Source organism: Aliiglaciecola lipolytica, assembly GCF_018860635.1.
GTDB lineage: Bacteria > Pseudomonadota > Gammaproteobacteria > Enterobacterales > Alteromonadaceae > Aliiglaciecola > Aliiglaciecola lipolytica_A.
The window spans coordinates 173,015-230,685 of the sequence record NZ_JAHKPT010000035.1 but is presented as its reverse complement, the minus strand read 5'-3'; the positions used below and the strand labels follow the sequence as shown (position 1 = coordinate 230,685).

Here is a 57,671-nt window from a genome sequence, read left to right as displayed (position 1 = left end):
ACCGATATTCGTTAGTAATTGCTTGCTGATAAGCATTCATCACGTTTTCTCTACCAGCAAAAGCACTAATCAACATAATTAAGGTTGACTCTGGTAAATGGAAGTTGGTCAACATGGCATCCACTATTTCGAATTGATAACCGGGATAAATAAAGATATCGGTATCTTCAAAAAAGGCTGTTAATGGTTTACCTTTTTTAATGGTTGCGGCAGCGGCAGACTCCAATGAACGAACAGATGTAGTTCCCACGGCAATAACACGTTTGCCTTTTGATTTAGTTTCGTTAATTGCATCGACAACATCTTGAGCGACTTCTGCATATTCAGAATGCATATGATGATCTTGAATATTATCGACGCGCACTGGTTGAAAGGTACCCGCCCCTACGTGCAGCGTAACAAAAGCAGTATTTACACCTTTTTGTTTTAGCGCCTCGATAGTTGCTTCATCAAAGTGCAGGCCTGCCGTAGGCGCAGCAACGGCACCAGGTTTTTCAGAGTAAACGGTCTGATAACGTTCTTTATCTGAATCTTCATCGGGTCGATCGATATAAGGTGGAAGCGGCATATGCCCAAACTTTTCCAGTAAACTGAGCACAGGTTCATCATTTACAACGTTTAATTCGAATAATTGATCATGACGAGTCACCATTTCCATTTGAATATGTTCTTCTAATATTAGAAGCGCTCCCGGTTTTGGTGATTTACTAGATTTAACATGGGCTAAAACCGTATTTTCATCGATAATTCGCTCAACCAACACTTCTACTTTTCCGCCGGTTGACTTTTTCCCTAACAAACGCGCGGGGATCACTCGGGTATTATTAAAAATAAGTAAATCACCTTCATCTATAAAATCGATGAAAGTAGAAAAATGAGTATGTTTTAAACCTCCATTCTTACCATCTAAACACAGTAATTTACTGGCGGTTCTTTGTTCTGTAGGGTATCGAGCGATTAGCCGCTCAGGTAAATCAAAATGGAAATCAGATAGTTTCATGAAGTTTGGTTAGCCCAACTGTAAGTTAATATTAATTATTTTACGTATTAAAAAATATACCTGCAACGCTTTCTCTATACCCTGCTTCCCTTGAGTTATAGCCGTCATAGTATAAATTATAATCACCTTAAAGATTTCGATGTTTCTCCCAAACATAGTTTTTTGCTCAGCAGCCCTAGCTGGGCTTTTTTTTGTGTGTTTTTCAAAATTCATCTTCATCCAATGAAATTTGCATATCTGCAAATAACTCAATGATATCTTCTCGCTCAATTCTACGCATTTTTAAAACGTACATTATTTGTAAAAGTAAATCAGCACCCAAAATTCCTTTGTTCACTTTATTGCGCAAATTATCAGCACTTTGCGTAATACCAATAGTATTTAATCTGTCACTGAGATCTTGGTATTTGACTCCGCGCTTAGACATTTCAGCCTTAATGATACGTTGCACTACTTGTCGCCAGTTTGCGTTATGTTGTTTTCCTGTCACGTTCCACCCAATCAAATAAACCAATTTGTGAATTATAATTTACAAAAATAAATTATACCAACCAAATAAGTAAAATAAAGTTTGACTTTAAAAATCATTTATCAGTACAATCCGACCCGTTGCGAAAAAACTTACAATTCATTTTGAACTGATCATGTTTTTTCGTTTACAAAGGTAACATACTATAGTCATTACACTGACAGGAGAGTAGGCATATGACTTGGGACCTTGATCAACTTGAGACCCTTTTATCAAAAAACGACAACATTGTTGTCACCCGGGAAGACAATTGTTTATTGATCGGAAATGGTGATGGTTTAGACGCATGGTTGGCGCTCAGTGGAGAGCAGATCATTATCGAATCCATTCTATTTTCAAGTTCAGAAGTCAAAGATAAAGCAGCTTTGAACGAAGAAATATTAAAAACACATATGTTGTTTCCATTAACAACGATTGGAATATCCCAAGTTGCTGAGCAAGACTATTACACTGCATTTGGTGCATTAAGTTCACAATCTAAAGCAGAGAGCATTCAAATTGAATTAGATGCCTTATTCCACAATGTGGCTGCATTTTTAGACGCTTATCAAGAACATTTGCACTAAACATTTAGGTATTTTGGAGAAGATTATGTCGGTTTGGAGAAAGTTAATTACAGCTGTTAAAGGTGGCGCAACTGAAGCTGCTCAATCCGTTGTAGACAGTCAGGCCATTCGAATTCTTGAACAAGAAATTCGTGATGCAAAAGAAGAATTGCGTAAATCAGATCATGCTCGCACGCAAATTCTAGCAAAATGTAAATTGGCAAAACAAAAGGTTGATAGCCTGAAAGTATCAATCGGACAATATGAAGAGCATGCCCGCAAAGCGGTAGAATCGGATCGTCAACTGGCGTTAGATTGTGCTCAAAAAGTAGCGGATTTAACTGCAGAGATGGAAACAGAGCAAGAGTTTCTTGATCAATTTACGCAATCAGAAAAACAACTTGCCACAAACATTAATCAGGCCAAAGACAACCTGAAGCGTTTAGAACAACAAGTTGACATGGTTAAGGCTACTGAGTCAGTTCAAAAAGCACAAGTTGCGGTTTCCTCCAGACACATGGGTGCAAACAGTAAAATGAAAACCGCTACTGAATCGTTAAGTCGTATACAAGATAAGCAGAAGTTACGTAGTGCTGAACTAGAAGCGGCTGAAGAGCTTGCCTCAAGTGATTCGACTACGGACTTAGAAAAACGCTTAGCGGAAGCTGGAATTCAGGGCGGGAAAAGCTCTGCCGATGACGAACTTAAACGCATTTTAGGCCAATAAATTGGTCAGTTTCTAAATGTTATTAGTACTTAAAGTTCGCAAAGTACTCACTCGAGTTTTTTCGGAGATGCGCTGGTACACTATTGTACTGGCGCTTTTGTTTTATGCACTAAGCACATGGATTTTACTTTATGTGTCTGGTGAAGATGCCCTTCTCAACGTTAATGATTTCATATATTGGTTAGTTGTGACCGGTTCGACTGTTGGTTACGGCGACATGTCGCCCGTTACGAGCGCTGGTAAATATATTGTTTCCTTTTATGTTATCCCCTTAGGTTTGAGTATTTTCGCCTTAGTCTTAGGCCGAGTCGCAGCTTGGGTTTCTATGCAATGGCAAAGAGGAGTGAAAGGTTTGAAACCATTAGATCTTGAAAACCATGTTCTGGTAATTGGCTGGAACGGTCATCGCACGATTCAACTACTTAATTTGTTGCTAAAAGAACGTGCAGAAACAGAAAATAAGCCAGAAATAGTTTTATGTGTCAAAGCGGACATAGACAATCCGATGCCAGACAAAATCGAATTTATTAAAGTTATCTCATTCAATAATGATAAAGAAATGGATCGGGCCTGTGTAGACAAGGCGGCGGTCATTGTCATGGATAACGAAGAAGATGATGTCACTATGACAACGTCTTTGTATTGTAGTAAACGAAATGAAAATGCCCATTTATTGGCTTACTTTAAAGATGAAAGCTTAGTCGACTTATTGCAAACCCACTGCCCTAATGTTGAATGTACTCCTAGCGTAGCGGTTGAAATGTTGGCTAAGTCAGCATTCGATCCTGGCTCAAGCTTATTGCAACACGACTTGTTGACAGTACAAGAAGGACAGGCACAGTTTTCGATGGAAGTGCCAGACTCAGTTCAGAACCTGTCTGTTGAAAAATTATTTGTCGTCCTTAAACAAAAATACAACGCTACCTTTATTGGTTTCGTTGAGCCAAGTATTCCCGCCAAAGTTACGTTAAACCCAGACTTCAATGTGGCAATCTTGCCAAAATACAAATTATTTTATATTGCTGAACAACGTATCAGAGCCCTTGATTGGCAATTGTTTACTGAATAAAAACAGCAGTTTAGATTCTACGGAGAAATCATGTTTTCAAAATGGTTTACTAAAAAGAGTGATAATTCTGACATAAAAGCGCCCGAAATTATGGGCTTATATTTAGGTGGCTCTTTTGAACTTGACGACTTAAAACTCAAACTTATCGAACCTGAATTAGTCATTGAAGGTGCGGCTAGACAGCATTTAATTCAGGCTGTCGGCGAAGCTCACTTAGATACCGGTGGCAAGATATTACGATATTACACTGACGATGACGCTTTTTTACAGGTTGTTTTAGACGGTGGTGACACAGAAAATCACATTACCGATGTGAAGTTATGGTACTTTTATGAAACACAAACCGTTGGTACTGATAACCAATGGAGAGATTTGATTGAACGTCAGATTTCTCAGCCCCATTACCAAATCGAAAACAACACTTATAGTCGAGTATGGAACGCCGTAGGAGATGAGTCTCCCCCCGTGGCAATGACTGAAAAAACCTTCGAGCTTGATGGTGATACAAGTCAAACGGATCAATTTGTGATGTTATACGAACGGCAAATCGGCAACGAAAGCTACGAAACTTTGTTGGTTTGTGCAGAAGAAAAAATTGTAGATAATAACCATGATCGCTGCCTAGTTATCAGCACTGGGTTCGATGTCTTGCCTGCCGATATAAAAATAAACGGTTAGCAAATCTAAATTTATATAGAAAAGGAAAAATCGATGGACATTTTATTGGAATCAATAGCCGGATTGGGTAACTTTACAATTTATTTCGTGGTCTCAATAGTGCTTCTATTTCTATTTAAAATTGTGTACGCATGGGTAACCCCCCACGATGAATGGAAACTGGTAAAGGAAGAAAAAAACACCGCTGCCGCTATCGGTTTTGGTGGCGCTATAGTCGGCTTTAGTATTGCCCTTTCTGGCGCTGTTACCAACTCGGCATCGCAATTTGATTTCGCTATTTGGGGTGTCATCGCTCTAGTGGCACAAGTTTTAGCTTTTCTTTTGTTGCGTTTCACTTTTATGCCCGCAATTGCTGAACGAATTGATAATCAAGAAGTGTCTGCTGGAGTAATGTTAGCCTCAATGTCAATTGGTGTTGGTTTACTCAATGCGGCTTGTATGACCTATTAGGAGACACGAGCATGACACGTAAACGCAGTGAACATATTAATTTGAGCAGAATGCGTAAGCATTTTTCAGTCAAGCCTTTGGCGATTGGCGTAGCCTCTGTTTTTTTAGCCGCTTGTACGGATAGCCGTCAAGAAGCAACAATATACAAAGATGCCCAAGATTGTGCGAATGATAACCCTGAACAAGCGCAAATTTGTCAAACAGCCTATCAAGAAGCGCTGGCGGAAGCTGAGCGCACAGGCCCTAAATATAACACCGAACAAGATTGCGAAGGCGAATTTGGCCCGAATCAATGTCAACGGATAGAACGCAGTTCGGGGTCCTTTTTTATGCCGTTTATGGCAGGTTATATGTTGAGTAACCTGCTCTCACCTAATCGTTATCAATATCAACCTATGTTTACCTCCTATTCACCTTACTCTTCATATCGTTATCGATGGATTGGTGCCGGTGGATACGATTATGGCGACTTGCGTAAACGTAACTACAAAGTCAGACCCGACGCATTTAAGCCTAAACCGGCCGTCACGCGAACAATAAAACGAGGTGGATTTGGTAGTTCTGTGCGGGCTAAATCAAATTGGGGCAGTAAGAGCAGCTCCAAAGGTGGTTGGGGCGGTTAATTCCCCTTTCATTCATTAATCACAGCAATAGAGTCCTGATGTTCAGAATACCAAGTGAGCCCCGCAAAAACTGGCAACAAAAAGCCAAGGAATTTGGCTTTTCGTTCCACAGTATGTACGGCGAACCCTACTGGGATGAGTCAGCTTATTATCAGTTCAATTTGCAGCAAATAGAAAAAGACTTGGAAGACCCCACAGTCGAAATTCATCAAATGTGCTTACAAGTTGTAGACAAAGTGGTGAATAGTGACGCTTTATTGTCAGCTTTTAAAATCCCAGAAGCATTTTGGCAAGGGCTTAAAGATTCTTGGCGCAATCATGATCCCTCTTTATATTCACGACTGGATTTTGCATATGATGGCAGTGGCCCTGCCAAGCTTTATGAAAATAATGCAGACACACCTACCAGCTTATATGAATCAGGATTCTGGCAATGGTTGTGGTTACAAGATTTGGTGGATGGTAATCGCATATCTCGCCATGCTGATCAATTTAATTCTTTGCAGGAAAAGTTAATCTGGCGATTAAATGAAATTGCTAAACATTATCAAACCGAGCATATCCACTTTGCCTGCTGTCAGGACACAATAGAAGACAGAGGCACCGTTCAATATTTGCAAGACTGTGCCGCAGAATCTGGACTCAAAGCGCCTTTTGTATTTATCGAAGACATTGGATTGGGTGAGTCGGGCCGTTTCACAGATTTAAAGAATAATGAAATAGATACCTTGTTTAAACTGTATCCTTGGGAATTTATGCAGCGCGAGGAGTTTGGTGACTTTGTGGAAAGCTCCCAAACTAATTGGATCGAACCTTTATGGAAAAGTATTCTGTCGAACAAAGCGCTAATGCCTATGTTATGGAAGATGTTTAAAGGTCACCCAAATTTGCTGCCTTCTTATTTCGAAGATGAATTACATCTATGTGATCACCAGCGAATTGTAAAAAAACCCATTTTTTCTCGTGAAGGTGCAAACGTCAGTGTGATTGAAAAAGGACAACAGATTATTCATGCCGACGGCCCTTATGGCGAGGAAGGATTTATTTACCAAGCATTCCATCCACTGCCTAAATTTGACAACAACTTCACATTGATTGGCTCCTGGTTAGTTAATGATAAAGCCGCTGGAATTTCTGTTCGAGAAGATACTTCGGTTATTACCCAAGATATGTCCCGTTATCTACCACATATTATTTTAGGATAAGTCGAATGGGCTCAAAAACAACGGCTTTAGCATCCCAGTTGAAATTTGTTTTGTACTTGATGCTATTTTTTGCCGCGATAGAAGGCATCAATATCCTATTTGGCCGCAGTCTAAATATTTATGGGATATACCCACGTGAACTGATTGGCTTACGGGGAATTATTTTTAGTCCATTTTTACATGGCAATTTGAGCCATTTTGCATCCAATATTATCACTTTAGGCATATTTAGTTTGCTCGTCATGCAGTACGGTAAAAAAACCTATATAACTGTCAGCATCTATTTAATGTTAAGTATTGGTGTGTTGGTGTGGTTGTTCGCTCGCCCTGCTATGCACATTGGGGCTAGTGGGATAATTTACGGTTATTTTGGATTTTTAGTTTTAGGGGGGCTAATATCAGGTCGCATAAAACTCATTATAATTTCACTAATAGTAGGCTTTTTCTATGGAGGCCTAATATTTGGTGTAATTCCCTCAAATGCTTTTGTGTCATGGGAATCTCACTTATTCGGATTTATCGCGGGGTTATGCGCGGCTAAATTATGGGCAAAAAAACGCTAATCACAATAAAAGGTCGCTTTACGTTTAATGCCTATGAAAACCATAGTGGATTGATTGCGAGTTCGATATACTGACAACAGTTAAATTTATTTTAAAGATTTTATGAATAAGCCAGCAGCAAACGAGTCAACTCAAAATACGAAAAAGAACCCGCCACAAAATAACGGGTTTTTAGGTAATCTTGCGTTCAATATTGTTATTCCAGTATTGATTTTGTCGTATCTCAGTGGTGAAGAATATTTGGGACCCGCATTAAGTGTGGTTTGCGCTTTGGCATTTCCTATTGGATACGGTATATGGGACTTAAAAAAATCTGGAAAAGTAAACGGTTTTTCCATTCTTGGCATTATCAGTGTCATACTTACCGGTGGTATCACCTTGTTGAAACTTCCCGCCGAATACATTGCGATTAAAGAAGCGGCTATCCCGGGCATTTTAGGTATTGCGGTTTTAATTTCCCAATATACCAACCGGTCGTTAGTTAAAATTCTTATCCTTAATGAAAATGTGATCAATTGGAATGCATTAGACGAGGCATTGGAGAAAAAACAAAATACCGCATTATTTAATCGAAAAATAACCATCAGTTCTTATATCGTCGCCGCTTCGTTTTTTGTTTCATCCTTTCTCAATTACATATTGGCGAAAATCATCTTAGTCAGCGAGCCTGGCACAACCGCATATACTGAAGAGTTAGGGCGCATGACTGCGCTAAGTTATCCGGTGATCATGGTGCCAAGTTTAATTATGCTTTTTTCCGCTTTGGCCTATTTAATTGTACAAATGAAAAAGTTAACCGGTGAAGATTACTTGTCTTTCATTCAAGAAGAAGGTTAATTGATTAAACGTTAAAAATTTGGTGGTGCAATGATTAAGATTGAAGCGCTATCTAAGTCTTACCAAGACGGAAAGCAATTAACGACTGTTTTAGACAATCTAAATTTAACTATTGCTCCTAAGCAACAAATTGCAATTACTGGCGAGTCTGGTTCTGGTAAGTCAACACTGCTGCATTTGTTGGCTTGTTTAGACAAACCAGATACAGGCTCGATTATAGTTAACCAGCAAAATATCTGTTTATTCTCCTCTAAGGCTAGTGATGCCTATCGACAAAAATCTATCGGCATTGTTTTCCAAAAATTCAACCTCATTGAATGTTTATCGGTTTGGGAAAATGTGTGTTTTCCTGCTCGTTTAAACCAAAATTTAGATGAAAAATATCTGCTTAGTCTGCTGGAGGAGTTAGGCATTGCGAAGCAACGCCATAAAATGCCCATGGATTTGTCTGGAGGTGAGCAGCAACGAGTAGCCATCGCCAGAGCTTTGTCTCATAAACCACAACTAATATTAGCCGATGAACCCACTGGTAATCTTGACGACAAAAATAGCGACAAAGTAGCTAATTTACTGTTATCACTGTGTTCTTTGCACAACGCTATGCTGGTTATGGTTACTCACAGCCATAAACTAGCCAAGCAAGCCCACCTCCACTATCACTTGAGCGACAAAAAGCTAACCCTTCAAGCTAATGATTAAATTAATTCATGCTGTATTGTGGGTGATCCTAAAAAGCTATCGATTGCAAAGATATCGAATTTTTATTGTATTGTTAGCAATCATTATCGGATGTGCTGGCTTCTCTTCTGTTCTAGTCATAAATGAGACCGCCAAACGCAGTTACAACGATGCAAACCTGCCGTTGTTTGCAGACGTACACTACGCAATTTATGCCAAGCAAGGAGCGTCAATTTCCAAGGCAGATTATGCCAATTTACGGAAAAGTGGAAACCGAAATATAGTTGCGCTATCGAGCATGGAAGTTGAGGCGATAGATAACAGCACCCTAGTTTTTATTGGAATCGATTATTATGCGCTAATGAGCTTAAACAACGGGCATTTGAATTCCAATTCGTCCGAGGATTCCATTGGGCGGTTTTCTCCAAATATAAAATTCATGCTTCACCCCGACTATGCTAAGCAATTAATTGCCAAAAAAGTACTCTCCTCAGATAATTATTTAACACTCAATTATCAGCTATCAATAGGCCCTATTAGCCAGATAAAAACTGCGGGGTTAAATAATCAAATTGTCAGCGACATTGAAACCTTATTTAACCAATTCGATAACAAGACGATTTCTTATCTGTTGGTTGTGGGAAATTATGACGACAAACGGCCTCCGTCAATTAAGCTGCCAACAAATCTAAAATTAGTCAAATTAAAGACTGCAGAAGACGCTAGCCAACTGACTGCCAGCTTTCACCTTAACCTGTTCGCGATGGGACTACTCATGTTCGTGGTGTGCATGTTTGTAGTGTTAAATGCGTTAAATTTATTAATGATTAAACGCGTACCCATGTTCAAGATTTTAAGACAACAGGGGGTGCCAGTATCAGCCGTGTTTATCGCTAGCATCATTGAAATGTTGGGTTTAGCCGTGATTTGCAGTGCTATAGGCGTAATCTTAGGCATCGAAATATCGCAATGGTTATCGCCTGCGGTAAACCAAACTCTTGAGAGCTTGTATGATGTAAAAGTAGGTTTTCAGACATTTTCTTGGTTCACTTTATATTTGCAAGTTTTGCTAGCCAGCATTATTGGTTTAAGCCTCGCCGCAGCCTTGCCCTTGCGTTTGGTTAATCATCAAATAGGCTCAATAAGTGCTTCAACTCCACGAACAAATAATGAGAACAAATGGTTAGCATTTTCACTCATATCAATTTTAATCAGCATATTGGTTTATTTTAGCGACGCAGACATATTTGGTTCGTTTGTGATTATTGCTTTGTTGATAATCAGTGGCTGTTTCATGGTTTTGTTTATATTACCCAAGTTACTTTCCGTGGTTATTCGCCTAATTCCTCATAAAATGCCGACTTTACGTTGGAGTTTGGCGGACGCAAAACGCGTTTCAAACAAAAGTAGCATTGCTTTTTGTGCCTTTTTTATCGCTGTAGCGGCAAATGTTGGTATGAATTTAATGGTCAACAGTTTTCGAGTTGCAACGGATTCATGGATAACCCAACGTCTCAATGCCGATGGCTACATTTATACTAAGAATACAGACCAAGTTATCTCCTTAATTAAACAAAACTACCCTACTGTTAACCCCGTTATTCGGCAGCAAGAAACGGCAAGCTATCAAGGGAGTCCAATTCAAATTCGCTCCTATCCAAGTAATGTTGAGCACCAAAAAGCGTTGTTATTTGAACGTTCTTTATCTGCACCTTGGAACACCTTTATCGATGGTAACGGCATTTTTATTAATCAACAGTTTGCCCTTTCAAAGCAACTTAAATTAGGGCAAAAAATAGAGATATCTCGGCGTGATAATTCTAAGTTATCGATGCAAGTTGTTGCTATCTACTATGATTATGGTAATCCCAAACCACAGGCATTCATCTCTGAGGATTTAATAAAAGATCAATTAATCGGCCGACACGTGATCGCCTTATTCAATCAAGCACCTGATCAATCTTGGTTGGCTGAACTGAAAAAGCGAATAGCAATGCAAATTCCAGAAGCACAAATCATGGAAACACAGGAAGTGCTGAAAACATCAATGCAAACATTCGATAGCACATTTGTGGTGACCCAAAGCCTCAATATCATCACCCTATTGGTCGCTGCTTTTTCATTAGCATCTTCCCTTAGCGTGATAGATTTTGACAATAAACCTCAGCGCGCTTTAATCCGCTCATTAGGCATCCCAGCCCTTCGAATTTTAATCCTCACGCTGTTTCAATACACTGTGTTGTGTTTGTTCATTTGTGCTCTGGCGATACCATTTGGCATTTTACTTAGCTGGCTACTGATCCACCTTATCAATGTACAAGCTTTTCACTGGTCTTATCCTTTGATTATTGAATTAAAAACGATTGTACAGCTAGTTTGTTCCAGTTTGGCTGTCGTGCTATTCGTTGTTGTTTTACCTGCAGCTAAGGCAATATTGAAGCCACCTATTGAGGATATAAAATGGCTAAATGGATAAGACTGCAGAACGTAATACTATTAACAAGCCTAGTATTAACTGCCTGCTCGGAAGCTGATAAACCTTCTTCTGGCATGTATGGAGGCTTACTAAACCAAGAAAACTTTTCCAGCGCAAAAGCCCATACAGAATTAACAATTAAATTTCCGCAAGATCATTTAAGCCATCCAGAATTTGCCATTGAATGGTGGTACTTAACCGCTAACCTGTTTGACCAGCAAGGAAATCAATATCCGCTGCAGTGGACGCTATTCCGTTTTTCAGGGGGGGTTACCGATTCTAACTGGAGCGATGGGCAACTATATATGAGCCATGGTAAATTAAGCTCCAAAACCGATGATTGGTTTGAAGAGGTGTTCGCCCGAGGAGGCGTTGGTAATGCAGATGTTTCGTTAGCAGCGAATTCTAACGCTTTTACGGCGTATTTAGATGACTGGCAATGGCGTTCAGAATCAGCAGATTTATTTCCAGCCACATTGAATTTTAACCTCAATGAAGACGTTAATATAAGACTCACAATGAAAGCAAGTGGTCCGTACGTTTTGCACGGTGAAAATGGTTACAGTATTAAGCTTAGTAACCATCAGCACGCCTCAATGTATTATAGTCAGCCATTTATTGATATTACTGGAGTGATCGAGTTACCCACCGCAAAAATTGAAGTTTCTGGGCAAGGTTGGTTCGATCACGAATGGAGTGCAGGCCTGTCAGATCAGGCAACCGAAGGCTGGGACTGGTTTTCATTGCATCTACAAGATGGTCGTAAACTTATGTTGTATCAGGTTCGTCATGGGCAATTGAGGAATTCCTGGTTCGGCAGTTTAATAAGTTCAAATGGAGATAAAACTCACCTAACTGAACAAGATATTGCCGCTTCAATTAATGGCTACTCAGAAATTGATGGTGTGAAAGTACCACTCAATTGGTCGATATCCTTACCCCAACACCAAATTGATATTCGCGTTTCAGCATTTAAAAAGGACCAATATAATCGTGGCATGTTTCCCTATTATGAGGGAGCAGTGTCAATTGAGGGCAGTCATAAGGGGTTAGGGTTTATGGAGTTAACAGGGTATTAGCAGCCAAATCAGGAAAGAGACTTGACTGCTAACTTTGCCAATTGATGACTATTCAGATTGCATTAATTCAAAAATAACTTTTGGAATATCAGTATTGTCCATATGACCATGGAAGTGTTCTTTTCCTGCGCCCATAGCAAAAATTTGAACATCCACGGCAGTATGACCCGAGCTAGTCCAACCTGAGTTTGAACGAATATCCATCAATTTTTTAAGCTGAACATAAAGTGCTTTACTGTTTTTCAAATCCGCTTTTTGCAAAAGTGACTTTTCAGTTTCATTCAGTTCAAAACCCAACCCTGCTTCTGCGGTGTCTAACGGTGTTTCACTATTTGCCATTGATTTTGCCAAAGAGCTTAGAGACTGTGTCAGATTTTTTAACGGATCAGGATTCCATTGATAGTTGCCATTAGCTGCAATTGTAAAACCACCAGTACTATGATCGGCAGTCACCACCACCAAGGTATCTGGATTCTCTTGAACATATTGTTCTAACCATTCCAGAGTTAACGCCAAGTCATGCATCTCTGCCATCGCAGATGCAATATCATTTGAGTGTCCAGCCCAATCAACCTGACTACCTTCTACTAATAAAAAGTAACCTTTATCGTTAGTTAACTGTTTAACCGCTGTTTTCACCAATGCAGGTAGACGCTGTTTTCCCGGCATATCCAGGGCCCAAGGCATGCCTTCATCGCCAAATAGTCCAATAACAGGTCCAGCTTTAAGGGAAGTTAGTTGCGCTAAATCATCAATATATTGATAACCCGCCGATTGAAACTGCTCAACTATATTACGATCATCACGAATAAAGTATTTCCAACCACCACCTAACATTACATCTAGTGCAAATTGACCATTCACTTTGTCGTCAAAATAACTGTCTGCTATTGCATCGTAGTTGCGGCGACTTTCATTGTGCGCTGCAAAAGAGGCTGGGGTTGCATGATTAATTTGTGATGTCACAGCGACACCTGTTTTTAAGCCATTCATACGAGCTTGTTCAAGTACCGTTTTAACCGATTTTTTGTTCTCATCCACAGCGATGGCGCCGTTATATGATTTCACTCCAGCAGACAAAGCGGTAGCACCTGCAGCGGAGTCGGTTACATAACCACTTACTCTAGCCGGGTAAGTGCTGGCCATCCCAACTAAATGTCGGTCAAAGACCGTTGGTTCAATGACTGGCGAAGACTTTTTGTCTGCAAAATAACGATATGCTGTGGTATACGCTGGCCCCATGCCGTCGCCAACTACCATTATAATGTTTTTAGGTTTTTCTTGACTAGCTTGCGCTACAGAAACAAACAGCAATAATGTAAAAACCGAAAGCCGCTTCATTCTATCTCCAAAGGTTAGTAAAAATAATTTCAGGGGAAATGATACGTGAAATTTTATCTGGATAAACCGATTTCTTGTATTTTCACTAAACTTAACAACAATGTGATCTACAAGGGTAAAAAATCATAACAAAAAATCAAAAAAGTAAATTGCAGAGCCATTGAAGATAAATATCTATTTGGACTCTTGAAGTTTTTCTCGCATCCGTTGTTGAACCACATCTACGAGTAAATCCGGCTGAAACTTTGAAATAAAACGGTTACATCCCACTTTTTTAACCATCGCCTCATTAAAGCTGCCACTGAGTGAGGTATTTAGGGCAATAAATAAATCACTCATTCGCTCGTCTTGTCTCACTTCTGCGGTCAAGCGATAGCCATCCATTTCGGGCATTTCAGCATCAGTAAACATCATTAGAATTTGGTCTGTTACCTGTTTACCACTGTTTGCCCACTCTCGCAGCAGGTTCAACGCCCTCAAACCATCACTGCGCTCTATAATATTAATACCCAGCTGTTTTAACGTATCGCGAATTTGAAGACGGGCGGTAGAAGAGTCATCAACAACTAAAACTGTTTGCCCGTTTAAATGTTTCAGCACATCTTCATCTAATATTTCTTCAGAAATGTAAGTGTCATATTCGATGATTTCAGCAAGTACTTTTTCAACATCAATAATTTCGACAAGTTCTTTATTGCCATTTATTTCAATTTGCGTAATTGCTGTTAAATAATTATTTTTTCCAACTGTAGTTGGTGGGGCTTGAATATTACCCCACGACGTATTAACAATATTAATTACATCTCCAATCAGAAAACCTTGCACAGTTCGGTTGTATTCAGTAATGATTACATTTTGGTTAACAATATCTGTTGAATCTGGCAACTTTATTGATTTGCGTAGATCAATAATGGGAATAGACTTTCCCCGATAATTAGTCACCCCTTTTAAATTCCCGTGGCTACCAGGCATTTGATGCATCATGGGGACAGTAATCACTTCCTTTACTTTAAATACATTAATTGCAAATGTGTGCCTTGAACCTAATTTGAACATGAGCAATTCCAGTCGGTTTTCACCAACTAATTGAGTGCGCTGATCAACGGACGCTAAAATTCTGCTCATAAAATCTTAAAACTACTAAGTGATAAACGAAAGAATAACGCGAAACCAGTACATAAGGGAGTAAATAAACCACTAGCGGCAATTTAAAAGTCACTTTTTTGAGCTTATCAACGATGAGGTGAATTTACTTTACCCTTTGAATTCTAAGGAAATACAAACCAACATTCACAATATCTATTTCGAAAATCATTATTATACGTTTTTTTTATTATCCATGTGAGGCTAGGATAATTGCATCGACACAAAACAATAATCAGGTGAATCGATACCAGTCGTCTAGATGTGTTCAGAATAATTATGCACTAGGCCTCAGTTCCCTACACATGTAATAGAAATAAGGAAAATATGATGTCTCAATATCAAAATGACCTAAACGCTGTAAGTCAGTTATGCCAAGAAAATGGTTCTGGTTGGAATGCGATTAACCCTGAATTTGCTGCAAGAATGAAAGCTCAAAACCGTTTTCAAACCGGACTTGATATCGCGAAATACACAGCGGCTATTATGCGCAAAGATATGGAAGAGTATGATGCAGACTCTAGTCAATATACTCAATCTTTAGGTTGCTGGCATGGTTTTATTGGACAACAAAAAATGTTGGCAGTGAAAAAGCACCAAGGCACAACAAATAAAAAATATTTGTACCTATCAGGGTGGATGGTTGCAGCACTTCGTTCAGAATTTGGTCCTCTACCTGACCAATCTATGCATGAAAAAACCACTGTGTCTTCACTTATAGAAGAGCTATATACTTTCCTACGTCAAGCAGATGCAAAAGAATTAGGTGAGCTATTTCACGAGCTTGATTCAGCAAGAGCTGCAGGCAAAGATACTAGCGAAATTCAGTCAAAAATTGACAATTACGAAACGCATGTGGTGCCAATTATTGCAGATATCGATGCAGGCTTTGGTAATGAAGAAGCAACCTACTTGTTAGCTAAGAAAATGATCGAAGCCGGCGCATGCTGTATTCAAATCGAAAACCAAGTATCTGATGCTAAACAGTGTGGTCACCAAGATGGCAAGGTTACTGTTCCTCATGAAGATTTCTTAGCTAAAATTAATGCCGTTCGTTACGCCTTTCTTGAGCTAGGTGTAGATGACGGTGTAATCGTAGCAAGAACTGACTCTCTAGGCGCAGGCTTGACGCAAAAAATACCTGTATCTACATCTGAAGGCGATTTAGCGTCTCAGTACAATGCATTTTTAGACACCACAGAAGTTAAATCTGTAGATGACTTACAAGAAGGCGATCTTGCCCTTCGTCAAAATGGTAAATTGGTTAAACCTGTTCGTTTACCTAACGGTTTATTTAAATTCAAAGACAATACTGGTGTTGATCGTGTAGTGCTTGACTGCATAACTTCATTGCAAAACGGTGCAGATCTTTTGTGGATTGAAACTGAGAAACCTCATGTTGGTCAAATCGGTGCAATGGTTAACGAAATTCGCAAAGCGGTACCAAATGCTAAATTAGTTTATAACAATTCACCTTCATTTAACTGGACCTTAAACTTCCGTCAGCAAGTATTCGACGCTTGGGTTGAAGCAGGTAAAGACGTTAGCGAATATAACCGTGAAGAACTTATGCAAGTTAAATACGACGATAGTCAATTAGCCATAGAAGCTGATGAAAAAGTGCGCACCTTCCAAGCAGATGCTGCTCGTGAAGCTGGCATTTTCCATCACCTAATCACGTTACCTACTTATCACACTGCTGCATTATCAACTGATAATCTAGCCAAAGGTTACTTCGGTGACGAAGGTATGCTTGCTTATGTTAAAGGTGTTCAACGCCAAGAACTACGTCAAGGCTTAGCTTGTGTTAAGCACCAAGCGATGGCAGGTTCTAACATGGGTGACGATCACAAAGAATATTTCAGTGGTGAGCAAGCCCTTAAAGCTGCAGGTGAAGACAACACTATGAATCAATTCGACGTTGCTTTATAAAGCTAACTTTTAACACGCTAAAAAAGCAAGACGTAATGTCTTGCTTTTTTTTTGTGGTATCCCTTATACAGCTGGTATAATCACTGATAAATCAGTTTAGAAGTGAAGTTAATTTGAATATTGCTAAAGTTGATCTAAATTTATTGGTATATCTGGATGTGTTGCTTCGCGAAGGAAGCGTAACCAAAGCTGCAAATCAACTCAGCATAACCCAACCAGCAATGAGCAATGGTTTAAAGCGTCTACGTGATTTGTTTAATGATCCCTTGTTAGTGCGCACCAGTGACGGTATGACGCCAACTAAACGGGCATTGGAACTTCAACCTGTTGTGCGTGATGTTTTAGCCAAGTTGGAAACAACTATTCAGCCTGAAACAGAATTTATACCTGCCAGTAGCCAAAGAACATTCCGCATAATGGCCAGTGATTATGCAGAGTCAACCTTGTTAATTGAAGTCATTAGACAATTAGGAAAGATCGCACCTAATATCACCTTGGACGTTATTACACCAAGTGATGTGACTTTCCATGATGTTGAACATGGCAAAGTCGACATGGCGATTAACCGCTTTGATGAACTCCCCCTCTCCTTCCATCAAAAAGTCATTTGGTATGATGCTTTTTCTTGCGTATTAAAAAGTAGTAATCCGATTGTTTCCCATTTTGATTTAAGCAGTTATTTGTCTGCGCAGCACATTTGGGTAAGTAAAACAGGCTTTGGGGTAGGTGTTGGTGTTGATCCTAACGAAGTGCAAAAGTTAGGTTGGGTAGATGCAGAGTTAACTAAATTAGGTAAAAAGCGAGATATCAGAGTGTTTACCCGACATTATCATGTTGCCTTACAGTTAGCTAAAGCTCAAAATCTAATTGCTACACTACCTAGCAAAGCTGCAAACTTGTATCGCAACGATCCTGACGTGGTCATTTTAGAACCGCCATTTGATATTCCCCCCATTGGCCTAAAAATGGCTTGGAGCGCGCTGCTCCACCATGATGCTGGGCATATTTGGTTCCGTCGTCTTATTAGTGAAGTAGCCAATCAACTTAGTTAATTGGCACTCCTAGCTTCAACATTCACAGAATCTATCGCAAGGATAAAAGCCATAAATTAAACATATTCCTAAGAAGTGGGTAGAATCAATCTATTGGACAGCTTTGGAGTATTACAATGCAAAATTATATATCTCGCGGAAAATTGAAAATAGCGGAAGAATTAGATTGTTTCATTAAAGACGAAGCAATTGGCCAAACAGAAGTAGAATTAGATACTTTTTGGAATGGGTTTGAGCAGCTGTTGACGGAGTTCATGCCGAAGAATCAGGCGCTGTTAAAAAAGCGCGACGACTTACAAGTAAAAATCGATAAGTACTGCCAACAAAATCCGCAATATAACCTATCTGACTACAAAGCGTTCTTGCAAGAAATTGGTTACCTGTTACCTCAACCTGCTGGGTTTCAAATTAGTACGCAAAATGTTGATCCTGAAATCGCAACTATGGCAGGTCCACAACTAGTTGTTCCAATCAACAATGCGCGCTATGCGATTAATGCGGCAAATGCAAGATGGGGTAGCCTTTACGACGCCCTTTATGGCACAGATGTGATTAGTGAAGAAAATGGTGCTCATAAGAGTGGTCCTTATAATAGTGTTAGAGGGCAAAAGGTTATAGAGCACGGACGTCACTGGCTTGATGTCGCCGCTCCGCTTGAAAAGGGAAGCCATCAGAATGTAACAGCCTACTCAATTGAACAATCAACTTTAATTTGCAAACTTGATAATGGTGAGCAAACCCAACTGAGTGATACAGATCAATATATAGGTTTCATTGGCGAAGTTGGCGACCCTACATCAATTATTCTTATCCACAACGGGCTGCATATTGAGTTGCAATTCGACTGCTCGCACCCAGTTGGCGCTGCCGATCCAAGCGGATTAAAAGACATCGTACTCGAAGCAGCTTTAACTACTATCATGGATTGTGAAGACTCTGTCGCTGCAGTAGATGCGGAAGATAAAACACAAGTTTATCGCAATTGGTTAGGTTTAATGAAAGGCACGCTTTGCACCTCTGTACAAAAAGGTCAAAAGTCCATTGAACGAAAGCTTAATGAAGACAAGGTTTTCACCAACCTTGATGGACAAGCGAGTAGCTTAAAAGGCCGCAGTTTGATGTTTATTCGAAATGTTGGTTTATTAATGTCCAATGATGCAATTCTATTTAATGGTGAAGCTATACCTGAAGGTATTATGGATTGCATGATAACTTCATTAATTGGAAAACATGACTTATTAGGTCACAGCCCATTTTCGAACAGTGAAAAAGGCAGTATCTATATAGTGAAGCCTAAAATGCATGGTCCAGAAGAAGTTGCGTTTTCAAATGCTTTATTTGCACAAGTTGAAAAAATACTTGGACTAGAAGCAAATACTATAAAAATGGGTATTATGGATGAAGAAAGACGTACTTCAATTAACCTAAGTGCGTGTATAGAAGCAGCGAAAACCCGTGTAGTGTTTATCAATACTGGATTTTTAGACCGTACCGGTGATGAAATCCATACGTCAATGCAGCTTGGTCCATTTGGTTTAAAAGGCCAATTGAAGACGCTTCCATGGATAACTGCTTATGAAAAAGATAACGTAGGTCATGGCTTAGCGGCCGGCTTGTCTGGAAAAGCACAAATTGGTAAAGGCATGTGGCCAATCCCCGACCACATGGCCGAAATGATGAAAGCAAAAATACAACATCCTAAAGCCGGTGCTAACACAGCTTGGGTGCCCTCTCCTACCGCTGCGACTCTGCACGCTTTGCACTATCATCAAGTTGATGTATTTGCAGTGCAATCGACACTTAAAGAGCAACATAGTGATGGGTTGGACGATATCCTTACTGTTCCTTTAATGGAGCCAGGAACAGTGCTAGATGACGAAACTAAGACCCGAGAATTAGACAATAATGTTCAAGGCATTTTAGGTTACGTGGTTAGATGGGTAAACCAGGGAATTGGCTGTTCAAAAGTGCCAGATATCAATGATGTAGGGCTGATGGAAGACAGAGCGACACTTAGAATTTCCAGTCAGCATATAGCCAATTGGTTATTGCATGGAATAGTTGACGAGTCACAAGTCAATGCATCATTAAATAGAATGGCAAAACTGGTAGACCAGCAAAATGCCGGAGACCCTGAATACATCAATATGTGTCCAGATCTGGATAAATCTATTGCTTTTGAGGCGGCTAAGGCGCTTATTTTTGAAGGGGTAGATCAGCCAAATGGTTATACCGAACCTTTACTGCATGAAATGCGTCGTAAGATGAAAGAACAACTCGCTTCTTAACCATTTACTGAGTACAAATAAAAACGCAAGGTGACTCTTATATAGAGTACCTTGCGTTTTTTTATTTCAAACTTGCAAAACGATTAATTCACGTTGAAGTAATCTTTATACCAACCTACAAAGTTTTTAATCCCGGTTTGAATTGTCGTTTGTGGACGGTAATCAACATCTCGAACCAAAGCTTCAACATCTGCGTAGGTATCAGGAACGTCACCCATTTGCAGCGGTAGTAGCTCTTTCTCTGCGGTTTTACCCAGGTTTTCTTCCAAGGTCTCAATATATTCCATCAACTGGACCGGTGATTGGTTACCGATATTGTACACTCGCCAAGGGGCTTTACTTGTGCCTGGATCAGGATTCTTACCTGACCAATCTGGGTTAGATTCAGCCGTATGATCAAGGGTACGAATGATACCTTCCACAATGTCATCAATGTAGGTGAAATCGCGTTTATGGTTACCGTAATTAAACACTTTAATCGGTTTATCTTCTAAAATCGCTTTAGTAAATAAGAATAACGCCATATCTGGACGTCCCCAAGGACCGTAAACGGTAAAGAAACGCAAGCCAGTAGTAGGCAAGTTGAATAAATGACTATAAGTATGAGCCATCAGTTCGTTGGCTTTTTTACTTGCCGCGTATAACGATACTGGATGGTCAACGTTATCGTGCACGGAGAAAGGCATAGACTCGTTAGCCCCATAAACTGAACTAGAGGAAGCATAAACTAAGTGTTTCACTTTATTGTGTCTGCAACCCTCTAATATATTCATAAAACCAACAATATTGGCATCAATATAAGCGTGGGGATTTTCTAATGAATAACGCACACCAGCTTGTGCCGCTAGGTGTACGACTTTGTCAAATTTATGTTCATCAAACAAATCAGCCATAGCCTCTTTGTCTTCCACTGACATTTTAACAAAAGTGAAATTGTAGCTATTCTTATGCTGCTCTACTCTTTTTAATCTATCTAGCTTGAGGTTCACGTCATAATAATCATTGAGGTTGTCTAACCCCACTACTTCATCACCACGTTCAAGCAAATACAAACTTACATGAGATCCAATAAAACCGGCAGCCCCAGTTACTAAAATTTTCATTTACTTTGTCCTAAAGTCTTAAATCAACGATTTCTTTATCAATAATATATTTCAAGTCAAACACAACACAATTGTCTTTGCCTAGCGCACGGAGTTCTTGGCTCGACATTTGTTTGAACTCTTGGTGGGCAACGGCCGCAATGATAGCGTCATATTTTCCCACTTCCGGTTCACTGACTAATTTCAATCCATATTCAGCTTGAACCTCTTCAGATTCGGCCCAAGGATCATAAATATCGACATTCACATGATAGTTATCCAGCTCAGTGGCAATATCGACCACCTTAGTATTGCGAATATCGGGGCAGTTTTCTTTGAATGTGATCCCCATAAGAAGCACATTAGCGCCATTAACCATGATTTTTTTATTTAGCATTTTTTTCACTAAACGACTGACCACATATTCGCCCATTTGGTCGTTAATGCGACGTCCCGCCAAAATGACTTCAGGATGATAACCAATCTCTTCGGCTTTATGGGTCAAATAATAGGGGTCAACACCAATACAGTGTCCGCCCACTAATCCGGGGCGAAACGGCAAGAAGTTCCATTTACTACCAGCGGCTAATAACACCTCTTCAGTGTCAATACCGAGCCTTTCGAATATCATTGCCAACTCATTTATTAGCGCAATATTTAAATCTCTTTGGGTGTTTTCAATTACTTTAGCCGCTTCGGCGACTTTTATGGAAGACGCCCTATGTGTGCCCGCTTCAATAATACTGAGATACAATTGATCGACTAAATCACCAATTTCAGGAGTGGAACCACTGGTGACTTTAATAATGCTTTCCAGACGATGGGTTTTATCTCCTGGATTGATTCGCTCTGGGCTGTAGCCTGCATAAAAATCTTGATTGAACTTCAAACCAGAATATTTTTCGATTAACGGAATACATACTTCTTCAGTCGCACCAGGGTATACCGTTGACTCATAAATAACAGTAGCGCCAGATTTGACCACCTTACCAATCATTTCACTGGCTTTTTTCAAAGGGGTCAGATCAGGTTGACGATTTTTATCAATTGGCGTAGGCACGGTAACAATAATAAAATCACATTGAGAGAGGTCTTCAGGTTCAGATGAAAACGTCAAAGATGTCACGCTTTTTAACTCTTCAGGAGAAACTTCCAAGGTGTGATCTTCACCTCGATTAAGTTCTTCAATACGCTGTTGGTTAATATCAAAACCCAGCGTAGAAAACTTTCTGCCAAAAGACACTGCTAGGGGCAAACCAACATAGCCTAAGCCAATGATGCCTATTCGCTTTTTATATATATTTTCCGTCAAACCCTAACCTCTCTCTAAAGAACAGAATATGATTATTTTTAACCGCGTAGTTTGCACGTAAATCAGGCAAATTAGTAGTGCTATTTAAGATACCTAAGTATCTAATTTACCTAGCTAGCTATACCAACTTTTATTTGACACTATGCGTTATGTTATTGAAAGTAAGTGAATAAGTTTAATATTTCATATAAATAGAATGGTTAAAAGCAAAAGCTGTTTAAAATCTATAAATAGATATTACCAGTTCGGATTTTGGGGTAATTTGGGGTCAAAATGATGTTTACCCATAATCTGATCACGTATCGCAAAAAATGATTTAAACGCAAAGTGTTTGCAAAGTACTGCAAATGGCATCTTGATCCAGTGGCCACGAAAATAAACGATTGTTTTAGCCCATTTAATTTTGGATGACATAACTAAACTATGTTCGGGGGCAATTGATGGCAATATAGCATTTTGAATAAGCCAGCGTTGCAATTTGGTCAGTCTATAATCATTTATGTAGCTGACGACATCTGTTGGTATATTCAGGTTGGAATAATGTTGCAAAGCCTTTATACAACAAACAAATTCAAACTCAAAATCAAAATCAGTTTGTTGAGAAGATTCCATTAAAACTTTCCAGAACTCAACACTCTCATTTTCTTTAATCAGAAGAATAATATCATAAAGATCACGCATCCAGCTGCTGCTATCTTCATTGGCAAACATATGAATAATGCTATGCATAACAGTGGTTGCTGGTTCCAGTACAAAGCAACCAGATTGCATTTTTTGGCGTGAAGAAATAAATTTCTTGATATTAATTGCACGGCCACTAATCGGTGGGTATAAATTATGATGCATATCCACCACAGTTGCTCGGTTTATATGAATCAATGGTGGTATTTCATGAGCCCAATCTCGATAGTACTTTTCGTCATAGTCATTAAGGGTTTCTGATTGCCAGCGATTTTTTTTAACATGGGCTTCAGCAGCCGTAAGGTCATTCTTATTCACCAAAACGTCAATATCAGAACAGACTCTGCCGTAACTATTCAAACTATTTCGTAGAGTATATCCCGCTCCTTTCAAGAACACTGCAGTAATACCTACTTGCTCAAGCAATAAGCGAAATTCGTTTGCCTCGAAAAAGATTTGTTGAGCCTGACGGTTTGCATAGACGTAAGCAGAATATAAATGACGTTTTACAAAGTGCGGATAAGCGTCGTAGCAACCATCGCGTTTTGCTGCATGATATAAACTAGCTAACAACTTACCTTCGCGTAAGATAAAAATAACATTTTGCCAATCCGTCAAAGCTAGATTTAACCCTCGACTTGGGTTTAATAAAATCTGATAAAGCAATTTTGTATTCAACAACACATTATCACCCGATTACATCTTCTTTGAGAAATTCATTGACTTCATTTAAGTCATTGTACTCAATTTCAAAAAGGCGGCAGGATTTAATTATCTTAGCAACTGTATCAAACCCCGTTCCACCAAGTACATTATAGTTAAACGCATTCTTACTCAAAGTATTAAAAGCTTCCAATTGTGTTAATTGGTAAATGGTTAATTCTGAATCTGGGGAATACTTGGGAAACACGACCGCGACAATCTCGGCTGGTTTAAATTGACTATATTGAGTTCTTTCCAGTACTTTAAGGTGTGCTACATCGCCTTTTTGAGTATCTTTGCAGATGGGAGTGAAAAATGCTTCTGGGTGCCACTTTTTGATAAGATCAATAGAGTTGTTTTTTAAACAAACAGGTCGATACCATGGGTGAACCTTAGATGTCGTGGTATCAATTATTGCCATCTCATCTGAATAGACATCCCAACCAGATAATCCAAGATGAGCCGTCAGTGTACTTTTCCCTGAGCCTGGCAACGCAGGAAAAACAATGGCTTTACCGTCTTTAACTAAAACCGCTGAATGGATTAATAGGCGCTCAAATTCATGGGCTGCTATACACCAGTTCATTCCCCATTCAAGAACAGCTGCAGCTTGAGATATTGGAAGAGGTTTAAAGGGGGAATGTTGATCTGAATAAAAACTGATTTGCGGTTTAATAAATCGTCTCAATAAAGACTCGTAAACGAGACGGATTGAAAAGTCGATAGGCCCGTCTAAATCGCAGGAATCTGAGTACAAACTCTTAGCAACTGTTGAAACATGTTTCACATCTGATTTTAACGAAAAACGGTAAAGACCTGTGTCAAGAATCTGCATCGAACTCCACTACTTCCCGAAGAACTTTCTTCTCAACTAAATCGTGGAAAACGAACTCTGCTTCAGACTGATCTAGTCCAAGAATGGATTGAAATAAACTTGCATCGAAGGTTAACTCTAAATTGAGTTCAACCTTCTTGACATTTTCTAACTGTCTAGAATTAATGAAAAAGGTATTACTATCGTAACCAGAATAAATCCCTATGCCGCTTCCATCTTCAAAAAGATAAACCCGCGAACCCGGAGTGAGACTATAGTAACTCACGTCTATTTAATTTCTTAGGAAGGTTCCCAGTTACTTAACCTATGGTTGTCAGTCATACCCAATTCATTATCGGTTACCAAAGAGCCGGTTTTATCTTTCACGTATAAGTAAACAAATACTTCCTTGCACAAGTCTTCAGCTTGAGAGATACCTTCATAACCTGGATAAAAACCAAAACACGCATTCAAAAATACCGCGCCCAACTTTTGATAGCTGCTGCCACAGTTGCCGCTCAATAGATTTCCACAACTATCATCGCTATAGCGGAAAAATTCTTTTGGTAAATTTAGCGAGCAACTTTTAACTGCGTCGATACTAGCGTTATACTTTTCTCTTTCTTTTTTACAATCATCGTCGTCCCTTCTGTGTCGACCATGATTCATTCGCTTCAACTTATCGAACATGTCATCACAATTGCTGTCTGAGTCTTTCCATTTTTGAGGACGGCAACCATAATTCAAATCTGGAATAGTACATGTTTTTTCATGGGTACTTGTAGACAAATTACCTGACAAATTACCTGACACATTACAGGTAGTTCCCCATACTGATTTAGCTGGAAGGCTAACAATCACTGCTCCGGTGGCCGACTTCTTAAGAAAATTACGGCGCTTGTTCACAGCAGAAACATCCTTTTTAAACGACTTATCGAATTCATTCATTGATTTAAACCCTTTTTATGCGACTTCTGAACGCAATTAACTTTAATGATATCGTTAAAGCAAAAACCACGCCAAGACAACAATCCATTGATTTATATATGTTTAATTAATGTAATATAGTGGTAGTGTAAATTTTTTCGACAAGCTAATCGACTTCTACGTTAGCTGATCTTAAAAGTTGTCTGACGTATTTTACAGGTATTGAGTAAGTAATGCCACTAGGCGCGGATAAAATAGTCTCTTTTGTTTCTTTTACGAACACTTTATTGATAACAGCTACGACTTTACCGGTGTCCACCTCATAAACTGCACTGCCGCTATTGCCAGGGTAAGCCGTGGCATCCATTTGATAGACTAAATACGGATCTCTTAAGCGTCTCAATGTTTTAGCATCTAATTGACTAGAATGTTCAGTAGGCACTATAACCGGCGTTGACGAGGCAATAATACCGCGATGAGTAGCCGGGTAAAGCCCTAAAACAGCCCCAATGGGAAATCCTGTAAATGCCACTTCAGTGCCGTCAGCTATCAAGTTACTTCCGGCTAGTTGAAAAGGCTTTAATTTGTTACTAATTCGAAGTAACGCTAAATCATGTAATTCATCAACTTCGACTACATATGCCTCGTACATTTTGGGATAACGTCCGACACCAGCTAGAACCACACGTTTTTGTTTTGCATTGGCGTCCAACGGTTTAGCAATAACATGATTGTTCGTCACTATATACTGTCCATTAGCTACCGCGAAACCAGTACCGTGTAAACTCGTTTGTGGGGCTTTAATTGGGTCGTATATGCCTATCCCGACTACTGATTGTTTAGCCACTTTTACGATATCGACAATGTCGTGGGCATAACTTGGACAATTTGAAAATAAAATAACAAATACAAACAAACGCTTAATCAAACTAGACATAAAATCCATATTCCATTAATTAGCTTAAAATAATAATGCAAAAAACCAAATTGTCAGCCATATTTGAAAGAAAACCAGCTTTGAGCGAAGTAATGATGCCTCAACCATACGATACCAATAAAAACCAAATCGTTCCTATATTTTCAGGTGGAGGGACACGTTTAACCTGTCATATCGGTATCCTACAGGCTCTGTTAGAAATGAAGTTAACATTTAGCCATGTAGTTGGAATATCTGGAGGCTCTATCGTTTGTGCCCTTTATTGTAGCGGAATGCCATTAGAAAAAATATTGACTCTCGCACTGCACACAGATTTTAAACAATTTAAAGGCTATTCTATATTTCGCTTATTAAAAGAAGGAGGCTTAAGTTCTGGCAATCAATTTGAAAATTGGATGGATAAACAGTTAAATGGCAAAACATTTTCTCAATTATCGACTGATTTAAGTATAGTCGCCACCGATGTCAACGGCGGTGGACCAGTGATTTTCAATAAGGAAACCAGTCCAGACTTGAAAGTTTCACAAGCGGTCCGGTTTTCAATGTCGATTCCATTAATTTTTAGTTTTAAAACCTACGGTGATCATCTACTTGTTGATGGCGCAATTTTAGCCGAAGATGCACTTTTTAGAAATTGGACTGACAGCGATGCTAAAAATGTTTGTTTCAGATTGAAGAGTCAACAAATACATCAGGTGCGAAAAAGGCAGGCATTTTTTCACCTACCTGAATATATTTTCATGTTGATAAAAACATTTATGACGGCCCTATCGAGAGAGTATGTCCACGCTGAGCATTGGCATAATACAATTATTGTTGAGACTGGAACCTATTCGTCCGTGGATTTTTCGTTATCAATAGACCAGAAACAAGAACTTTATCAAATCGGCTATGAAACCGCACATGAATACCTGCCCAAAAAAATCGATACCGAGTAACATTTATACCTTTGTCAGCAAATAACAGAACAGTTTAGTTAAACTCAACAAAATTAAGTTTAGCTCACTTTCCTAACATGGCACTCAAAGGTAAAAGCACTATTTGCGCCATAAATAGAGGTACATTTCCTTTTAAATAACCGACACATATGTGACTGACTTTATGCCCATTGCCTGGCATCGCTATTTCTGGTGTCACTACAATGTTTAACACATCATTACTTCGTAAAGATTCTAATAATCGTTTATCAATACTCAATTTATGAGAAGAGTAAATCATAGGATCTTTAATTAAGTCATGACCTATTGCTTGTGCACGTTCTAATAAAGCCGATGACAATAGACTCATGGGATACATCTGTGGAAACCGTACCTTATCTGCAAATTCATCAATGTATTCAGATTGTTCGCCAAATGCGCTGGTTAAAAAATTCTTGGCGTTGCCTACGATCATGTATTTCCGTTTTAAGAAACACTGACTTGCTTGATCAAAAGTGCGATCTGCACGCATGCCCCAGTCAATATTTTTAGGAAAATTATCCGGCAACTGAATTGGGCAAAATTCAGACTCTCGTTTAAACCCTAAAATAACAGCTTTGCCATTTGCTTTTAATAAAAGTCGATTAGACTGCTGTTCACCGTCCACACTTTGCGTTTTTTTACCTGCTTTGATATCCAGCGTTAGACTATCACCAGGATTAACGACCCCAGCAAACGTGAACTCAAATACACTGAAGGAAAAATTTTTAATTTCATCCGATGTATTTAATTCAGTTTGGCGGTGTTGAAATTGTGTTTCGATAAAGCAGCCTAATTGAAATCCCAGAGCGATAGGCCCTTTAAATGGATTATCAGCAATCCAATTCCAGCGATTTTTATCATGAAACAAGTTAAAATCGTCTGTCGAATTCCTAGCCGTTTCAATGTGAATTTGTGATAACTGATAGTTTTTCAATTAAAATCCTCTTTTGAATGATATTCAGGCCAACTTTAAACTAATGTATAACATAGAAATTGCGGTATTTGTTTGACAAATAAGGACTTTAACCCGACACTTTAGTATTAACATAGTTTTAATTTTTTGAGTTTCCCTATTAATAATGGTCAATAAACATAACAAAGGAAAGTTGTAATGACAGAAATTTCTGCGGACAGTATTTCGGGTCATTTTTCCGATTATTTAAAACCTGTATTTTCGGAGTCTGAGCAGCACAAAAAACACTCCTTTGGTATTCGTCACCAGGTGTACTGCGAAGAGTTGCATTTTGAACCTGAAAACATTCAAAAAGTCGAAACTGATGATTTCGATGACCATGCCTATCATTGCCTAATTCAACATAAATCAAGTAAACAATATGCTGGCACTGTAAGGTTAATAACCTCAGCAGATGATAGTCAAAAATTACCGATTGAACTTTACTGTCAAGATGCAATTCAACGACCTGAACTTTTTCCTGATAATTTTGCTAGGAACGATATTTGTGAAATATCACGTTTAGCGGTTCCATTAGAATTTAGACGCCGGAAAATGGATAATTACGACGGTGCAGCATTAGGTGTTATCAATAAAGAAATATATTCAGAAACAGAATTGCGCTGTTTTCCATTTATTGCAGTTGGATTATATTTATCTGCCACGGCAATTTTGCTGAATAAAAATATTCATCATTGTTACGTTATGGTTGAGCCTAGGTTAGCCAGAAGTATGCGATTTGTTGGACTACCTTTTGAACAAATAGGTCCGGTAATCGATTACCATGGGAAACGAGCCCCATTTTATATTCAACCTCAATCAGTTGAACAAAACCTTAAACAAGATTTTAAAGCCTTATTACGCAACATAACAGCTGAACTCGCCCCACAAATATAGATGATTGATAGCGACTAAGCATTACAGCCATAGGCGATACAAGGATATTACGGGAAGTTAGATATATCCCGTTAATAGACCACGACACTAATTACTTTTGAGAGCGAGATTTATGTTTGACTATAAAGAAGCATTTTCACGTAATATTGGCTGGATGACTGAAGCAGAACAAGATGTTCTCAGACATAGTAAGGTTGCAGTAGGCGGATTAGGCGGTGTAGGTGGAGACCACGCAATTGTCTGCGCAAGGCTTGGCATAGGTAACTTCCACATATCTGATATGGATCAGTACGATTTAGTAAACTTCAATCGCCAAGCTGGTGCTTCAATGAAAACTTTAGGACAAGAAAAATCTAAAGTTATGGAAGATATATTGGCAAACATCAATCCTGAATCAAGTGTCAAGAATTTTGACAAAGGGATTAATGACGAAAATCTCGAAGATTTTTTAGACGGTGTAGATTTATATATTGATAGTTTAGATATTTTTGCTATGGATATTCGCAGAAAGGTTTTCAAGAGGTGTTACGAAAAGAATATCCCTTGCATTACTGCAGCTCCAATGGGAATGGGAACTGCAGTATTAGTTTTCATGCCGGGTAAAATGTCATTTGAAGAATATTTCTGTTTAGAAGGTTTAGAACCTGAAGACCAGTTCTACAATCTAATCATGGGCTTATCTCCAGCTATGTTGCAATTGAGCTATCTAGTTGATAAAAGCAAAGTAGATTTTTGGGCAGGAAAAGTTCCCTCAACACCAATGGGAATCTCGTTGGCGGCAGGAGTATTAAATTCAAATGTGTTGAAAGTACTGCTAAAACGAGGGGAAGTGCTGCACGCTCCTTGGGGTTGGCATGTTGATGCATATAAAAATAAAGCGAAAAAAACGTGGCGCCCCTGGGGTAATAAAAACCCTATCCAAAAATATATTATGTTCCCAATGGTTAAAAAAGCAGTAGGTAAATCGAAGCCTAGCTAAGTTTTTTAACATCTCTTCAAAAACAAAATAATAGCCATCAGCAACATAGCCCTAAAGCTCAAGCTGTTGGCGCTCCCTCCCCCCTTCTGTAGGGCTTTAGACTTTTTAGCATCATTGAATACCCAATAATAAATTAAACTTTCTATAAAGCGGCTCAGAGCTTGGCTTTCTTGTCTAACCTAATCATGTAGTAACGGAAAAAGTTCTGGCAGAAAAGCCAGCTAAGAACGTAAAAGCATTTCATTGGTAATTAGGACGGCAACTATAGATATATAACAGAAGCGTAACTTAGCTAAATGCAGACTTTATGAAACTAGCTATAGTTACCTGTACCTTGGATTTTTAGATCTAATCTTGAATGGCCGAGTATGTGACGTAAATTTGGAGGAAATATAGAGGTTAAATGGGTTAAAGATAATAGTAACTTTTGATTTTTGTAACTTTAAACAATAAAAAACCCGGTGTTTAAACCGGGTTTTTAGAATGCTTTAAAGCAATCTTAGCTTTTACGTCTGCGAGCTGCACCAGCAAGACCTAGAAGACCAAGACCCAATACCGCTAAGCTTGAAGGCTCAGGGATTTGGAAAGAGATAGAACCATCATGGTTACCATTCAATGTGAAAGTACCATCGCCGTTGTCAGTAACAGCTACGTCGTTAGGGTCAGTATTGAAATCAACGAATGAGAAGATATCAACCATGTCACCAAGTAAGTCAGTCATAGAACCGTCAGCGAAGTTGAAAACATCACCAGCAGCAACACCATTGACAGTACCAGCACCTACAGAACTAACCATAGTTTTCAAAGAAGGACCACCCAAGCTTTGAACAATTGATACGAAATCAAGAGTAAATAACTCTACGAATTCAGAAGTGTTAGTAAAACCAGGTTCAAAATAATAGAAAGTGATATCACCTGAATTATAGTTAGTTGCTAAAGATGGACCAAGAGTACCAGAAAGTTCGAATTGGAAAGTTAAACCCCAATCGCCATAGTCATTATCACTTTCAGGACCAAAACTGTTAGGCAAGAAACCTTCAACAGCATTAAAAGCAATCGCTGAACTTCCAGCTGGACCGCTTACGAAACCCCCAGTAGTAGTAATTGCATCACCATCACTAAGACCGTTTGAGTCAGCATCAGTAACAAGCGTTTCAGATTGGTAATTGTATGTAGCTTGATTTAACCAACCAGTAGTAGTTGAGCCAGCAGCTTGATTTCTTAAGTTGTCACCAAAATCAGCGCCAACATCGATAAAGAATTGGTCAGCCATAGCAACAGACGAACCAGTTGCTAAAATTATCCCTGCTATTAAGGACTTAGTTTTCATGTCTATTCTCCAGCGTAAGTAAAATAAAGGTTTTAAGTTTGCAAAGCTGCTAATTCAGTCACAAGCTTTCCATGGTTAAGTTAAAGCACATTACGGGCCAACTTTTATCTTGTTGATTTATAAGCATTTTAATTTAACATCATTTCAGCCCTGTTAAAAAGTCTGACACTTTATTTACCCAAACCTACATATTTATTGATTTGCTTTGAGAGAATTCTCGTAATGAATACGATAACTCTGATTACTCGGTTCAATATCAAATGCTTTTTTACTCACTTCAATAGCACGCTTTATTTGTCCGTCTTCCAGTAATGCAACGCCAAGGGTGTCTAAAAGCTTAGGGTTCTCTGGACGCAAAGCCACTGCTTTTTGCGCATAGTCAACAGCCTTTTTACTATTACCGGCTTGAGTATAAAGCCATCCAAGATTGTTCAATGCAATAATGTTCTCTGGTAAGAACTTTACAATCATTTCATAATGTTCAATTGCTTTTTCTGGCTGGATATCCATGTAACTCTCAGCTAAACGCCCCCTTACATTGACATCATTAGGACGTTTCGCTAAGTGCTCTTCAAGAAAATCTATTGCTGTGTCAGCGTTCTCTAAATTAGCTTTCGCTTTCGCTATTAAAATTGCAAAGCGACCATCTAAACTCGCATTATAAGACTCTTCTAATAACGGCAACGATTCCTTAATTTTGCCTTCTGCAAAGAGTATTTGGCCATTAATGCCTTTCACTGTCACCATCGACTTAATTTGTTCTGGCAGGCTATTCATCAACCTTTTGGCGACTAAAACGTTACCGTTCATTAAACTATAGTGTATTTCCATTACTTTTAATTCAGGATCATCTTGATGATACCCTAATGCTCGTTTGACGGTATCTAATGCACCGGTGAAATCTCTCAGGCCGTCATTGATATAGATCGCTCCCGTCCAAGGATCTCTTCTTTTTGGTTCAAGTTGTTGCCAACGAGAATAAACATTCAAAGCATCTGTTGGTTTATTAAGCGCTAAATAACTATCAGCTTGAGCTTTCCAAAAGAAAAGAGGCATATCCTTAGCGGGCTTTATATTCTCTAAAATACTTAGCGCTTTTTGTGGTTCAACATTAAATACCAGTGCACGAGCATAATTGAGTTGCTTCATTAAATCATCTGGCTGCTTTTCATACATGGACTTAATTAAATCCAATGCTTGCGATTGTTCATCTTTGCCTTGTCGTGAAGCTTCAATAAAATAATCAAATGAACCTTGAACATACTCTGGATTATTCTGCGCAGCTGTTTTAAGAAGACTAAGTGCCTTATCTTCATTTCCATTTTGTTTAGCTAACTCAGCCAAAAATTTTAATGACGCAGGATTATTAGGCGCAAGTTTAAGTATTTCATTATGAGTTTGCTCTGCTAGTTGATTTTGTTCAGACACTTCATAAATTTCAGCCAAAAGGTTGTAGGCGGTTATTTGTTCTGGTGCAAACGCAATCCAATTTTTTGCAACGCCAACCGCTAATTCATATTCGCCTTCACTCACATATGCTTGAGCTAAAACCAAACGTGCTGTTTCCATTTCAGGAGATAGTTCTATGGCCGTTATTAAATTTTCTTTTCCTGAATCATCTTTAAGAGATAATTTTAGAATACCAACACGGGTTAACTCTTCTGCGTTAGTTGGCTCGGTTTTTTTAGCCAATTCCAACATTTTTCGCGCTTTGGAATCATCTCCACTTTTTATTAGATCGAAACCAGCTTGGGTAAACAAAGTAACATCATTCAGATCATAACTTCCCATACCACCTAAAGTTTGCGCAGCATCAGTGCTATAGCCTAAGCGCAATTGGATTTCTGCGAAAAGCCTTTTTGCAGGATGTGAATCTGGAAGGACATTTTGTACTGCAGCTAAATGGTTGTGAGCTTGCTCTAGCTTCTGTAAATTATAAGATGAAACACCTGCAATAAGTCGTGATGTGGGTGAATTAGAGCCCGCTGAAATAGCCTTTTCCATGGATGTTTTCGCAGCAGAGTACTCTTTTTTATTGAATTCAACGATTCCCCTAAATTCGTTTAGCTGTGGGTTATCTGGGAGCTTTTTAAGTAAATCAACTGTAAGTGATTCTGCTTTATCGTATTGCTCGTTTCGCAACAATGCATCGATAAGCAAAAAATTACCCTGTGCATCACCAGGTTTCTGCTCAACATATTCAGTGAAGTCTTTAATCGCAGTTGCATAGTCCCGTTGCTGCATGCTCAATTGTCCCTGCAGCAACACCGCTTCCATAAATTTCGGGTCTTCAGCTAGTAACTCTTCAAGAATGATTAGTGCATCAGTGACTTCACCATCGTTTAGTGCGTGATGAGCCCTTCCTAAACGACTATAGGATGAATTAGGATAAAGTTCAGAGGCTCGCTTTATAGCTAGTTTTGCCCGCGAAACTTCATTTTTTCTAAATAGTGCTAAGCCTTTATATACCTGAGCGATCGCTTCAGTCTCGCTAGTGAGCCCAGTTAAACGCTCTACCACTTGAATTATTTCGTCATCTCGCTGTAAAAAATTGAGCGTACCTAAATAAAGAGGTAAAACTTCATTTTTAAAGTACCCTCCTTCAAAAGCTATCTTTAGTTCTTTTTCCGCAGAGTTCGAATTACCCCGTTTAAAATATACCGAGCCTAATAAAAATCTTGCTCTTAAGTTTTTAGGATCTGATGACAATGCATTCTTGAGTACGATTACTGCACTTTCGGTGTCATTTTGTAAAATCGCTTTTTCCGCTTCATCGATGTATTCGGAAGGTGTTTTTTGACTACACCCCATCATTACCAGAACAACAAGCAATACTCCGTATTTTTTAACTGAACACATATGTTTCTCTTTAAAGTTGGTATGAAATTTAGGAATTAGATGGGCCCGAATAGGGCCTATCTATGATGATTTTATCATTGAAATAGCTCAACAACTAGGCAATAAGCCCACTGGAATCTATCAGAACTTTAGTATTTAAATGGGTTTTATCAAGGCCTTTAAACTGCTTATGGTTAACCAATACAACCACTATATTAGCTCGCTCCAGAGCTGTTTCAATGGGTAACAATTCAATACCCGCAGCAACTAATTTATCCGGCAATGCATGGATATTAGGTTCAACTGCAAGCACTTTGCCCAATCCCATCTGCGCTAAACGGAGAGTAATATCTAAAGCAGGACTTTCACGCAAATCGTCAATATCAGGTTTGAATGCCAATCCTAAACAGGCAATTACAGGTCGTTTAAATTCGTCAGCAGCTTTTTGAACTTTGCCAATAACAAAGCCTGGCTTGCCGTCGTTAACTTCTCTAGCAGTACGAATAATTCTTGCTGTTTCGGGAGCCGAGTCAACGATAAACCAAGGGTCTACAGCTATACAGTGCCCACCAACACCAGGACCTGGCGTCAATATATTAACCCTTGGATGACGGTTAGCTAATGCAATTAAGTCCCATACATTGATATGCAATTCATCACATATCATCGATAACTCATTTGCAAAGGCAATGTTTACATCGCGGAAGCTATTTTCAGTGAGTTTGGCCATTTCTGCAGTGCGAGCGGTGGTTTTCAAACAGTTCCCACGTACAAACACATCGTAAAGCTCAATGGCTTTGTCACTGCATTCCGCGGACATACCACCGATAATACGGTCATTTGATACCAACTCTTCTAACACACGCCCAGGGAGTACTCGTTCAGGACAATGTGCCACAAACATATCAGGCTCTTGGCTACTGTGTCCGGGGAAGTGCAAATCTGGACGAAGTTCTTGTAACCAAGCAGTCAATTTTTCAGTAGCGCCTACAGGAGACGTTGACTCTAATACAATTAAATTACCTTTTTCCAATACCGGAGCAATGGCATTAGCCGCTTTTTCAATAAAACTTAAATCGGGTTTTTTACCTTCTTTAAAAGGTGTAGGGACGGCTATCATAAAAGCGTCAGCTGGTTCAGGTGTGAGGGAGGCTCTTAGTTTCCCCATAGTCACAGCAGCTTGAACAACCATGTCTAAATCAGGTTCAACAATATGTACCTTGCCTTGATTAATTGTATCAACAGCCTTTTCAGAGACATCAATACCAATCACTTCTACACCACGAGAAGCGATGACTGCGGCAGTGGGCAAACCAATATACCCCAAACCAATAACTGAAACTTTAGCAAATGCCATGTTTTTCCCTTAGTTATTTATAATTAAATCCGCTATTCGTTGACATGCTTTGCCATCTCCATAAGGATTATGGGCGAAAGACATTGCCTGATAAGCTTTCTCATCATTTAACAGCGCAAACGCATTTTCAACTATTTTATCGTAATCCGTACCAACCAATTTAACCGTACCGGCTTCAACTGCTTCTGGTCTTTCGGTTGTGTTGCGCATTACCAATACAGGCTTACCAATAGAGGGCGCTTCTTCTTGCACGCCACCAGAATCGGTAAGAATAATGTGAGCTCGGCTCATTAGGTACACAAAAGGAAGGTAATCTTGCGGATCAATTAGAAATACGTCTGGCGTATTTGCTAACAAACGATTGACCGGCTCTTGTACATTAGGATTTAAATGCACAGGATAAAGTACCTGTACGTTTTCTTGCTCAGCTAAGGTTTTTAACGCCCTACATATATTCTCAAAGCCATCTCCAAAACTCTCGCGACGATGGCCGGTGACGAGAATGAGCTTTTTATTTGCATCCAAAAACTCAAATCGACTGGCAAGTTCACTATTCAATGCTGTATTAGTGGCTATTTTATTTTCCACCTGAATGAGCGCGTCTATGACAGTATTGCCTGTGACAAATACAGAATCTTTAGATATGTTCTCCACCAACAAATTAGCTTCAGCTTTTGGCGTGGGTGCGAAATGCAGTTTGGTTAAGGCACCGGTCAATTTGCGGTTAATCTCTTCAGGCCAAGGACTATAGATATCACCGGTGCGAAGCCCAGCTTCCACATGACCCACAGGTATACGTTGATAAAATGCAGCTAAGGATGCTGCAAAAGTGGTTGTGGTATCACCATGAACTAAAATTAAGTCTGGTTTGGCTTCACTGAAAACATCCCGTAATCCCAACAATGCCCGAGTGGTAATGTCGTATAAATCTTGCCCAGGTTGCATTAAATCTAAATCAAAGTCTGGTGTCAGTTCAAAAAGCGACAATACTTGATCAAGCATTTGACGATGTTGTGCGGTCACACAAACTGACACATCTAACTGGCTATGTTTTTTAAGCTCAATTGCTAATGGCGCCATCTTTATCGCTTCAGGACGGGTCCCAAACACCAACATAATTTTTTGATATTTCATAATGACTCTTTATTGATTAGGTAAACTAGACTTTGGTTTCTACATATCCGCACAAGGCACCAAATGTCTCGAATATATCAGCGCTTATTTCATCATCATCGACCTCAACACCAAAAGTGTCTTCTATCGACGTTAACACTGTTACTACCGCCATTGAATCAAATTCAGGGATTGCGCCTAACAGGGGAGTTTCTTCATCAAATTCAACATCACTGGATAATTGTAAAACATCAATTAATATTTCTTTCACAGACGCAGCTGTATTCATACTCTTAGTACCTGTATTATTATAATTTTTTCGCTAGATAGAGCATTAATCTCTATCATCCGTTAATGTATTGTTCCATTATTTAAAGTAATAAGAAATAGTTGCAACCCATAAACAAGAGATAAGTATTAAAAATGGTAACGTTTTTTGATGAGTTAGTATCGGAATCAGCTAAACAGCATGCTCAAAAGTCTGCGTTAATTTTCAAACAAACGAAAATGACTTATGAAGAACTTGCAAATAATGTTTTGAATTTGGCCTGTGGTCTTCAATCTATCGGGGTAGAACGGCACGATCGGGTCGCGGTTTTCCTACCCAAATTGCCTGAGACTATCGTAAGTTTATTCGCAATTAGTCGCGCAAACGGTGTGTTCGTTCCAGTGAATTCGGTTTTAAAAGGGCCGCAAGTTCGACACATCCTAAATGACTGTGATGTCAAAATTCTGATTACTAGCAGTGACAGACTTAAATCTCTTGAACCGGTATTATCCAACTGCCCTGCTCTACAACAAGTAATACTCACCGACAAACTACCCGCGTTTAGCATTGATGGCGTGTCTTTTTCGTTACTCTCAGATTTACCAATTCAAGCGTTGAAACATGTACATCGCACCGACAATGACATGGCTGCCATCTTGTATACATCAGGCAGCACTGGCAGACCCAAAGGGGTTGTGTTGTCTCATCGCAATATTGTTGTAGGGGCAATTAGCGTCGCCGAATACTTAGAAAATGATCAATCAGATGTGCTTTTAGCACTGCTACCTTTGAGTTTTGATTATGGACTAAGCCAAATTACTACTGGATTGTTGTGTGGTGCAACCGTAGTGCTAATGGACTACTTTTTGGCAGGTGATGTTGTGAAAGCAATGGCGCAACATCAAGTCACCGGTCTAGCAGCTGTGCCGCCACTATGGCAACAATTAATGAAAGCTAAATGGACAACAGAAGCAACCGAAAATTTACGCTATTTCACCAATTCCGGTGGTGCTATGCCGCAGGTAACCCTAACCTCGATTCGCGCAACATTCCCCAATGCAAAACCTTACTTGATGTATGGCTTGACTGAAGCCTTTCGTAGTACTTATTTGGATCCTGCTTTAGTGGATGACAAAATCGGCTCCATGGGTAAAGCCATTCCTAATGCAGAGGTAATGGTTGTTAGAGAGGATGGCACTGAATGTGATGTCGATGAGCCCGGTGAACTGGTCCACAGAGGTCCTCATGTCAGCCTAGGCTACTGGAACGATCCGGCTAAAACAGCTGAACGATTTAAACCTGTGCCCGCTCAGCTTGGCGGTTTAGTATTGCAAGAAATGGCCGTTTGGTCAGGAGATACGGTTAAACGAGATGATGAAGGCTTCCTGTACTTTGTAGGGCGCAAAGATGAAATGATTAAAACTTCGGGCTACCGAGTCAGCCCAATGGAAGTTGAGGAGGCATGTTATCAAGGAGCCAGTGATATTGCTGAGGCCATAGCCAGTGGTGTAAAGGACTCTGAGCTGGGGCAAGCCATTACGTTATTGCTTGTACTCAAAGAAAATGCAAAACATTCCGAAAAAGAAATATTGGCGATGTGCAAAAAGGCCATGCCCAATTTCATGCACCCCAAATACGTCGAATTCAGAACGTCGCTTCCACGCAATCCAAATGGTAAAGTTGACCGCAGTTTGCTTAATAAAGAAGTAAAGGAAAAGTACGAAAATGTCTAAACCCACTCCCGTGCACGCCCCTATGGACCAATTCGAGACCGATCATCAGCAGATTTTAGTGGGTGGAAAAAATCTTGACACCATCGAAGCAATGCTTGATAAATCAGTGTTTTATGCTTACGACAAAAAAATCGTAAAAGCACAAATAGACAAATTTAATCAAGCAATACCTGACGCAATAAAATTACATTATGCAATTAAAGCCAATCCCTACCCGCCACTGGTGAATGCCATGTGCGAATGGGTAGAGGGCTTCGATGTAGCATCGCAAAAAGAAATGTTAATTGCTATCCAATCTGGTATGCCGGTAAAAGACATTAGTTTCGCAGGTCCAGCCAAACAACAAGCTGAAATTAAATCCGCTATTTGTGCCGGTGTCACATTACATGTGGAATCAGAGCTGGAACTAGCGCGGGCCATCGAAATAGGTCAGCAAGTAGGAATATTGCCGATCATTGCGTTTCGCGTTAACCCTGCCTTTGAGCTCAAAGCCTCGGGTATGAAAATGGGGGGTGGTCCGAAGCAGTTTGGTATTGACGAAGAACGTTTGTTTGAAATTCTGCCAACACTCGATTACAAAAAAATACAATTTCGCGGTTTCCACATATTTTGGGGATCTCAAAACCTCAAACAAGAAGCTATTATTGATGCCCATAACAATACATTCGAATTAGCCCAGCGTCTTTTAGATGTGACTCCAGTTAGCGTCGAAACAATTAATTTAGGGGGTGGCTTTGGTATCCCATATTTTCCAGGAGAAACTAGATTAGACCTTGCACCAATTGGAGATAATCTGGCGACACTGTTGTCTAAATATCCAAATTTAGCTCAAATGGAACTGATCATTGAATTAGGTCGATTTGTGGTGGCCGAAGCTGGAATTTATGTCAGTAAAATAACGGATAAAAAAGTGTCGCGGGGCCACACCTACTTAATGACCAATGGTGGTTTACATCATCACCTTTCAAATTCAGGTAATTTTGGTCAAGTGATTCGTAAAAACTACCCAGTGGCAATCGGTAATAAAATGAATCTAGGCCAAGGCACAGAAGCCGTTACCGCCGTCGGTCCTTTATGCACTCCCTTAGATACGCTAGCCGACAAAATGATGTTAACAGACCCGCAAATAGGCGATTGGTTGGTGGTATTTCAATCTGGTGCTTACGGTCCAACAGCAAGCCCTCAAGACTTTTTAGGCCACCCACATGTAGTTGAAATTTTGCTGTAAATTAACCTGGCTTAATAGTTTATGAAATTTAATAAGGCTGGCGTTAAAAAGCTTGCTATCGCTTGCGCTTTTTTCGTCTTTATTGCTTCTGCAGTTGTTCTGATTTTTCTACAAACAGATTACGCAAAAGAGCTAACAATCAAAGGCCGTCAGTACGTACAAATTAATCTGCATAAAAATTGGGGAATAAGGCTTACGCTGTTAAAAAGTGCTGACTTGTTCCTCAAACTCATACCTCAACCATCACTGATTCCGTTTGATAAAGAAGCCTCTGGGGTTGGAGTTGACCATAACAAAATAATTGATTCTCACAGTATTAAAGCACTGTCATTACTGGCTTCCAATTTTTACCCCGTGCAAAACGTCGAAGAGTTACGATCTGCAATGTTGAAGGCTCGAAAAGGCGATGTGATTCTGCTCTATCCAGGTCATTATTCTATTCTAAAACGTCTTGAAGTGAGACACCACGGTAGTCAAGACAGTCCTATTCGACTATTAAGCAGCGTGCCGGGTACCAGCATTTTGGAAATTAAAAATACAGAGGGTATATATTTAAATAAAAGCAATTGGCGCATTGAAAATCTCACATTCCAAGGAGCCTGTGGTCAACAAAGATATTGCGAACATGCAATCCATATGTATGGTAATGCTGATCAAACCCAACTAATTAATAATCAATTTATCGATTTTAACGCCGCCTTGAAAGCCAATGGAAACTACCAACAAAGCCCCGCAGTATTTGCTGATAACGTGTTAGTACAACACAATGATTTTTATAATCAAACCTTACGAAAAACCGACACCCCAGCGACGCCAATAGATGTGGTAGGAGGAAACAATTGGCTTGTTGATAACAATTTCATTGCTGACTTTGCTCGCCAATTAAGTGGTAGAGTTTCAGTAACATACGGAGGGTTTATGAAGGGCGGAGGCTCAGGTGGTGTGTTTAGCAATAATGTGGTGAATTGTGCGTGGCATTTACCTTATCAATCGAGCTTAGATGTTCGGGTGGGCTTATCATTCGGAGATGGGGGCACTCAGGGTCAATTTTGTCAAAATACAGATTGTGAATATGAGCATTTTGCGGGAAAGATAAAAAATAACCTAGTACTTAACTGTATCAATGATGTGAGCATCTATCTCAATAAAGCTGCCGACACAGAAATAAGCGGAAACACCATATTGAACTCTGTCGGTATAGATGCTCGCTATAAACAAACTTCAGTGAAAATATTTGATAATAGATTAAATGGGCGTATTAATGCCAGAGACAATGCATTTATAAGTCAACGAGACAATGTTATGGTTAAATAACAGCTCACAGCCTACTCAGTTAAAATGAAAAACTTATTTTTATCTTTATATTCTTTAATATTTTTCACGCTGCCTTCTGAAGCACAAATATTCGACAACAGTGTTACCTTCAATTACGCCAGTAATATGGCCCAAATATATTGGCCTGAAGGTAATTTTGCTAAATTCCATAAAAAGTATGCCCGGCATTTAAATGAGTTTGAAGTTCAGGATCTGGATCGTGAGCACACTATTAGCATCGACCTATCGTCTGTTAAATTAACTAATCCACTAATGATTACCATTTCCGCCGCCCCAGGAAACAAAGGCGTGGCCGATTTCCACAGCGTTGAAAAAGGTGGATACAATGCACCTCAATTAACCTTTGTAGAAGGCGATAAAAAGCGTTTATTGTTAGCGGAAATAGATACCTTTGTGGCTAAAAAAAATCGTAAACCAGATGGATCTAAGTCGATTATTAAAGCTGGAGGTGGACATAGTGTGCTGCTGAAATTCCAGTTTAGCGAAGATATCGATTGGCAATCTTTGAAAAATCTTAAGTTACTTCTCACCACGACAAAACGTCAGTACGGCAAGTCGACGCTGCAAACAGATCAAATAGATTATGTTCCGCCATCTCGGCTGCCAGAAGTTAACGGGATTGCACAAAAATACATACTAGATAAAGGAATTAAACAAGATAGCGCAGTTTATTATGCTGATGATTTTGACGAGCAAAGTTGGTTAAACGAGATTAAGAATAAAATTGGCATGTCTGAACCCAAATGGCAAAACACTGGAGAGTTACAATTTATAAAACACAAAAACGTTAGACACTTTACTGGTCAGCCCGGCAACAGCGTGAATATTCAATTTAGAACTTCTCGTAATCTAGCCGGTAACCTCGACTATTATTTTGCTAAGGAAATTGGACGTGAGCCCGAAGAAGCTTATTTTAGATATTATTCGATGTTAGCTCCAGGCGCTAAGGTTAGTGGTGGTGGAAAACTGCCAGGCTTCAGCGGCACATACAACAAAGCCGGCTGGGGTGGTCGGCCAAACAATGGAAAAAATGGATGGTCGGTACGTGGATCATTTTTTCAAACTGTGCCTTCATCAAACCTTGAATGGGGAGGCCGAATGCCAATCGGTAGTTACCTTTACGAAGTGGATACCAAGAACAAATATGGCAAAACTATATCTTGGGGAGACGAGTTATCGACAATGAAACCGGGACGCTGGTATTCAATTGAACAATATATCAAATTAAATACCCCTGGTGATAACGATGGTATTTTCAGAGTATGGATAGATGGAATACTCATTTATGAACGGGAAAATATGCACTTCAGAGATACGGATAAACTTAAAATAGAAAAAGTATGGTTAAATTATTATTTTGGTGGCGTCGCTAAGCCTAAAAACAACTTCAATATGTATCTCGATAATATCGTTATTGCATCAAGTTACATTGGTCCAGTTAGAAAATAGCCGCCTATTTAGGCGGCTAAGATTAAAAGTAGAATTCCATACTCAATTGAACAAAATCATCACGGCGATATTGATAAATAGGTTCATCTGGCGTATCGCTAGAGAAAAACCAGGCATCAAGACGCCACTTCCAGTTGTCACTGATTCGACTGGATGCTTCAATAAAGCCCGAACGACTATTGGTTTCATCTAAATCTTGCACAATACCAAACAGAATTTCAGTGCCATCAATATCATTGTAGACAATGCGGGTACCAAGCATTAAATCATTCTGCGACGGTGTGAGCAGAGTATTGTCCCGACCATCATATTGGTACTCCATCAGCCACCCCAAATCAAATTGAGTGTCAAACACACCAACAGTGGTATATTCAAATCCTCCCACTAACGCAGTGTAATCTTCAGCTGTAGTTTTACGGCTTATTCCTTCAAACTTAATAAGCCAAGATCCCATTACCGCAAGAAGATCGATACCAGCCTGTTGCATTTGAGGATAATAAGGTCGAAGCAAAGCCGAGTCTTCATTTAATTCAGGAACTAAAATAGGCTCTCGAGAAGTACCATCAAAATAAGAGACCCCAACTTCCCACATTCCTAACGTGTGCTGCCAACGGGCTGCCCAATCAACATTATTTTCATCATCATCCGACTCATAGAGTGGATTATCAGTATCAACGTCTAGCGCGAACCTTGGTCGTCCATCTAATCCGGCAAACGTACGTTCACGAAAGTAAGGTAAAACGAAGACAGAAGTGGTTCCCCAATCTCTAATTAACGAAAGGTTGACCATGGGTTGGCCAAGCTTATCTTCACCATCAATGGCTTCAATCGAATCGGTTTGGTTAATAACATCAACCAGATGTAAGGATTCTGTTTGTCCCCAAAACACTTTACCCACGCCGGTACGCATTTCCCAACCGTCACCAACGTGCAACCAGATAAGTTCGCGAATATCAGCATGAGTTCGCTCATCGTCGTTTTGATCTATGCGATAAAAAGGTTTGAACGAAATGCTATCATCGCCATCATTGAAAGCTTTGTAGATTTCAGCATACCCGTAGATAGAAAAGTTCGCACGGTCCTGCTCTTCATACAAAGCATCCTGCAAAAAATAACGTTGTTCAATCACTGCTGAGCCGCGAATTTCAATATCACTGGCGGCTGAATTAGAAGCAGTAAATAGCAACGCTAAGCATGTTAGAGCAGCGGTACTACCTCGCCCGTTTGAGACTATTCTTGTCAAAGTCACTGTCCTCTAGTCCAGTTTTAAACTCAATTTCATGGGTAATAAGCTCGGTACTTTTACCATTTTGCTCATTAAACATTTCAGTGCGCAATGCACGCCAATATTTATCTAAGTATAAAGTATACTCATCTAATTCAAGGGTTTTTAATAAACTATTTTTCTTATCAAAGTACTCTATTTTGTAAGGGATGTATCGTTCTTGATCTATCCAAACCTTTTGTCGAGTGTAGCCAGAAAACTCATCTACAGGTGTTTGTTCAACCACAAACATTTTTCGATTTTTGTAGGTTTCATCAGTAATATATTTAAAAGTATATTTCTCAACTTCAAACGCTGTCATATCTTCATACGCAAATTCACTGCCCATAAATGGACCAGATTTATTGCGCGATGCAATTCGCTTGACTCGTTTTAACGCAGGCAAATAAATCCATTGTTCATCGGGCTTTTTGGCATGAGAGAAATTAAGAAATGCGGTTCCATTTACATCTTTGGGCTCATCAAATATAGTGAGCGACTTGTCCCCCCCATCTAGATTTTCAAGCCCATGCAAACGCATCGCCCGCTCAGTTTCCTGCCCTTGAGAGTTGCGCAAAATCATAGTTAATTGAGCCACAGAATCTCCCCAACCTCGATCTCGCAATTTACGCTCTTTGGCGATTTCTAACCCTTTTTCCTGTGGCGATTGCGCCAACCCTTCTTTGCCGATTGTGCATAACATGAATACAGTAAAAAAAAGACCGAAACGTTTAATATGAATTTGATTAAATTTCATTGCTTGCTTCCTCAGACAAATTTTGTTTGTCAAACATCAATAGAAAAGCGGGTAAAAACAGGAAATCGACAGCTAAAGCAACGACAATAATAATACCTGTTAACAGCCCCATATCAGAGTTTAGTGCAAAGCTGGATAAAGTTAAGACAGCAAACCCTAAAGTTAAAACCACAGTGGTTACCCAAAGCGCTTTACCAACACTTTTAAAAGCATATCGCACGGCATTTTCAGCAGATTCACCGTGTTGCCGCGCATGCTGGTATTTACTTAAAAAATGAACGGTGTCGTCGACTATTATACCTAAAGCCATACTTAATACGACTGACAAGCCCATATTAATTTCGCCCGAGTATAGTCCCCAAATGCCAAAACCAATTGCTGCTGGTAATAAATTGGGGATTAAACTTATGGCCCCCATTTTCCAAGATTTCAGCGCAAACATTAAGATGACACTAATTAAAACCAAAGCCAAAACTGTACCTCTAAGTAAACTATTCATATTTGCTTCACCGATGTGAGCAAACATTAAGTTTTGACTACCAGCAGTTAAGCGCAATTCTGGGGCATTTTCTTCGACCCACTGATAAGCTTGCTGTTCAAAAGAGGTAATTTCTTTACTGCCTAAGGTTTGCATAGTAACAAAGATTCTAGTTCCCGATTTATCAATATTTAACTGATTATTAAGGTCTAAGTTAAACGGTAGTGACATTTCATAAAGGAGTAAAAACTGTGCGGCCAATGGCTGGCTTTCTGGCAAACGATAATACGCTGGGTCATCGCCATGCATATTTTTATTAAGCCGTAAATAAACATCACTAATTGTAGATACGTTGTCCACCTCTGGTCGTGCTTTTAACCACTGACTAAATTCATGAATATGTTTCAGACTGGTCGGCTCGTTAATTCCCGACTCTTGTTCGGTAAATAAAGCAAAATCTATTGTTGTCATACCGCTTAAAACTTGCTCTTGATAATCTGCGGCAATTTTGAATTCCGCACTATCATCAAAATATTCAACAGGAGTGTCATTTATCTTGTTCATAAGTGACGTACCTATAGCGGCAACAACCACTACAACAGTAAAGGGTAATATACGTTTATGGTGGGCTATTACCCACTCTCCAATCTTTACGAAGCTATCATTGCCGCTATGTGATGCTTTAGCTGCTTTTATTGGCAAAACTCGCAGTATAGAAGGCAGAAAACTAATCGACATAACAAAGGCTATCATCACACCTATTGCGGTTAATGTGCCTAAATCAGCCAGCGCAGGGACATTTGAAAAGTTTAATGTTAGAAAACCAATAGCAGTTGTCGCGCTGGTGATAAAAATAGGCTTGATATTCAGTTGCATACTAGTTTCGATAGCTTCTAATTTTCCTTTACCTTGTCGTAACTCATATAACAAAGACGCGATAACATGCACACAATCGGCCACAGCTAACGTCATAACCAAAGTAGGAACGTTAACTGTTGCAGTGGTTAAATCAAACCCAATCCAGCCGCCGATCCCCATTGTTGAGACAATTGAAAGCGCAACCACCAACAACGTCACAAAGGTGCCAACAAAAGACCGTAATAACACGCCTAAAACCACTAAAATAACAACAAACATCAAAGGTACAAGGGTTGAAGCATCGCCTTTCGCCGCGGTTTCAAAAGCAGAATTCATAAATACAATGCCGGTATGATGAAATTCATGGTCGGGATATAACAATTCATACTTGGCAGTTAATTGTTTTAGAAAATCAACAATCTCAGCGGTTTCTTTGGTCTTATCCCCATCAGGAAGATTAACCGTCACGGCCACAAGCGCGACTTTTCCGTCCGCGTCTACTAATCGATTAAGTAAATTCGGTTCTACTAAAGCAACACTTTTTACTCGCTCAACCAACGCATTATCGATCTTGTCGGAATCAAGTATTAATTGCTCAACTATCATGTCATCGTCTTCAGCCCAAGTATGCTGAAAGTTGGCGATTGAGTCGACGCGACTAGATAAGGGCGTTTGCCAAGCGTCTTCGGTAAAGTCAGCTATTAATTTTAAGGTAGTTGGGTTGAAAACATTTCCCGTTTTTGGCGAAATTAGGATATTGGCGTTTTCGTTTTTACTAAAAATAGCCTGCATCTCTTCAAATGCAATTCGCTGCGGGTTATCTTTCTCAAAATAAACTTTATAATCACCGTTGAAGGCTAATTTCTGCGCACCTGCCCCACACAGGACAATAAATATTAGACTTAGAAATATTGTTAACCAGGGTCTATTTAAAACGGTATTCAACCACAAACTGCGCATTTTTAATCCTCTAAGGGGGGGTAAATTGATCGCATTGCAATGCATTAATATTAATTTGCAACAATACATCAATAAGCCAACAAATTCTTTATAAAGCAGATGTTTAACATAATAGTTTAATCCTTCAACAAACACCTAATTACTACCCCATACAATTTTTCATGCCGTATAAAAAAATATTTTTTTATAATTTCCAACTCATCAAAAGAAAAACATAAACCTTTGTTAAACATATATTTAATCTTAACCCGCTGTCTATTTAGCAGTAAATTTCGGACATCTTTATCACAGTTTGTTTTGATCTTTTGTTAAAAACATGTAGTATTAATCTCAACTGGTCAGATGAGCGGATGTGTTAACAATGAGTATAAGAACAAGTTTAAAGAAAGTTTTACCCCCAATTTCAGTTACCGAGCAAGAAGCCTTGGATGCTGGTGATGTTTGGATTGAATCGTCAATTTATCAGGGGAAGCCTGACATGCAGGCCCTTAGAGATATTCCGGCGGCAAAGCTAACTAAAGACGAGCAAGCCTTTTTAGATGGGCCGGTTACCGAATTATTGGCAATGGTTGACGATTTTGAATTACAAAATAGCAAACATATTCCAGATGAAATTCTCACTTTCTTAAAAGTGAATAAATTTTTCGCTTTGATTATTCCTAAGAAGTTTGGAGGATTAGAATTTAGTCCTTATGCAAACTCAACGATTGTAGCCACTATTGCTGCGACAAGCGGTGCCATTGCGGTAACCGTTATGGTTCCTAATTCCTTAGGCCCTGGTGAGCTATTAATGCACTATGGTACTGAAGACCAACAAAATCAGTGGTTACCAAAGTTAAGTGTTGGCGAAGATATCCCTTGCTTTGCATTGACTGGCCCTGAAGCGGGTTCCGATGCCGGTGCAATTCCAGATGCGGCATACGTCACTAAAGGCACATGGGAAGGCGAAGAAGTTATTGGCCTAAGTGTTAGTTGGGATAAGCGTTACATTACCTTAGCTCCGATTGCCACAGTACTTGGCCTTGCTTTCAAAGTATTTGATCCAGACCATTTAATTGGTGATTCCCTAGAACTTGGTATCACCTGCGCGCTGATTCCTAAAAGCCATCCAGGTGTGGAGTTAGGTAATCGTCATGATCCAATGGGTGTGCGTTTTTATAATGGTACCACTCGGGGTGAAAACGTATTTATTCCAATGGACTTTATCATTGGTGGCCAAAAGAATATTGGTCGTGGATGGCAAATGTTAGTGGCCTGTTTAGGTGCCGGCCGCGGTATCTCATTGCCTGCTATGGGCGTTGCGACTGCACAAACTGCATTTAAATCTACTGCGGAATATTCGTTCGTACGTGAACAATTTGGTGTACCTATTGGTCGCTTCGAAGGTATTCAAGAAAAACTAGCTGACATTGCTGGAAAAACCTTTGTGTTAGAAGCGATGCGAGTTTTAACAACTGAAGGCCTTGGCTTAGGGCTTAAACCATCGGTTGTCACAGCTATTGCCAAATACCACATGACAGAATTAGGTCGCGATGTACTCAATTCAGCCATGGATGTGCAAGCAGGTAAAGCGATTCAACGTGGTCCTCAAAACACCTTGGCAAATGGATATTCGGCACTACCAATTGCGATTACGGTTGAAGGCGCGAATATTTTAACGCGTAACCTGATGATTTTTGGACAAGGTGCGATGCGTTGCCACCCTTACCTTAAAGAAATGGTTGATTTAATTCACAGTGAAGATAATTCGGCTGATAGCGAATTCAATAAAGTGTTAGGCAAGACGGTTAAATTCAGCGTGGCGAACTCGTTCCGTTCAATGTTGAATAGCTATATACCTTTTGCACGTTCAGCGAAAAGTGCGATGCCTGAAGTGAAAAAGTACGAAAAACGGCTAAATGCACTGTCGGCAAAACTTGCTCCACTGGCTGACCTTTCATTGTTAGTATTAGGTGGTGATCTGAAAAAAGCAGAGCTTTTATCTGCACGTCTAGGTGACATCATGAGCTACACCTATGCTGCCATGGCTGTTGTACGCTTTTATGAGCAAAAAGTGTCTAATCGAGCTGAAGCGTTACCCTACTTCGAGTACGCAATTCAGTGGTGTTTACAGCAAGGTGAACAAGCGCTGGTTAATTTTGTTAACAACTTCCCGAATACTGCTACCCGCGGTTTGATGAGAGTACTAACAAACACTTATAGCTCTTCGGTAAAAGGAATTTCTGATGATTTGGTTCGTCAGCTATCTTCGGCAACTATGCAGCAATCGAGCATTAAGAGCGAATTAACGCATCTAGTGAAATCTAATGTAGGTGATGGAAATTACATTAACGAACAAGCGTTCGATGCAAAACATGCGGCCATGCCTGTTCTGAAGAAGATTCAAAAGCAATTACGTCAAACTCCTGTAGTGCCGGCTTTAACCTTCGAACATATCGTGAATACCTTTGCTGACAAAGGTCTGTTAAGCACTGCTGAAGTTGCTTTAGTTATGGATTACAACGACAAACGTAAATTGGCCGTAAGAGTAGATGAATATACATTTGATTTAGAACTAGTGGATATACATAAAGCGCCCGATTCCCAGCAAGCTGACGCAGCTTAGGCGAATAACCGTTCAAAAAGCAGATAATAATATCTGCTTTTTTTTTGCCTAACTTTTACTTAATTTACCCCTCTGATGCAGGATAATTGCTGCATTGATAGCATCGGCCACAAAAAAACGCTACCATCACGGATATCCGTAAAGAATATTGTTTAATCAATATTTAGACACGACCCTCATCACAAACTCAAGATTATATAAGGTTGGATTATACGTAATGGCAAACGAGCGATTAGATAACGATCTTCCTAACATCGTTCTAGATAAAGAAGATAGAGAAGCTTTTCAACGCACAAGAGCGAAAGAAAAAACCAAATCCAAAAAATCAGGCGACTCCAATAAGGAAGATAAAAGTGGTGTTTCGGGTGCTTGGTTATTTTTAGTATTGCTGATTGCATTGGCAGCTTGTGGCGCAAGTTATTGGCTTTACCAACAAAAAATGCAAAGCGATGCTGAATTAGCTAACGCGATTAGTCGTGTAGCAGAATTAGAAAGACGCCTGTCTGCCACAGGTGAAGAAATGGACCAATCGGCTGGTGCACTTAGAGTAACTGTCTCTGAACTAACGGAAAAAACAGATGAGTTATGGGCTCAAATGGACAAGCTTTGGGCCTCAGCTTGGCGCAGAAATCAAACTGACATCAATCAACTTGCTGAAAATGTAAAACAACAAAATAGTCAAACTCAGAAGAAGTTAGGTGTCATGGAAGGTGACTTTTCAACTGTCTCAACTAACTTAGCGATATTACAAGAGCAACTGTCACAACAAGCAAATGAGTTATCGCAACTTAGTACTTTGTTAGCGGAAGTGAAATCTAGCAGTAACAATAGCGCCAGAGAAGTAGGTGATATTCAAGCGAAGCTCGTCGCTCTAGATCAAGTTAATGGCGCATTGACTCGCCGTGTCGCTGAATTAGAAAAATGGCGCAGAGATGCCCAAATCACCACCACGGTTCCCTAATCAATTTGAAATAACTGTGTAGTTAAAAACAAAAGGCTCAATATTTGTAATATTGAGCCTTTTGCTTATAAGTACTGACATTTAAAACTAACAACCCCAACAATATTCACTGGATGATAAAGAGCTACTATTGTCTTTATCCCAGGCTTTTCTTCCGTCACTGTAGAAATAAATATTGCCATCACCGGCTTGAGAAGTGCCAGACACAGGTGTTGCGGTTATCATATAACTGTTTCCCGACGTCGAAACGCTTTCAATAGTTAGGTTATACTTTTTGTTGGCTGCTGGTTCAGATGATGGAGAATAATCATGAAATATAGCTGGTTTCCCCGTATCCGCAGCAGATTCAGCAGCTCCTTTATAACTATAGGTCGACGCTTTATGGCGCTCCATAGCTGCGGCTAAAGCCATTAAATCAGACTGGGCAGCACCTCTGTTGCTGGTTTTTAAAAAACCTTGATAACTTGGATAAGCAATACTGGTGATAATGCCAATTATGGCAACTACTATCATCAACTCAATTAACGTAAAACCCTGATTTAAATTACGTTGCATCATCATTCCTCTTGTCACTCTCTTTCAACTTCAGTTTTCCAACTGTTTTTCAACACTCGTTCGAAACGTCCATAAATATTTTCAGCTAAACACTCAAATGCGGTACCACATGCTATTGGGTCTCCATCCTCATCAACGTCAATCACTGCTGAAGTACATTCAGTACCTAAACACACCACAGGTGTCGTAATATCTTCTATTAGAATTTTAGTCTCAGGCGCGATACCCGTTTGTTGCAGTTGTGCATATCTGTCTTCATTGGACAAGTCGTCATCATAATTCAAATCAGTTACTGCGTTAGCATTGACTAGATTAACTAGATAAGCACGACTGTTCCCTGTGGGAGGTGCACAGGCGCTATCACTTGCTGACGCGGGTAAGTAGGTGGTGAAAAACAACTTATAATCAATAATTAGTGGCGAGGCTAATACCTTTTCACCACCAGCTCCTAGGGTTAAATACCAACCGTGTTTACTGGCGAACTCTGATGTTGCAATTTCCTTAACGGTATCATCGCTAGAGGTCAATGTATGAGCAGTGGCATCAAATAAATCTGAAATCAGATAGGGTGTTGCTGGTAAGGTATAATTACCATCTTCATCAAGATTAAAAACACCTTCGTCTTTAATCATGTAAAAGTGATCCTGAATTACACTATTTAGCGGTTTAGCTCGAAAGCCTGAACCAACAGCCACAGCGTAAAAGTGATCATTACCGAGGTTGATTTCTGACACATCAGGACCATAAAAGAAGCGTCTATTATCAGCCGCTGCATCGCCACCAAATTTGGCCATTACAGCTCCAGTTACAAGCTCGCTTACACCACTACCATTATGTATATCTAGTCTGAACAGTTGACCGCCCATATCAGCAACATACATATGATCTGCAACACCGTCCCCTTCCCTGTCAATCACAGATACTCGAGCAGGAATACTGTACTGCATATCAGTAAGCACTAGATCTGCATCAGCATTACTCGCACTCCAAATCAAACTGCCAGTATCAGCGTCTACCATATAGACCGCGTTACCAACAGAATCAGCACTGCGAATTTCTTTATCGTCTTGCGACTCATCATAGCCACCAGCAAAAATTAAAACATCTTTAGTGGTAGAACCTATTTTCACTTTAGTAACAGTAGGCCTTGACCAACTTTGTCCTAACTTTTCAAAGCCAGTGCTACCACCACTAATTTCAAATTTCAGTGCAGGTTGGGTTTTATTGGTAATATCGAATGCATAATAATTGCGGCCACCTCTGCGCATTCCTACATAAAGATAAATACTGTCGTCAACATTGCGTAAGACCATATCGCCATCTAAACCATAAATATGATTATAAGATGAGCCGTCTTTATATAAATCATACTGATTAGTTAACAGCTCTTTGGGCATAACCGCAAAGTTTTCACTGCCCGAACTTGGATCAAATGAATGCAATAAACCGTGGTTAGTAGCGACTAAAATTGCACTATCTGTGGATGAATAATTAACGATAATAGGCTGAGAATGAATCGGGTCTCCCATAGCCAAGCGAATATCAGTGTAGTCGCCGTCCCCATCTTCATCTCTAACATCTACGCCGCGTACCCATTTGAGAATATCCGTACGCAGTTCATCCGCATCAGGTAAGGCTGAAATAGCTAAGTCATCTTTACTAATATTAGAATTACTTTCATGTATTTGATTCGCATCAACGGCTATAGAACCGGTACCTTCAAACGCATATATATTGCGCGTCAGATTCATTCTGCTTGCCGCACCACCTTCTCTAACGTCATTACCATCGGCTAATACAGACCAGTAGCTATGCGCATTTTCAGAAAAGAAACCAGTACCTTCATCTACTGCCTCTATACCATTTTGATCTAAAACTTGATCACCGTCGATGCGATAACGTTTCAAGTTTCCAGGCCATATAGCGCCTTCTGAAGGTTTAAATAAAGCAAAATAAAGCTCATCATTGTGGGTCAAGCGATTTAGCTGGTTAACCGCAACACCAGGAGACACGAAGGTTGTATTAACATCTTTAACCGTTTTTAAAATTGATGAGAAAGCGGTAACTAAATCAGCGGAATTATCGGCTTCATAGAAACCTCCGCCACCATTGATAGCGAGTTGGTTTAAAAAAGCACTGGCACTGCTGCTGGTGGCAAACCCAATGGTGTGTGTGATAATTCGAGTATCGATGACAGAGTCACCCAAATCACCGATATTTTTGACCAAATCTACACCGCATTTCTCACCACCACTTCCGGAGCAATTTTTCCCTAGCAAAGCCTCAATTTTTGACTCGCTGTGATTGTAGTTTGCTTCACCATCAGAGAGTAAAACAATATGGTTATTGGTCTGACATTGCTGATCTTGAATCGGCGTATCGTATACCGCACCTGAAGGTATGTACTCACCAACACAATAGCTAGAACTTAAATTATCTTCAGTACATCCATATGGAAGCACTGAATTATCGCCGATATAAGACAACCGGTGACTGACACGAGTGCTTCTGCGCACAGAAGATGACACTGAACTAGGACCACGTTGTAAGCCATAATCTACCGCTCGACCACCGTAATAATTTGTAGCCTCTAATAATGTATCAACTATGGGGGTATAACCATTTGCGGTTAATTCATCCACTTTACCAATCAAGTGCTCTCTTACCGTTGAGGTACTTCCTGGTGTAGATAACCCTTCATATTCAACCACTAAAACGGGAGCTGCAGAGGGTTTACCATTATATGAGTAGGCACCTCTAACACCGGTGATATCAGACACCACAAAGGACATATCATTCCCCGACTCCCAATCCCCTCGATTAACTAACTCCTGCACAATAGAAGACAAGTCTGGGGTTTCATAAGTGTAGTTCTTGTACCAACTTGGAATGCTTCCCCAGGTCACAGACGCCGAAGTTTTAGGGTCGTTTCGCAAGCGATACCTTGAATAATATTTAAAGTTACCAGGGTCGGCTTGATTAATACCTTTAATAACAAAAGAGGCACCACTGCCTGTGCGGTTTTGATATGCTGTAAAACGAATATAAGCGTTAGTGATTATTGCATTTTGTGGCAGTGCTAAGCTTCTAAATCGCATACCTACATAAGCGTTATAAGACGGATTGAAAGTTAACTCTGTCCCCGTAGATTCATAACCATTAGTGCGTTCTTCAGCATTATCATCGTTAGAAGCAACTTGATAAGTACTCGAGCCTCTCACGCAGCCAGGTGATGAAGAACTGTCATAGGCGACCACAAGTTGCACGCCCGAGCCCGAACCATCTTCAAAGGATTCGATTTTTCGGTTACTTGAACTATCCACACTTGAGCCTTCAATAATGACATTTAAGTCGTTTTGACCACACCACGTAGTTTGATCAATCACTTCTTGTATTACGTTGGTTATATCTGGTGAAGATATGGTTTGGCCGGCCAATGGCCAACTATTGTCGCTACTCCAATCGACCTCATTTGAAGTTAAAGTACGGGTGGAAATATCGAAACTATTACTATTAAAAGCAGTAGCATCAGGGACCCGTTCCGCGCGTATTTTAAAAGTAGTAGCTGAAGTATTTAGCTGTGCTGAGGTAAAACGCAAATAAGCGTTGGTAATAGTCGCGCCTTGAGGAATATTGAGCTCTTGAAAACGAAAACCACTGGTAACCACCTCAGTTCCATATGAAAGCCGGATTTCAGAACTAGTCCGGTTTACACTACCCAGTATTTCATAGGCGTCATCATTGCCCTCAATTATCGTTTTGGTTAGCACCGGTAAAACACTGGAGTCTATTTGGCTCACTGGATAGAGTACGGGGCCACCGTAATCGGAAAAGCGCATTAAACCTGCATTAATATTGGTTACCGAGCCTAAGGTCTCTTTTAACGCATTTTGAACCCGCAACATCCGCGTTTCATCTGTACCATCCTTTGAGTCCATACTGCCTGAGGTATCCATAATGAACAGTACGTTGGGATAATATTCAACAGCAGCATCAGAACTGCCTAAATAAATTTCTAAATCATCAGCAAATGCTGAAAACATAATCATGCTCGACAATATGCAAGCTAAACCAGAATGCAGCGCTTTTTTAATAGACATAAATACAACCTCGCTATTGTGACGCTGGCGCAAAAACGGATGCACTTAACGTATTAGCCACAGCAAACTTGGATCCTTCCATCCTTCCGCAACCTTTAATGATAAAAACATGACAATTAATGTTACTGCCACCAATAACATTGCTCGATCCTAAACACGCACGTTCTGCAATAAAGGCTGTTCTAGACCAACTGGAAATGGCCGGATTATCATCGTATAGACCTTCAGCAACATGAACAGTATTAGTAGTCAGCCCATTGGCGGCGGTGACTGCGCGGTTTGTCCAATCGTCGTCATTGAAACAACTCATGTCATCATTAACCAAATCCACAGCGTCTCCCATTCTGGCTTGAGATAAGGGATCAAGTTTATCAGGATCAGAAAGTAACACTTCATCTTCAGATTCGAACACCACCCCAGCAATTGCAGATTCTGCTGCATCAAAAGCTAAAGATTGTTTCTCCATTGATACCGCCATTTTGTTTTGCATTAAACTACTGGATACTGAAGCCACACCAAGAACGGTTAAGCTCATTAACACCAATAGTGCAAATACCATAACTAAACCATGTTGTTTCATACTTTTATACTTCGCATTAGGTTCTTTGCATTTCGTAACGTAATTGTGGTTTCAAACAATTTAAACAGACGATTCTCGCTAGGAGAAATGGCTGTCTCATTTAATAATTTGAAACTCGGCACTGAATTTAAAAACACTTCAGCGTCACCTTTAATCAATACAGCAATTCGAATAGCCACAACTTGACCATTATCAGCTAAAATTGCAGGCAGTTGGTCGGCAGTAACGTAACTTACTGGCCGCGCAGAGTTGTCGCCAGTTAACAAATTATTGGTGTAACCGTATTGAACTTGAAAGCTTTCGACTTCATCCAGTAGGATCACTGGGGAATGTCCATCGTGTCCTACGGCCACTTTTTGTCCCCGTAACACACGTCCATCAAATCCCCTGCACTTTAGGGTTTTACCATCAACAAAATATTCGTTAACAACGAAAAACTCTTCATCATCGGCATATCCTAATTTATAACCACGACAATCCGTCTTCCCTTGCATTGCTACAGCTACTTTGTCACTCGCTCCTGACGCCCCTTGGGCAGAACCAACATCATCAAAAGCAGCAAAATCCCCAGGCAGAATAACGGGGTGGTTTCTAACAAATGCACTTTCTAAGACAATATCTTGATCGGTATTTAATGCGGGGTCTAAGATGTCGTATAAACCCGACATTAGAAGTTCGTTACGCAAACGGGTAATAATAAAGCGTCCACTTTCTTGGGTAGACGACAAAGAACGGTTCAAACGTTCAGTCAAACTGTTGCTGACTAAAACTTGAATAATGGCGCCGGTAATCAGTAGTCCAAGCGCCAAGGTGATCATAATTTCGACTAAACTAAAACCACCTTGAGAACGATTAAATGCCCTCATAACAGCACATCCAACTTAACGCAATCACGAGCTTCATCATCTTCCGATTCACACTCGTCATTTAAGGTTCGATCAATATTTTTCCAATTTTCCACCGGCCAAGATAAAAGAATACTCACTCTTGAACCTGTGCTGCACGCCTCGCCATCAAGAGCATTGTTATCTTGACAACTAACTGCCAAGGTTACCGATGGATTCGATGACACCGCCGAACAAGATGCTTCGTAACCATCATAAACAGCAAATTGAGCCGCAGAACATTGTCCACCCGCACAATCAGGTATCGCCGCCGGTTTAGTTAAACAGAAACAGTTATAATCCGAAGCTGTACTAGCACATGAAAGGTTATTAAAATTATACACATCGCTATCAAAGTAGTTTTCATCAACCACCAAACCATCACCAATTAGAGACATTCTAGCACTGGCTCTGAGCCTCTCACTTAGTTGCTGAGCAACCATTACCGATTGTGAACGGTTTAACGCGTCAGAATTAGAAAAAGAACTGATAAACTGCAAAGAAGCCACACCCAGTATGCCAATTGACAATATAAATAGCGTCACTAACACTTCAATCATA

At 39.8% G+C, this 57,671-nt stretch carries 49 protein-coding genes (2 of these 49 running past the window's edge); 24 read left to right on the top strand and 25 right to left on the bottom strand.

The features are described 5' to 3' along the window. Together queA and KO530_RS18915 are read right to left on the bottom strand one after the other, a co-directional pair. On the bottom strand, positions 1-1,000 hold the 5' portion of the coding sequence (queA, locus tag KO530_RS18920) for a tRNA preQ1(34) S-adenosylmethionine ribosyltransferase-isomerase QueA (protein ID WP_216050022.1). The gene continues 41 nt to the left of window position 1, outside the view; 1,000 of the gene's 1,041 nt are visible here — the first part of the coding sequence; it begins with the start codon at positions 998-1,000; the stop codon falls past the left edge of the window. Positions 1,001-1,202: 202 nt separating this feature from the next. Next, positions 1,203-1,490 carry a DUF6471 domain-containing protein gene (locus tag KO530_RS18915; RefSeq protein ID WP_216050021.1) on the bottom strand — a complete coding sequence of 96 codons (288 nt, stop codon included), beginning with the start codon at positions 1,488-1,490 and terminating at the stop codon, positions 1,203-1,205. A gap of 215 nt (positions 1,491-1,705) precedes the next feature. On the opposite strand from KO530_RS18915, the gene KO530_RS18910 reads away from it, so the two are divergent. The 12 genes from KO530_RS18910 to KO530_RS18855 all read left to right on the top strand — a co-directional run bounded on the left by KO530_RS18910 (position 1,706) and on the right by KO530_RS18855 (position 12,459). After that, entirely contained in the window at positions 1,706-2,095 is a 390-nt protein-coding gene (locus KO530_RS18910) for a DUF2170 family protein (RefSeq protein ID WP_216050020.1), read from the top strand. A gap of 25 nt (positions 2,096-2,120) precedes the next feature. Next, positions 2,121-2,801, top strand: a complete 681-nt coding sequence (locus tag KO530_RS18905; RefSeq protein ID WP_216050019.1) for a PspA/IM30 family protein — start codon at positions 2,121-2,123, stop codon at positions 2,799-2,801. 16 nt (positions 2,802-2,817) lie between these two features. Then, on the top strand, positions 2,818-3,870 hold the full coding sequence (locus KO530_RS18900) for a potassium channel family protein (RefSeq protein ID WP_216050018.1): 1,053 nt from the start codon (positions 2,818-2,820) through the stop codon (positions 3,868-3,870). A 30-nt stretch (positions 3,871-3,900) separates the two neighbouring features. After that, positions 3,901-4,548 carry a YjfK family protein gene (locus KO530_RS18895; RefSeq protein ID WP_216050017.1) on the top strand — a complete coding sequence of 216 codons (648 nt, stop codon included), beginning with the start codon at positions 3,901-3,903 and terminating at the stop codon, positions 4,546-4,548. A gap of 33 nt (positions 4,549-4,581) precedes the next feature. Next, complete coding sequence (locus KO530_RS18890; protein WP_216050016.1) at positions 4,582-4,998, top strand: DUF350 domain-containing protein; 417 nt, start codon at positions 4,582-4,584, stop codon at positions 4,996-4,998. Positions 4,999-5,009: 11 nt separating this feature from the next. Then, positions 5,010-5,621 (top strand): DUF1190 family protein, encoded by a 612-nt coding sequence (locus KO530_RS18885; protein WP_216050015.1) that lies wholly within the window; start codon positions 5,010-5,012, stop codon positions 5,619-5,621. A gap of 38 nt (positions 5,622-5,659) precedes the next feature. Beyond that, positions 5,660-6,826, top strand: a complete 1,167-nt coding sequence (locus KO530_RS18880; RefSeq protein WP_216050014.1) for a glutathionylspermidine synthase family protein — start codon at positions 5,660-5,662, stop codon at positions 6,824-6,826. A gap of 5 nt (positions 6,827-6,831) precedes the next feature. After that, the gene (locus KO530_RS18875) at positions 6,832-7,389 is read left to right on the top strand and encodes a rhomboid family intramembrane serine protease (protein ID WP_216050013.1); all 558 of its coding nucleotides are present in this window, start codon (positions 6,832-6,834) and stop codon (positions 7,387-7,389) included. A gap of 102 nt (positions 7,390-7,491) precedes the next feature. Further along, positions 7,492-8,226 (top strand): VC0807 family protein, encoded by a 735-nt coding sequence (locus KO530_RS18870; protein WP_216050012.1) that lies wholly within the window; start codon positions 7,492-7,494, stop codon positions 8,224-8,226. A 30-nt stretch (positions 8,227-8,256) separates the two neighbouring features. Further along, on the top strand, positions 8,257-8,925 hold the full coding sequence (locus tag KO530_RS18865; protein ID WP_216050011.1) for an ABC transporter ATP-binding protein: 669 nt from the start codon (positions 8,257-8,259) through the stop codon (positions 8,923-8,925). Beyond that, positions 8,918-11,380 (top strand): ABC transporter permease, encoded by a 2,463-nt coding sequence (locus KO530_RS18860; RefSeq protein ID WP_216050010.1) that lies wholly within the window; start codon positions 8,918-8,920, stop codon positions 11,378-11,380. Before KO530_RS18865 ends, KO530_RS18860 begins: the two co-directional genes overlap by 8 nt. Then, positions 11,365-12,459, top strand: a complete 1,095-nt coding sequence (locus KO530_RS18855) for a lipocalin-like domain-containing protein (RefSeq protein ID WP_216050009.1) — start codon at positions 11,365-11,367, stop codon at positions 12,457-12,459. Before KO530_RS18860 ends, KO530_RS18855 begins: the two co-directional genes overlap by 16 nt. Positions 12,460-12,507: 48 nt before the next feature. On the opposite strand, the gene KO530_RS18850 is transcribed toward KO530_RS18855, so the two are convergent. Both KO530_RS18850 and KO530_RS18845 read right to left on the bottom strand, forming a co-directional pair. Further along, positions 12,508-13,800: an alkaline phosphatase gene (locus KO530_RS18850; RefSeq protein ID WP_216050008.1), complete on the bottom strand. Its 1,293-nt coding sequence runs from the start codon at positions 13,798-13,800 to the stop codon at positions 12,508-12,510. Positions 13,801-13,974: 174 nt separating this feature from the next. Further along, positions 13,975-14,925, bottom strand: a complete 951-nt coding sequence (locus KO530_RS18845; protein WP_216050007.1) for a chemotaxis protein CheV — start codon at positions 14,923-14,925, stop codon at positions 13,975-13,977. Positions 14,926-15,273: 348 nt separating this feature from the next. Between KO530_RS18845 and KO530_RS18840 the strand changes: the two genes are divergently transcribed. The 3 genes from KO530_RS18840 to KO530_RS18830 all read left to right on the top strand — a co-directional run bounded on the left by KO530_RS18840 (position 15,274) and on the right by KO530_RS18830 (position 20,215). Beyond that, the gene (locus tag KO530_RS18840) at positions 15,274-16,875 is read left to right on the top strand and encodes an isocitrate lyase (protein WP_216050006.1); all 1,602 of its coding nucleotides are present in this window, start codon (positions 15,274-15,276) and stop codon (positions 16,873-16,875) included. Between the two features lie 113 nt (positions 16,876-16,988). Beyond that, the gene (locus tag KO530_RS18835; protein ID WP_216050005.1) at positions 16,989-17,927 is read left to right on the top strand and encodes a LysR family transcriptional regulator; all 939 of its coding nucleotides are present in this window, start codon (positions 16,989-16,991) and stop codon (positions 17,925-17,927) included. A 116-nt stretch (positions 17,928-18,043) separates the two neighbouring features. Beyond that, positions 18,044-20,215 (top strand): malate synthase G, encoded by a 2,172-nt coding sequence (locus KO530_RS18830; RefSeq protein ID WP_216050004.1) that lies wholly within the window; start codon positions 18,044-18,046, stop codon positions 20,213-20,215. An 83-nt stretch (positions 20,216-20,298) separates the two neighbouring features. On the opposite strand, the gene KO530_RS18825 is transcribed toward KO530_RS18830, so the two are convergent. The 7 genes from KO530_RS18825 to KO530_RS18795 form a co-directional block, all read right to left on the bottom strand. Next, on the bottom strand, positions 20,299-21,318 hold the full coding sequence (locus tag KO530_RS18825) for an NAD-dependent epimerase (RefSeq protein WP_216050003.1): 1,020 nt from the start codon (positions 21,316-21,318) through the stop codon (positions 20,299-20,301). 10 nt (positions 21,319-21,328) lie between these two features. Beyond that, on the bottom strand, positions 21,329-22,609 hold the full coding sequence (tviB, locus tag KO530_RS18820; protein WP_216050002.1) for a Vi polysaccharide biosynthesis UDP-N-acetylglucosamine C-6 dehydrogenase TviB: 1,281 nt from the start codon (positions 22,607-22,609) through the stop codon (positions 21,329-21,331). Positions 22,610-22,846: 237 nt separating this feature from the next. Next, positions 22,847-23,974 carry a nucleotidyltransferase family protein gene (locus KO530_RS18815; protein WP_216050001.1) on the bottom strand — a complete coding sequence of 376 codons (1,128 nt, stop codon included), beginning with the start codon at positions 23,972-23,974 and terminating at the stop codon, positions 22,847-22,849. 4 nt (positions 23,975-23,978) lie between these two features. Next, positions 23,979-24,827, bottom strand: coding sequence for an HprK-related kinase A (locus KO530_RS18810; protein ID WP_216050000.1), 849 nt, complete (start codon positions 24,825-24,827; stop codon positions 23,979-23,981). Next, positions 24,814-25,092 (bottom strand): hypothetical protein, encoded by a 279-nt coding sequence (locus KO530_RS18805; RefSeq protein ID WP_216049999.1) that lies wholly within the window; start codon positions 25,090-25,092, stop codon positions 24,814-24,816. The genes KO530_RS18810 and KO530_RS18805 overlap by 14 nt, the downstream gene beginning before the upstream one ends. A gap of 14 nt (positions 25,093-25,106) precedes the next feature. Continuing rightward, positions 25,107-25,754 carry a hypothetical protein gene (locus tag KO530_RS18800; protein ID WP_216049998.1) on the bottom strand — a complete coding sequence of 216 codons (648 nt, stop codon included), beginning with the start codon at positions 25,752-25,754 and terminating at the stop codon, positions 25,107-25,109. A 145-nt stretch (positions 25,755-25,899) separates the two neighbouring features. Continuing rightward, entirely contained in the window at positions 25,900-26,670 is a 771-nt protein-coding gene (locus KO530_RS18795; protein ID WP_216049997.1) for a S1 family peptidase, read from the bottom strand. Between the two features lie 92 nt (positions 26,671-26,762). Between KO530_RS18795 and KO530_RS18790 the strand changes: the two genes are divergently transcribed. Continuing rightward, the gene (locus tag KO530_RS18790) at positions 26,763-27,608 is read left to right on the top strand and encodes a patatin-like phospholipase family protein (RefSeq protein WP_216050419.1); all 846 of its coding nucleotides are present in this window, start codon (positions 26,763-26,765) and stop codon (positions 27,606-27,608) included. Between the two features lie 64 nt (positions 27,609-27,672). Here the strand turns inward: KO530_RS18790 and KO530_RS18785 are convergent, their stop codons facing one another. Then, the gene (locus tag KO530_RS18785) at positions 27,673-28,563 is read right to left on the bottom strand and encodes a hypothetical protein (RefSeq protein WP_216049996.1); all 891 of its coding nucleotides are present in this window, start codon (positions 28,561-28,563) and stop codon (positions 27,673-27,675) included. A 177-nt stretch (positions 28,564-28,740) separates the two neighbouring features. Here KO530_RS18785 and KO530_RS18780 point away from each other — a divergent pair, with 177 nt between their 5' ends. Next, positions 28,741-29,478, top strand: a complete 738-nt coding sequence (locus KO530_RS18780) for a PEP-CTERM/exosortase system-associated acyltransferase (RefSeq protein ID WP_216049995.1) — start codon at positions 28,741-28,743, stop codon at positions 29,476-29,478. 112 nt (positions 29,479-29,590) lie between these two features. Continuing rightward, positions 29,591-30,457 carry a ThiF family adenylyltransferase gene (locus KO530_RS18775; RefSeq protein ID WP_216049994.1) on the top strand — a complete coding sequence of 289 codons (867 nt, stop codon included), beginning with the start codon at positions 29,591-29,593 and terminating at the stop codon, positions 30,455-30,457. Positions 30,458-30,956: 499 nt separating this feature from the next. On the opposite strand, the gene KO530_RS18770 is transcribed toward KO530_RS18775, so the two are convergent. The 5 genes from KO530_RS18770 to KO530_RS18750 all read right to left on the bottom strand — a co-directional run bounded on the left by KO530_RS18770 (position 30,957) and on the right by KO530_RS18750 (position 37,384). Beyond that, positions 30,957-31,787 (bottom strand): PEP-CTERM sorting domain-containing protein, encoded by an 831-nt coding sequence (locus KO530_RS18770; RefSeq protein ID WP_216049993.1) that lies wholly within the window; start codon positions 31,785-31,787, stop codon positions 30,957-30,959. Positions 31,788-31,979: 192 nt separating this feature from the next. Next, positions 31,980-34,646: an XrtA/PEP-CTERM system TPR-repeat protein PrsT gene (gene prsT, locus KO530_RS18765; protein WP_216049992.1), complete on the bottom strand. Its 2,667-nt coding sequence runs from the start codon at positions 34,644-34,646 to the stop codon at positions 31,980-31,982. 94 nt (positions 34,647-34,740) lie between these two features. Beyond that, complete coding sequence (wecC, locus tag KO530_RS18760; RefSeq protein WP_216049991.1) at positions 34,741-35,982, bottom strand: UDP-N-acetyl-D-mannosamine dehydrogenase; 1,242 nt, start codon at positions 35,980-35,982, stop codon at positions 34,741-34,743. A gap of 9 nt (positions 35,983-35,991) precedes the next feature. Continuing rightward, positions 35,992-37,116, bottom strand: coding sequence for a non-hydrolyzing UDP-N-acetylglucosamine 2-epimerase (gene wecB / locus KO530_RS18755; protein WP_216049990.1), 1,125 nt, complete (start codon positions 37,114-37,116; stop codon positions 35,992-35,994). Between the two features lie 25 nt (positions 37,117-37,141). After that, a complete protein-coding gene (locus KO530_RS18750) occupies positions 37,142-37,384 on the bottom strand; it encodes an acyl carrier protein (RefSeq protein ID WP_216049989.1) in 243 nt (80 codons plus the stop codon). Between the two features lie 134 nt (positions 37,385-37,518). Between KO530_RS18750 and KO530_RS18745 the strand changes: the two genes are divergently transcribed. The 4 genes from KO530_RS18745 to KO530_RS18730 are packed head-to-tail and all read left to right on the top strand — an operon-like array spanning position 37,519 to position 43,108. Further along, positions 37,519-39,096, top strand: a complete 1,578-nt coding sequence (locus KO530_RS18745) for an acyl-CoA ligase (AMP-forming), exosortase A system-associated (RefSeq protein WP_216049988.1) — start codon at positions 37,519-37,521, stop codon at positions 39,094-39,096. Then, complete coding sequence (locus KO530_RS18740) at positions 39,089-40,324, top strand: pyridoxal-dependent decarboxylase, exosortase A system-associated (protein ID WP_216049987.1); 1,236 nt, start codon at positions 39,089-39,091, stop codon at positions 40,322-40,324. Before KO530_RS18745 ends, KO530_RS18740 begins: the two co-directional genes overlap by 8 nt. Positions 40,325-40,345: 21 nt before the next feature. Continuing rightward, positions 40,346-41,638 (top strand): chondroitinase-B domain-containing protein, encoded by a 1,293-nt coding sequence (locus KO530_RS18735; RefSeq protein ID WP_216049986.1) that lies wholly within the window; start codon positions 40,346-40,348, stop codon positions 41,636-41,638. A gap of 24 nt (positions 41,639-41,662) precedes the next feature. Further along, the gene (locus KO530_RS18730; protein WP_216049985.1) at positions 41,663-43,108 is read left to right on the top strand and encodes a polysaccharide lyase; all 1,446 of its coding nucleotides are present in this window, start codon (positions 41,663-41,665) and stop codon (positions 43,106-43,108) included. Positions 43,109-43,130: 22 nt separating this feature from the next. Here the strand turns inward: KO530_RS18730 and KO530_RS18725 are convergent, their stop codons facing one another. The 3 genes from KO530_RS18725 to KO530_RS18715 are packed head-to-tail and all read right to left on the bottom strand — an operon-like array spanning position 43,131 to position 47,425. Beyond that, positions 43,131-44,351: a hypothetical protein gene (locus KO530_RS18725; RefSeq protein WP_252729368.1), complete on the bottom strand. Its 1,221-nt coding sequence runs from the start codon at positions 44,349-44,351 to the stop codon at positions 43,131-43,133. Continuing rightward, the gene (locus KO530_RS18720) at positions 44,320-45,129 is read right to left on the bottom strand and encodes an outer membrane lipoprotein-sorting protein (protein WP_216049984.1); all 810 of its coding nucleotides are present in this window, start codon (positions 45,127-45,129) and stop codon (positions 44,320-44,322) included. The genes KO530_RS18725 and KO530_RS18720 overlap by 32 nt, the downstream gene beginning before the upstream one ends. Next, on the bottom strand, positions 45,119-47,425 hold the full coding sequence (locus KO530_RS18715; protein ID WP_216049983.1) for an efflux RND transporter permease subunit: 2,307 nt from the start codon (positions 47,423-47,425) through the stop codon (positions 45,119-45,121). Before KO530_RS18715 ends, KO530_RS18720 begins: the two co-directional genes overlap by 11 nt. A 361-nt stretch (positions 47,426-47,786) precedes the next feature. On the opposite strand from KO530_RS18715, the gene KO530_RS18710 reads away from it, so the two are divergent. Together KO530_RS18710 and KO530_RS18705 are read left to right on the top strand one after the other, a co-directional pair. After that, positions 47,787-50,030 carry an acyl-CoA dehydrogenase gene (locus KO530_RS18710; RefSeq protein WP_216049982.1) on the top strand — a complete coding sequence of 748 codons (2,244 nt, stop codon included), beginning with the start codon at positions 47,787-47,789 and terminating at the stop codon, positions 50,028-50,030. 217 nt (positions 50,031-50,247) lie between these two features. Continuing rightward, positions 50,248-50,991 (top strand): hypothetical protein, encoded by a 744-nt coding sequence (locus KO530_RS18705; protein WP_216049981.1) that lies wholly within the window; start codon positions 50,248-50,250, stop codon positions 50,989-50,991. Positions 50,992-51,078: 87 nt separating this feature from the next. On the opposite strand, the gene KO530_RS18700 is transcribed toward KO530_RS18705, so the two are convergent. The 5 genes in view from KO530_RS18700 to pilV are tightly spaced (at most 13 nt apart) and all read right to left on the bottom strand, a layout consistent with a single transcriptional unit that may run on beyond the window. Beyond that, a complete protein-coding gene (locus KO530_RS18700) occupies positions 51,079-51,549 on the bottom strand; it encodes a type IV pilin protein (protein WP_436792310.1) in 471 nt (156 codons plus the stop codon). An 11-nt stretch (positions 51,550-51,560) separates the two neighbouring features. Continuing rightward, positions 51,561-55,646 carry a PilC/PilY family type IV pilus protein gene (locus tag KO530_RS18695; RefSeq protein WP_216049979.1) on the bottom strand — a complete coding sequence of 1,362 codons (4,086 nt, stop codon included), beginning with the start codon at positions 55,644-55,646 and terminating at the stop codon, positions 51,561-51,563. Positions 55,647-55,659: 13 nt separating this feature from the next. Further along, positions 55,660-56,226, bottom strand: coding sequence for a pilus assembly PilX family protein (locus KO530_RS18690; protein ID WP_216049978.1), 567 nt, complete (start codon positions 56,224-56,226; stop codon positions 55,660-55,662). Next, positions 56,223-57,092 (bottom strand): PilW family protein, encoded by an 870-nt coding sequence (locus KO530_RS18685; RefSeq protein WP_216049977.1) that lies wholly within the window; start codon positions 57,090-57,092, stop codon positions 56,223-56,225. Before KO530_RS18685 ends, KO530_RS18690 begins: the two co-directional genes overlap by 4 nt. Continuing rightward, positions 57,089-57,671: the 3' portion of a type IV pilus modification protein PilV gene (gene pilV / locus KO530_RS18680; RefSeq protein WP_216049976.1), read on the bottom strand. The gene runs 59 nt beyond the window's last position; only the last 583 of its 642 coding nucleotides appear in the window; its start codon lies beyond the right edge, outside the window — the gene reads right to left on this strand; it ends in the stop codon at positions 57,089-57,091. The genes KO530_RS18685 and pilV overlap by 4 nt, the downstream gene beginning before the upstream one ends.

What these genes read in the sequence shown, in the direction of transcription:
- KO530_RS18910 (WP_216050020.1), top strand. Translation starts at nt 1,706, where the DNA reads ATGACTTGGGACCTTGATCAACTTGAGACCCTTTTATCAAAAAACGAC.
- KO530_RS18905 (WP_216050019.1), top strand. Translation starts at nt 2,121, where the DNA reads ATGTCGGTTTGGAGAAAGTTAATTACAGCTGTTAAAGGTGGCGCAACT.
- KO530_RS18900 (WP_216050018.1), top strand. Translation starts at nt 2,818, where the DNA reads ATGTTATTAGTACTTAAAGTTCGCAAAGTACTCACTCGAGTTTTTTCG.
- KO530_RS18895 (WP_216050017.1), top strand. Translation starts at nt 3,901, where the DNA reads ATGTTTTCAAAATGGTTTACTAAAAAGAGTGATAATTCTGACATAAAA.
- KO530_RS18890 (WP_216050016.1), top strand. Translation starts at nt 4,582, where the DNA reads ATGGACATTTTATTGGAATCAATAGCCGGATTGGGTAACTTTACAATT.
- KO530_RS18885 (WP_216050015.1), top strand. Translation starts at nt 5,010, where the DNA reads ATGACACGTAAACGCAGTGAACATATTAATTTGAGCAGAATGCGTAAG.
- KO530_RS18880 (WP_216050014.1), top strand. Translation starts at nt 5,660, where the DNA reads ATGTTCAGAATACCAAGTGAGCCCCGCAAAAACTGGCAACAAAAAGCC.
- KO530_RS18875 (WP_216050013.1), top strand. Translation starts at nt 6,832, where the DNA reads ATGGGCTCAAAAACAACGGCTTTAGCATCCCAGTTGAAATTTGTTTTG.
- KO530_RS18870 (WP_216050012.1), top strand. Translation starts at nt 7,492, where the DNA reads ATGAATAAGCCAGCAGCAAACGAGTCAACTCAAAATACGAAAAAGAAC.
- KO530_RS18865 (WP_216050011.1), top strand. Translation starts at nt 8,257, where the DNA reads ATGATTAAGATTGAAGCGCTATCTAAGTCTTACCAAGACGGAAAGCAA.
- KO530_RS18860 (WP_216050010.1), top strand. Translation starts at nt 8,918, where the DNA reads ATGATTAAATTAATTCATGCTGTATTGTGGGTGATCCTAAAAAGCTAT.
- KO530_RS18855 (WP_216050009.1), top strand. Translation starts at nt 11,365, where the DNA reads ATGGCTAAATGGATAAGACTGCAGAACGTAATACTATTAACAAGCCTA.
- KO530_RS18850 (WP_216050008.1), bottom strand. Translation starts at nt 13,800, where the DNA reads ATGAAGCGGCTTTCGGTTTTTACATTATTGCTGTTTGTTTCTGTAGCG.
- KO530_RS18845 (WP_216050007.1), bottom strand. Translation starts at nt 14,925, where the DNA reads ATGAGCAGAATTTTAGCGTCCGTTGATCAGCGCACTCAATTAGTTGGT.
- KO530_RS18840 (WP_216050006.1), top strand. Translation starts at nt 15,274, where the DNA reads ATGTCTCAATATCAAAATGACCTAAACGCTGTAAGTCAGTTATGCCAA.
- KO530_RS18830 (WP_216050004.1), top strand. Translation starts at nt 18,044, where the DNA reads ATGCAAAATTATATATCTCGCGGAAAATTGAAAATAGCGGAAGAATTA.
- KO530_RS18825 (WP_216050003.1), bottom strand. Translation starts at nt 21,318, where the DNA reads ATGAAAATTTTAGTAACTGGGGCTGCCGGTTTTATTGGATCTCATGTA.
- KO530_RS18810 (WP_216050000.1), bottom strand. Translation starts at nt 24,827, where the DNA reads ATGCAGATTCTTGACACAGGTCTTTACCGTTTTTCGTTAAAATCAGAT.
- KO530_RS18800 (WP_216049998.1), bottom strand. Translation starts at nt 25,754, where the DNA reads ATGAATGAATTCGATAAGTCGTTTAAAAAGGATGTTTCTGCTGTGAAC.
- KO530_RS18795 (WP_216049997.1), bottom strand. Translation starts at nt 26,670, where the DNA reads ATGTCTAGTTTGATTAAGCGTTTGTTTGTATTTGTTATTTTATTTTCA.
- KO530_RS18790 (WP_216050419.1), top strand. Translation starts at nt 26,763, where the DNA reads ATGATGCCTCAACCATACGATACCAATAAAAACCAAATCGTTCCTATA.
- KO530_RS18780 (WP_216049995.1), top strand. Translation starts at nt 28,741, where the DNA reads ATGACAGAAATTTCTGCGGACAGTATTTCGGGTCATTTTTCCGATTAT.
- KO530_RS18775 (WP_216049994.1), top strand. Translation starts at nt 29,591, where the DNA reads ATGTTTGACTATAAAGAAGCATTTTCACGTAATATTGGCTGGATGACT.
- KO530_RS18770 (WP_216049993.1), bottom strand. Translation starts at nt 31,787, where the DNA reads ATGAAAACTAAGTCCTTAATAGCAGGGATAATTTTAGCAACTGGTTCG.
- prsT (WP_216049992.1), bottom strand. Translation starts at nt 34,646, where the DNA reads ATGTGTTCAGTTAAAAAATACGGAGTATTGCTTGTTGTTCTGGTAATG.
- wecC (WP_216049991.1), bottom strand. Translation starts at nt 35,982, where the DNA reads ATGGCATTTGCTAAAGTTTCAGTTATTGGTTTGGGGTATATTGGTTTG.
- wecB (WP_216049990.1), bottom strand. Translation starts at nt 37,116, where the DNA reads ATGAAATATCAAAAAATTATGTTGGTGTTTGGGACCCGTCCTGAAGCG.
- KO530_RS18750 (WP_216049989.1), bottom strand. Translation starts at nt 37,384, where the DNA reads ATGAATACAGCTGCGTCTGTGAAAGAAATATTAATTGATGTTTTACAA.
- KO530_RS18745 (WP_216049988.1), top strand. Translation starts at nt 37,519, where the DNA reads ATGGTAACGTTTTTTGATGAGTTAGTATCGGAATCAGCTAAACAGCAT.
- KO530_RS18740 (WP_216049987.1), top strand. Translation starts at nt 39,089, where the DNA reads ATGTCTAAACCCACTCCCGTGCACGCCCCTATGGACCAATTCGAGACC.
- KO530_RS18735 (WP_216049986.1), top strand. Translation starts at nt 40,346, where the DNA reads ATGAAATTTAATAAGGCTGGCGTTAAAAAGCTTGCTATCGCTTGCGCT.
- KO530_RS18730 (WP_216049985.1), top strand. Translation starts at nt 41,663, where the DNA reads ATGAAAAACTTATTTTTATCTTTATATTCTTTAATATTTTTCACGCTG.
- KO530_RS18720 (WP_216049984.1), bottom strand. Translation starts at nt 45,129, where the DNA reads ATGAAATTTAATCAAATTCATATTAAACGTTTCGGTCTTTTTTTTACT.
- KO530_RS18715 (WP_216049983.1), bottom strand. Translation starts at nt 47,425, where the DNA reads ATGCGCAGTTTGTGGTTGAATACCGTTTTAAATAGACCCTGGTTAACA.
- KO530_RS18710 (WP_216049982.1), top strand. Translation starts at nt 47,787, where the DNA reads ATGAGTATAAGAACAAGTTTAAAGAAAGTTTTACCCCCAATTTCAGTT.
- KO530_RS18705 (WP_216049981.1), top strand. Translation starts at nt 50,248, where the DNA reads ATGGCAAACGAGCGATTAGATAACGATCTTCCTAACATCGTTCTAGAT.
- KO530_RS18700 (WP_436792310.1), bottom strand. Translation starts at nt 51,549, where the DNA reads ATGATGCAACGTAATTTAAATCAGGGTTTTACGTTAATTGAGTTGATG.
- KO530_RS18695 (WP_216049979.1), bottom strand. Translation starts at nt 55,646, where the DNA reads ATGTCTATTAAAAAAGCGCTGCATTCTGGTTTAGCTTGCATATTGTCG.
- KO530_RS18690 (WP_216049978.1), bottom strand. Translation starts at nt 56,226, where the DNA reads ATGAAACAACATGGTTTAGTTATGGTATTTGCACTATTGGTGTTAATG.
- KO530_RS18685 (WP_216049977.1), bottom strand. Translation starts at nt 57,092, where the DNA reads ATGAGGGCATTTAATCGTTCTCAAGGTGGTTTTAGTTTAGTCGAAATT.